At 37.6% G+C, this 57671-nt stretch carries 54 protein-coding genes (1 of these 54 running past the window's edge); 12 read left to right on the top strand and 42 right to left on the bottom strand.

The window, feature by feature from the left end; all coding sequences use genetic code 11:
- Positions 1-39: 39 nt before the first annotated feature.
- From ACZ5V8_RS11375 to ACZ5V8_RS11395, 5 genes are all read left to right on the top strand, one after another.
- Complete coding sequence (locus ACZ5V8_RS11375) at positions 40-1032, top strand: NADP-dependent oxidoreductase (RefSeq protein WP_464218814.1); 993 nt, start codon at positions 40-42, stop codon at positions 1030-1032.
- Positions 1033-1049: 17 nt separating this feature from the next.
- Entirely contained in the window at positions 1050-1847 is a 798-nt protein-coding gene (gene yghU, locus ACZ5V8_RS11380) for a glutathione-dependent disulfide-bond oxidoreductase (RefSeq protein WP_464218815.1), read from the top strand.
- Positions 1848-1972: 125 nt separating this feature from the next.
- Entirely contained in the window at positions 1973-4363 is a 2391-nt protein-coding gene (locus ACZ5V8_RS11385; RefSeq protein ID WP_464218816.1) for a 2OG-Fe(II) oxygenase, read from the top strand.
- Between the two features lie 252 nt (positions 4364-4615).
- Complete coding sequence (locus ACZ5V8_RS11390; RefSeq protein WP_464218817.1) at positions 4616-5338, top strand: SDR family oxidoreductase; 723 nt, start codon at positions 4616-4618, stop codon at positions 5336-5338.
- A 131-nt stretch (positions 5339-5469) separates the two neighbouring features.
- Complete coding sequence (locus ACZ5V8_RS11395) at positions 5470-6210, top strand: hypothetical protein (RefSeq protein ID WP_464218818.1); 741 nt, start codon at positions 5470-5472, stop codon at positions 6208-6210.
- Between the two features lie 28 nt (positions 6211-6238).
- Here the strand turns inward: ACZ5V8_RS11395 and ACZ5V8_RS11400 are convergent, their stop codons facing one another.
- From ACZ5V8_RS11400 to ACZ5V8_RS11410, 3 genes are read right to left on the bottom strand one after another with little or no spacing between them, the layout of a single operon-like run.
- On the bottom strand, positions 6239-7087 hold the full coding sequence (locus tag ACZ5V8_RS11400) for a hypothetical protein (RefSeq protein WP_464218819.1): 849 nt from the start codon (positions 7085-7087) through the stop codon (positions 6239-6241).
- Positions 7088-7102: 15 nt separating this feature from the next.
- Positions 7103-8719 (bottom strand): hypothetical protein, encoded by a 1617-nt coding sequence (locus ACZ5V8_RS11405; protein WP_464218820.1) that lies wholly within the window; start codon positions 8717-8719, stop codon positions 7103-7105.
- Between the two features lie 25 nt (positions 8720-8744).
- On the bottom strand, positions 8745-9353 hold the full coding sequence (locus ACZ5V8_RS11410; protein ID WP_464218821.1) for a recombinase family protein: 609 nt from the start codon (positions 9351-9353) through the stop codon (positions 8745-8747).
- Between the two features lie 148 nt (positions 9354-9501).
- Here ACZ5V8_RS11410 and ACZ5V8_RS11415 point away from each other — a divergent pair, with 148 nt between their 5' ends.
- On the top strand, positions 9502-12561 hold the full coding sequence (locus ACZ5V8_RS11415; protein WP_464218822.1) for a Tn3 family transposase: 3060 nt from the start codon (positions 9502-9504) through the stop codon (positions 12559-12561).
- Positions 12562-12620: 59 nt separating this feature from the next.
- The gene (locus ACZ5V8_RS11420; RefSeq protein ID WP_464218823.1) at positions 12621-13148 is read left to right on the top strand and encodes a DUF7168 domain-containing protein; all 528 of its coding nucleotides are present in this window, start codon (positions 12621-12623) and stop codon (positions 13146-13148) included.
- Between the two features lie 10 nt (positions 13149-13158).
- Here the strand turns inward: ACZ5V8_RS11420 and recD2 are convergent, their stop codons facing one another.
- From recD2 to ACZ5V8_RS11525, 21 genes are all read right to left on the bottom strand, one after another.
- On the bottom strand, positions 13159-15360 hold the full coding sequence (gene recD2 / locus ACZ5V8_RS11425; protein ID WP_464218824.1) for an SF1B family DNA helicase RecD2: 2202 nt from the start codon (positions 15358-15360) through the stop codon (positions 13159-13161).
- 180 nt (positions 15361-15540) lie between these two features.
- The gene (locus ACZ5V8_RS11430) at positions 15541-16170 is read right to left on the bottom strand and encodes a hypothetical protein (protein ID WP_464218825.1); all 630 of its coding nucleotides are present in this window, start codon (positions 16168-16170) and stop codon (positions 15541-15543) included.
- A gap of 104 nt (positions 16171-16274) precedes the next feature.
- Entirely contained in the window at positions 16275-16841 is a 567-nt protein-coding gene (locus ACZ5V8_RS11435) for a restriction endonuclease (RefSeq protein ID WP_464218826.1), read from the bottom strand.
- 9 nt (positions 16842-16850) lie between these two features.
- Positions 16851-19112 (bottom strand): DNA topoisomerase 3, encoded by a 2262-nt coding sequence (locus ACZ5V8_RS11440; protein WP_464218827.1) that lies wholly within the window; start codon positions 19110-19112, stop codon positions 16851-16853.
- A 45-nt stretch (positions 19113-19157) separates the two neighbouring features.
- The gene (locus ACZ5V8_RS11445) at positions 19158-21602 is read right to left on the bottom strand and encodes an ATP-binding protein (protein WP_464218828.1); all 2445 of its coding nucleotides are present in this window, start codon (positions 21600-21602) and stop codon (positions 19158-19160) included.
- A 72-nt stretch (positions 21603-21674) separates the two neighbouring features.
- The gene (locus ACZ5V8_RS11450; protein WP_464218829.1) at positions 21675-22247 is read right to left on the bottom strand and encodes a hypothetical protein; all 573 of its coding nucleotides are present in this window, start codon (positions 22245-22247) and stop codon (positions 21675-21677) included.
- A gap of 155 nt (positions 22248-22402) precedes the next feature.
- Positions 22403-23191, bottom strand: a complete 789-nt coding sequence (locus ACZ5V8_RS11455; protein ID WP_464218830.1) for a hypothetical protein — start codon at positions 23189-23191, stop codon at positions 22403-22405.
- A gap of 26 nt (positions 23192-23217) precedes the next feature.
- A complete protein-coding gene (locus tag ACZ5V8_RS11460; protein WP_464218831.1) occupies positions 23218-23841 on the bottom strand; it encodes a hypothetical protein in 624 nt (207 codons plus the stop codon).
- Positions 23834-26842: a conjugative transfer system coupling protein TraD gene (traD, locus tag ACZ5V8_RS11465; RefSeq protein ID WP_464218832.1), complete on the bottom strand. Its 3009-nt coding sequence runs from the start codon at positions 26840-26842 to the stop codon at positions 23834-23836. The genes ACZ5V8_RS11460 and traD overlap by 8 nt, the downstream gene beginning before the upstream one ends.
- Positions 26839-27633 carry a hypothetical protein gene (locus ACZ5V8_RS11470; protein WP_464218833.1) on the bottom strand — a complete coding sequence of 265 codons (795 nt, stop codon included), beginning with the start codon at positions 27631-27633 and terminating at the stop codon, positions 26839-26841. The genes traD and ACZ5V8_RS11470 overlap by 4 nt, the downstream gene beginning before the upstream one ends.
- 29 nt (positions 27634-27662) lie before the next feature.
- Positions 27663-27995: a hypothetical protein gene (locus ACZ5V8_RS11475; protein WP_464218834.1), complete on the bottom strand. Its 333-nt coding sequence runs from the start codon at positions 27993-27995 to the stop codon at positions 27663-27665.
- The gene (locus ACZ5V8_RS11480; RefSeq protein WP_464218835.1) at positions 27988-28293 is read right to left on the bottom strand and encodes a hypothetical protein; all 306 of its coding nucleotides are present in this window, start codon (positions 28291-28293) and stop codon (positions 27988-27990) included. Before ACZ5V8_RS11480 ends, ACZ5V8_RS11475 begins: the two co-directional genes overlap by 8 nt.
- Positions 28294-28302: 9 nt before the next feature.
- Complete coding sequence (locus ACZ5V8_RS11485) at positions 28303-28761, bottom strand: hypothetical protein (protein WP_464218836.1); 459 nt, start codon at positions 28759-28761, stop codon at positions 28303-28305.
- Between the two features lie 42 nt (positions 28762-28803).
- Positions 28804-29874 carry a hypothetical protein gene (locus tag ACZ5V8_RS11490; protein WP_464218837.1) on the bottom strand — a complete coding sequence of 357 codons (1071 nt, stop codon included), beginning with the start codon at positions 29872-29874 and terminating at the stop codon, positions 28804-28806.
- A gap of 4 nt (positions 29875-29878) precedes the next feature.
- Positions 29879-30946 carry a hypothetical protein gene (locus ACZ5V8_RS11495; protein WP_464218838.1) on the bottom strand — a complete coding sequence of 356 codons (1068 nt, stop codon included), beginning with the start codon at positions 30944-30946 and terminating at the stop codon, positions 29879-29881.
- Between the two features lie 58 nt (positions 30947-31004).
- The gene (locus tag ACZ5V8_RS11500; protein WP_464218839.1) at positions 31005-31544 is read right to left on the bottom strand and encodes a hypothetical protein; all 540 of its coding nucleotides are present in this window, start codon (positions 31542-31544) and stop codon (positions 31005-31007) included.
- Positions 31531-32712, bottom strand: coding sequence for a type IV pilus twitching motility protein PilT (locus ACZ5V8_RS11505; RefSeq protein ID WP_464218840.1), 1182 nt, complete (start codon positions 32710-32712; stop codon positions 31531-31533). Before ACZ5V8_RS11505 ends, ACZ5V8_RS11500 begins: the two co-directional genes overlap by 14 nt.
- Positions 32697-33005 carry a hypothetical protein gene (locus ACZ5V8_RS11510; RefSeq protein ID WP_464218841.1) on the bottom strand — a complete coding sequence of 103 codons (309 nt, stop codon included), beginning with the start codon at positions 33003-33005 and terminating at the stop codon, positions 32697-32699. The genes ACZ5V8_RS11505 and ACZ5V8_RS11510 overlap by 16 nt, the downstream gene beginning before the upstream one ends.
- A gap of 59 nt (positions 33006-33064) precedes the next feature.
- Entirely contained in the window at positions 33065-33955 is an 891-nt protein-coding gene (locus ACZ5V8_RS11515; RefSeq protein ID WP_464218842.1) for a type IV secretory system conjugative DNA transfer family protein, read from the bottom strand.
- Between the two features lies 1 nt (position 33956).
- On the bottom strand, positions 33957-34532 hold the full coding sequence (locus ACZ5V8_RS11520) for a DotD/TraH family lipoprotein (RefSeq protein WP_464218843.1): 576 nt from the start codon (positions 34530-34532) through the stop codon (positions 33957-33959).
- Between the two features lie 242 nt (positions 34533-34774).
- Complete coding sequence (locus ACZ5V8_RS11525) at positions 34775-37900, bottom strand: hypothetical protein (protein ID WP_464218844.1); 3126 nt, start codon at positions 37898-37900, stop codon at positions 34775-34777.
- A 155-nt stretch (positions 37901-38055) separates the two neighbouring features.
- Here ACZ5V8_RS11525 and ACZ5V8_RS11530 point away from each other — a divergent pair, with 155 nt between their 5' ends.
- From ACZ5V8_RS11530 to ACZ5V8_RS11550, 5 genes are all read left to right on the top strand, one after another.
- Positions 38056-38244 (top strand): hypothetical protein, encoded by a 189-nt coding sequence (locus ACZ5V8_RS11530; protein WP_464218845.1) that lies wholly within the window; start codon positions 38056-38058, stop codon positions 38242-38244.
- Positions 38237-39010: a hypothetical protein gene (locus ACZ5V8_RS11535; protein ID WP_464218846.1), complete on the top strand. Its 774-nt coding sequence runs from the start codon at positions 38237-38239 to the stop codon at positions 39008-39010. The genes ACZ5V8_RS11530 and ACZ5V8_RS11535 overlap by 8 nt, the downstream gene beginning before the upstream one ends.
- A 61-nt stretch (positions 39011-39071) precedes the next feature.
- The gene (gene ssb, locus ACZ5V8_RS11540) at positions 39072-39566 is read left to right on the top strand and encodes a single-stranded DNA-binding protein (RefSeq protein WP_464218847.1); all 495 of its coding nucleotides are present in this window, start codon (positions 39072-39074) and stop codon (positions 39564-39566) included.
- Between the two features lie 79 nt (positions 39567-39645).
- Positions 39646-40620 (top strand): hypothetical protein, encoded by a 975-nt coding sequence (locus ACZ5V8_RS11545; RefSeq protein ID WP_464218848.1) that lies wholly within the window; start codon positions 39646-39648, stop codon positions 40618-40620.
- A gap of 11 nt (positions 40621-40631) precedes the next feature.
- A complete protein-coding gene (locus tag ACZ5V8_RS11550; RefSeq protein WP_464218849.1) occupies positions 40632-41093 on the top strand; it encodes a hypothetical protein in 462 nt (153 codons plus the stop codon).
- Between the two features lie 13 nt (positions 41094-41106).
- On the opposite strand, the gene ACZ5V8_RS11555 is transcribed toward ACZ5V8_RS11550, so the two are convergent.
- From ACZ5V8_RS11555 to ACZ5V8_RS11640, 18 genes are all read right to left on the bottom strand, one after another.
- The gene (locus ACZ5V8_RS11555; protein WP_464218850.1) at positions 41107-42054 is read right to left on the bottom strand and encodes an Rpn family recombination-promoting nuclease/putative transposase; all 948 of its coding nucleotides are present in this window, start codon (positions 42052-42054) and stop codon (positions 41107-41109) included.
- Between the two features lie 57 nt (positions 42055-42111).
- Positions 42112-44475, bottom strand: coding sequence for a DotA/TraY family protein (locus tag ACZ5V8_RS11560; protein ID WP_464218851.1), 2364 nt, complete (start codon positions 44473-44475; stop codon positions 42112-42114).
- A 2-nt stretch (positions 44476-44477) separates the two neighbouring features.
- A complete protein-coding gene (locus ACZ5V8_RS11565) occupies positions 44478-45221 on the bottom strand; it encodes a hypothetical protein (RefSeq protein ID WP_464218852.1) in 744 nt (247 codons plus the stop codon).
- A 10-nt stretch (positions 45222-45231) separates the two neighbouring features.
- The gene (locus tag ACZ5V8_RS11570) at positions 45232-45999 is read right to left on the bottom strand and encodes an IncC plasmid conjugative DNA transfer DtrJ family protein (protein WP_464218853.1); all 768 of its coding nucleotides are present in this window, start codon (positions 45997-45999) and stop codon (positions 45232-45234) included.
- Positions 45983-46678, bottom strand: coding sequence for a DotI/IcmL/TraM family protein (locus tag ACZ5V8_RS11575; RefSeq protein ID WP_464218854.1), 696 nt, complete (start codon positions 46676-46678; stop codon positions 45983-45985). Before ACZ5V8_RS11575 ends, ACZ5V8_RS11570 begins: the two co-directional genes overlap by 17 nt.
- A 3-nt stretch (positions 46679-46681) precedes the next feature.
- A complete protein-coding gene (locus ACZ5V8_RS11580; RefSeq protein WP_464218855.1) occupies positions 46682-47380 on the bottom strand; it encodes a DotI/IcmL/TraM family protein in 699 nt (232 codons plus the stop codon).
- Positions 47381-47413: 33 nt separating this feature from the next.
- On the bottom strand, positions 47414-48070 hold the full coding sequence (locus ACZ5V8_RS11585) for a TcpQ domain-containing protein (RefSeq protein ID WP_464218856.1): 657 nt from the start codon (positions 48068-48070) through the stop codon (positions 47414-47416).
- Positions 48063-48989: a hypothetical protein gene (locus ACZ5V8_RS11590; protein WP_464218857.1), complete on the bottom strand. Its 927-nt coding sequence runs from the start codon at positions 48987-48989 to the stop codon at positions 48063-48065. The genes ACZ5V8_RS11585 and ACZ5V8_RS11590 overlap by 8 nt, the downstream gene beginning before the upstream one ends.
- Before the next feature lie 70 nt (positions 48990-49059).
- Positions 49060-50220 carry a thioredoxin fold domain-containing protein gene (locus ACZ5V8_RS11595; RefSeq protein ID WP_464218858.1) on the bottom strand — a complete coding sequence of 387 codons (1161 nt, stop codon included), beginning with the start codon at positions 50218-50220 and terminating at the stop codon, positions 49060-49062.
- Positions 50221-51405, bottom strand: a complete 1185-nt coding sequence (locus tag ACZ5V8_RS11600; protein WP_464218859.1) for a DotG/IcmE/VirB10 family type IV secretion system protein — start codon at positions 51403-51405, stop codon at positions 50221-50223. It abuts the gene before it with no gap.
- Entirely contained in the window at positions 51402-52472 is a 1071-nt protein-coding gene (locus tag ACZ5V8_RS11605) for a DotH/IcmK family type IV secretion protein (protein ID WP_464218860.1), read from the bottom strand. The genes ACZ5V8_RS11600 and ACZ5V8_RS11605 overlap by 4 nt, the downstream gene beginning before the upstream one ends.
- Positions 52473-52478: 6 nt before the next feature.
- Positions 52479-52727, bottom strand: coding sequence for a hypothetical protein (locus tag ACZ5V8_RS11610; RefSeq protein WP_464218861.1), 249 nt, complete (start codon positions 52725-52727; stop codon positions 52479-52481).
- A 205-nt stretch (positions 52728-52932) separates the two neighbouring features.
- Positions 52933-53763 (bottom strand): hypothetical protein, encoded by an 831-nt coding sequence (locus tag ACZ5V8_RS11615; protein WP_464218862.1) that lies wholly within the window; start codon positions 53761-53763, stop codon positions 52933-52935.
- Positions 53764-53798: 35 nt separating this feature from the next.
- A complete protein-coding gene (locus ACZ5V8_RS11620; RefSeq protein ID WP_464218863.1) occupies positions 53799-54413 on the bottom strand; it encodes a hypothetical protein in 615 nt (204 codons plus the stop codon).
- Between the two features lie 41 nt (positions 54414-54454).
- Positions 54455-55354 carry a hypothetical protein gene (locus tag ACZ5V8_RS11625; protein WP_464218864.1) on the bottom strand — a complete coding sequence of 300 codons (900 nt, stop codon included), beginning with the start codon at positions 55352-55354 and terminating at the stop codon, positions 54455-54457.
- Positions 55341-56486: a radical SAM protein gene (locus ACZ5V8_RS11630; protein ID WP_464218865.1), complete on the bottom strand. Its 1146-nt coding sequence runs from the start codon at positions 56484-56486 to the stop codon at positions 55341-55343. Before ACZ5V8_RS11630 ends, ACZ5V8_RS11625 begins: the two co-directional genes overlap by 14 nt.
- A complete protein-coding gene (locus ACZ5V8_RS11635) occupies positions 56468-57559 on the bottom strand; it encodes a radical SAM protein (protein WP_464218866.1) in 1092 nt (363 codons plus the stop codon). The genes ACZ5V8_RS11630 and ACZ5V8_RS11635 overlap by 19 nt, the downstream gene beginning before the upstream one ends.
- Positions 57560-57567: 8 nt before the next feature.
- Positions 57568-57671, bottom strand: partial view of a radical SAM protein gene (locus ACZ5V8_RS11640; RefSeq protein ID WP_464218867.1) — the 3' end only. The gene runs 1072 nt beyond the window's last position; 104 of the gene's 1176 nt are visible here — the last part of the coding sequence; its start codon lies off the right edge, out of view — the gene reads right to left on this strand; it ends in the stop codon at positions 57568-57570.

The raw sequence follows: 57671 nt of genomic DNA on the forward strand, positions 1-57671 counted from the left end.
TTATTGTAAAAAATCAAAAAATATAAAAGGATTTGTTCCATGATAAAAGAAGTTCATATTAATGATTACGTGGCAGGAATGCCACAGACTCAACATTTTAAAACTGTTAATAAAGTATTGCCTGAGTTAAAAGAAGGTGAAATCCTGATTAAAAACAACTGGATGTCAGTTGATCCATATATGCGAGGCAGAATGGTTAATCGAAAATCATATATCCCGCCATTTAAATTGAATGAAGCGCTTGAAGGATCAGCAGTAGGTACTGTTCAGGTCTCTAAGCATAAAGATTTTCTACCAGGTGATGTTGTTATAAGTATGAAGGGGTGGCGTGAGGAATTTATTGCCGCAGATCGCGAATTAGTAAAACTGCCCAACGCATCATCGCCTGAGCATTATCTGGGTTTACTTGGCATGCCAGGCTTAACAGCATATTCAGGTCTTCTAAAAATTGGCCAGCCAAAGCCGGGGGAAACTGTTTTTGTATCGGCTGCTTCTGGTGCCGTTGGTTCACTTGTATGCCAAATAGCAAAAATCAAAGGCTGCAAAGTAATTGCCAGTGCAGGTAGTGATGAAAAAGTTAAATGGCTAAAAGAAGAAATAAAAGTAGATGCAGCATTTAATTACAAAACGTATGATGATTTGAATACTGCCTTAAAAGAAGTTGCACCTCATGGTATTGATATTTATTTTGATAATGTTGGTGGTGATCACCTTGAAGCCGCGATTAATCAGATGAATATACATGGTCGGATTATTGTCTGTGGCATGATTTCTCAGTATAATTTGGACAAGCCAGCGCCTGGTCCAGCCAATCTTATCCAGATTATTAGTAAAAGGCTCCTTGTACAGGGCTTTATTGTTTCAGATTATGACAAGATAAAACCTGAGTTCTACAAAGACATGCAGCAATGGATTAACAGTGGTGATATTAAATATAAAACACATATTTACCATGGAATTGAGAACGCATCAAAAGCGTTTATCGACCTTTTCACAGGTGAAAATATTGGAAAAATGCTTGTGAAGCTTTAATTTAAAGGGGAAAACTAATGGTAGATAAAGTAGAAATTGATTATGAAGTACCAGAAATATGGAAACATGAAGATGATCTTGGAGGAAAATGGGGGTCGATAAATCAGCCTACGGCTGGTGCAAGATATGACCATAACTTGCCAAGTGGCAATAGTCCTATGCAACTTTATTCTCTGGCAACACCCAATGGCATTAAAGTCAGTATAATGCTTGAAGAGCTGATTGCTCTGGGGTGTGACGATGCTAAATACGATGCACATATTATTAATATAGGAAAAGGTGAGCAATTCTCAAGTGGTTTTGTAGGCATCAATCCTAATTCAAAAATTCCTGCACTGGTTGATAAAACTACGTCACCTGAAACCTCTATTTTTGAATCAGGTGCAATACTTCTGTATCTGGCTGATAAATTCAAACAGTTTATTCCAGAAACAAATGCAGGAAGAACATCATGCTTATCATGGCTCTTCTGGCAGGTTGGTAGCGCACCCTATCTTGGTGGTGGCTTTGGTCATTTTTATACATATGCCCCCATAAAAATCAAATACTGCATTGATCGCTTTACAATGGAGACCAAGCGTCAGCTTGATTTGTTGGATAAACATCTACAAAAATATCGCTTTATCTGTGGTGATAAATATACAATCGCTGATATAGCAATATTCCCATGGTATGGTGGTGTCATACTTAATAAAGTCTATAGTGCTGCAAAATTTCTAAATGCTGACAGTTATGTGGATCTCTTAAGGTGGGCAAATGAAATATATCAACGAGAAGCAGTTCAGAAAGGAATGCTGGTTGCAAAAAACAAATAATCAACCATTTCTCTGCGCATTATTCAAATGATATTTTAAAAATCACAGATGACAGGCTTTAAACTGAAAATTATCATCTGTAAAATTGCCGATATTCAATTATTTGAAAATTAAAGCTGATAAGAATGACTCACCATCATATTGAAAAATTCCTTAATGAACTCAAAAAGCTTTCAAAAGCTGAATCTATTCCGTGTATTGGCGGTCGATCCGATTTACCAACACAGCCAGGACTTTCAGTGAAAGATCGTCATATTTCATTGCCTGTTAACAAAGAAGATCTTGACTGGCTCAGTAAAGAAGGCAGTGAGTCACCATTTGGAAAAGGCATGGATACGATTATAGATACTGATGTACGAAGATCTATCGAGTTTGAGGCACATAATATTGAGATTTCAAACCCTCATTGGAAACCTGCTTTGGATAAATTGATTGACTCTATAGCTCATACAATGGGCATTGATTTTCAGGTTAAAGCAGAATTATTTAAACTCTTGGTTTATAGAGAAGGTGGACATTTTAAATTCCACCAAGACACCGAGAAGTCACAGGGTATGTTTGGAACGCTTATCGTTCAGCTACCTTCAAGATGTGATGGTGGATCATTGAACTGTCGATTTGCAGGTGAAAACTATCACTTTGATTTTAGCAATAAAGAAGGCGATTCTGAGTTTTCCATATACTATGCAGCCCACTATGCAGATGTTCATCATCAGGTAGAAAAGATTATGGATGGCTCTCGTTTAGTCCTCATTTATAACCTGGTTCAACCAGAAAAAGAAAGAAAACTGAGCGCTAATTATCACAGAAAACTATTAGAATCAAGCAAAGACAAGTTGATACCAATCACTAAAGCATTGAATGAACAACAGCATTCATTTCTATTGCAACACGAATATACAGAGCAGTCTTTGACTGATTTGGGTTTTCGTGCCACTAAAGGGCAAGACCGAGATCTTTTGCAAGCTCTAGTAGCAATCAATGAAAATTTACCTCTAGAAAATAAATTGAACTTCATGATTAGTCGTGTGAGCTATTCTGTCACTAGCGATGGATCTTGCGGGTATTATGATAGAGATGATATTGACTGGGAAGAAATTGAGACGAGTGAACCTGATTGCGATTTTCTGTTTGACGAGAGTGGTCATAAAATTCCAGTGAGTAATTTTATGATTGATTGGGTGCATGATCTTAATCAAAAAGAAATATGTTCAGTTTCGTTTGATGAAGTTGATGATGACTTCTGGGGGGAAGGACATGATGATATCGAAGGCTTTATGGGGAATTATGGACCTACCAAAGAAACAACTTATGCTCGATATTTACTTGTGATAATGCCTTTATATCCAGATACTTCTGATGCTGTTTCTCAGGATGTAGCGCTTCAAACTCACAATGCCCTTCTAATGGCAAAAGATCTGAAGCATCACTCAGATTGCAAGTGGCTAAAAAGCAGATTTGATCAGGCGCTTCAAAAATCTTTTGTGCAATTTGATTCACTGGTTTGTCAAAATGACAACTCCACTCATTGGGATAGATGGTCTGATCATAAATGTGATGCGATATTTACCAAATTACTTGAAACAGTTATTGAGATGAATGACAAGGATTTATGTCGAAAACTGCTTAATATGGCTAAGCCCTTTATTATTTCTAACTTATCATCGTATAAATATGAAAATATATTGAGATTATTACAGAATGCGATCCGTCATTTTGGATGGGAAAATTTATCTGACTCATATCAAAGTATACTTGGGGCGTTATCAGGAAGCGTTGCATTAAAAACATCAACTGCGTTTGCAAAAAGCTTGGATAGTGAGGCTATGCGGACGACATTGATAGATATGTGCACCAGTATTATTTGTAGTGAATCGTCCTCTTGGGGAGGATCGTGCAACTTTAAAGATACCATTCTATCTCTGGCAATCAATATGTGTAAAACCTATTGGAATGCTTCTGATCAAGTTAAACAACTATTCTTGGACGCCTGCCTTAAGAAAAATACTAAATCCCCATCTTTTTTATCGGCATTAATCCAAAACCTTATAAGCGACTCAGAATTAGATGATAAAGAATGGTTGTTACAGCCTTTAATCACTGCTCGTTTAGAATATCTAGACAAAGAGTTGAGTGTGGGCATAAAAGATTTTTCATGGTCAATGCCAAATGCGAAGACAAAGCAAAAAATAATGATAGATTTCTTGAAAAGTGAGGGGCAACAAATGCATATAACTGGATATGATGGAATTGCAATGGCAAGAAAAGGGGTAATCACTGTAAAATCAGAATCTATTCTTCCAGAGTTTTATATTGAGTCTAATGCTAACTTTGTCAAGGTTACTACGAATTATGGATTTTCTGCCACCATGTGTGCAAAAGGTCGAGGCAAAAGCGCTTATGTCGAAATAAAAAAAGATAGAAGATATTATGAATTGTGTCTAAAGCTAAGAGAACTTCGTCAAAGTGAGTTCAAAAAACTTAAAGAATTGGCTAAAGATGAATCTATTGCTTAATCTCAAAGACTGACTATGGCGAAACTCTCGATCACTTTGCAATAGCACTGCGAGCATCTTCCATTACCTTAGAGTTTCGGTAGCAACATACTACTTGTTTTACTCGGTAATTACGTCGAAGTCCAGCAACTTGAATATCAAGCATAATAATCGGAAACTTGCATTGTCTTAGATATTTTTATGATCGTAACTTATCGTTGTTTAACGTAATTACATGGTAAGATAATGCAAAAATTTTAAAGGGTTATCTAAATGAATAAAAAACTGGTTGTAATTACAGGAGCAAGTTCCGGTTTTGGCGCTGCTATTGCTAAAAAATTAAGTCAACAAGGACATCCCTTGTTACTTATTGCCAGAAGACTGGAAAAGCTTGAGCAATTAAATTTACCAAATGCAATTTGTGCCAAAGTTGATATTACCAATCGAAGTGAATTTGAAGCTGCTGTAAGAAATGCCGAGAATAAATACGGTAAAACAGACTGCCTGATTAACAATGCTGGCGTTATGCTTTTAGGACAGATTGACAGTCAAAACAGTAACGAATTTTCCAAAATGCTTGATGTGAATGTTAATGCGCTACTTAACGGTATGCAGATTGTTCTTTCAGACATGAAAAGTCGTGATACAGGGACAATTATTAATATTAGTTCAATTGCGGGCAGAAAAACATTTCCAAACCATGCTGCTTACTGTGGCACAAAGTTTGCAGTACATGCCATTAGTGAAAATGTTAGAGAAGAAGTGGCTGCAAATAATGTACGTGTTATTACCATTGCGCCAGGGGCTGCTGAAACTGAACTATTAGGCCATACATCGTCAGATGAAATAAAACAGGGCTATGAAGACTGGAAAACAGACATGGGTGGTGTGTTATCTGCTGATAATGTTGCAGATGCAGTTGTGTATGCTTATATGCAACCTCAAAACGTATGCGTGCGTGAAATTGTTATTGCAGCAACGAAACAGCAACCTTAAGCAGTCTCGTTGATCTCACGGTATAACATATCTCTCATGTACTGCGGTTATAAGTTATCTATTTTGTCTAACATTATAGTACCACCCCTTGATTCAATATCTTATATGCTAAGAAAAAACTAGAGCTTTTTATGAAAATTAAGATTAAATCGAGTCAGTTTAATACTTATAAACATTGTTTACTTAATGCTATTACAACAAATAAGATACAGAGTGTCACGCTCGAAGATAAAGCATCCATGCTTATTTCGCTTAATAAAATCGACAACACTATTGACCTGTGTCATTTTATCGAACTTCATCTTGATGAAGTAAGTTATAAGAAATTACGTAATGCCACCTATCAGCGTAAATTCACTGAAGAAAATGATTTAGCTATGATTAAAATAAGGCGACACATATCAGATAGCTTGCAGGAAGTTGCTGATGATATGAGTAATGTGACACATGAGCAAGCTATCGAAAAGCTTATTGCACTTTACTGGAATACAAATCATGGTAGTGATCAAGACTTTATTCTGAAAAATGAGGAGAATGAAACAGAAGAGATCAAAGATAGCACCGATTTAGAGAACAGCTTCTCATTACTCAACTTTGATGATAAATGCCAGCCTGAGACAATCCAAACAAATCAAAGGGTGCGATATGACCCTAACCAACAGTATGTAGAACGGCTTTATGATGGTGAGTTAGTCACCTTAGATGAAGCATGGGATGACTATAGCAAACGATTAAAAGAAAGACAGCTTAAATCAAAGAACATTGAAGTAAGTCGCACTATCAATGAAATCTTTAATGAAGTAATGACCATAGACGGGCTATGTGGAAGAAGTGACAAAAATGCAAGATCGAAATTTAATCACCTCATTTGACTTCATTTTAAATTGCTCATTATCCATGTTATTGTGTTGATTGCATCCCTATGACGCCATAAGGCATAGGAGCATCTTGAATTTCAACTCCTATTGAATCACTTATCGTTTTTAAAAGAGTTTTCTGAGTAACAGGATCATAAGTTAAGTACGCTCCGTCAACAGAAGACAAATTAACTGTGGCAAACTCTTTATTGACACCAAGTGCAACAAAATGTGCATAACCAACAGGAGGAGGTGTGAGATTATTTTGTGTAATCACAATTATGAAACCTTTAAAAGGTAATATTTGTTTAACCGTTTGATTAGTAAAATTTTCAGTTCTTAGTAAGGTTAAACTTGGTGTTGCAGGTGTATATTTATATAACATAATAGAAGATGGATATGACAGCACTATGAAATCATCTGTTGAACTATTTGGAATAATTTGTGGTTCATAAACCATATTAGTCGTAGGCGTTAGAGATAAAACTTCTGTTGCGCTTGAAAATGATATCGGTTGATCGTTTAGTGATAAAGAAATGATACTTGCTAGCCCTGTGTTTGTTGATAAAAAAACTAAGGCTTTTGTAGTACTTTGTTTACTTTCTAAATCAATTGGCAAAATATAGCTACTACTGATATTCGCAAGTTGTAGTAAATTAAAAGCAGATTCCATTTCCGTGCCGTTATCAGAATAAAGCCAAGCTTGAATTTGATTAGACGTATCATTTGTTATAGCTAAAGTATAAAGATCTTTGTAATCATTAATCAATTTTGTAGTCAGTAGTATTTTTCCTGATGGCAGTAGCGCACTATAGGTAAATGTAAATGATGAAAGTACCGCAGACAAAAGAACAAATTGTACAACCTTTTTCAATGTAGTGATTAACTGCATAAAAACTCCTATTTTTTAAGGTGAAACTTGCCAGCCATTTCCTGGCGGAGGGCGATTTGGGGCAATTGAACGGTTATAGTTAATATTTGCAATATATTGAGTGCCAGAATATGTTACGACATCATCTTTATAGTAGCGTACCTGATTATTATATGTTGGAGCTTCATTTTCAGGAATAACTATTCGCCAACGATTATTATTGTTCTGGTATGGATTGTTACTAGTCGAGGTAACATTCACAAATACTTGATTATCATAACTAATTTGCAAACCCACTGTATAAACTATATTTGAATCATAGGTTAAAGGATTACTATCTTGGGAAACAATGCGCCACTTATTTGCCTGCTGATATGGTGTTCTATTTTTATTACTTTTCTTTATGTTAACAAAAGTATAGCCATTATAAGTCACAAAATCTCCTGGATTATACACCTGACTTTGCCATGCTGTTGGATTAAATTGCGCCACAGCCCACTTATTGTTTGGTGGTGCTCCAACGTTTGTTCCATTGTTAGCAGTAGCGACATACTGCACACCATTCTGTGTAATAATATCTCCTTTATAATATTTTACATTGGTATTCCAGTCAGGATATGTTCCACCAGGAATGACTAAACGCCAATTATTTGGGTTACTATACGGATCTTTATTATTACCACTATTAATGGCGGAAGTTGACACAAATATTTGCCCATCAAAAGTAATATAACTTCCTTTTGGATACTGTTGACCTGTGTCATAATCAGGTGGAGGAGTATTCTCTTGACCTATAATATTTTGCCATGATAGCGTACTGAAATTAGCTGGTTGTGATATTAGACTTGGAAGGGCAATACTTGCCAGCCATGCACTTGCTGTTGAGGTATCATATATGAGCAAATTCCAATACCACTCTCCATCACTTAAATACCATCCTTGTTCTAATTTATAAGTACCATTGTCCTCAAATTTCAAATTATAACTACCGCCAGATGCAGGGTTGTATGTTAACTGCTTACCAGTTGATTCAACCGCTCCGGAATTATCTACGGTGATAGTTCCCAAAAAACCTGCTTGCCCATCATCTAATCCACCTGAGCCAGAAATTTGTTGTTCTGCATTAAGGTTAGTTAAAATAACCACTGGAATATTTATGTTTTGTGTTGTTTGTGGTGTTAAATCATTTTGTTGGCGATATTGGCTCGGTGCATTTACAACTGCCACATAATCTGCTTGATGCCCTGTTTGCGCAGAAACCTGCATAGTCACATGATATTGCAATATTGCTGAAGCATTGTTAAGTTTCACGCTATCAGGATAAATGGCATTATTTAAATCTGATGATACTGTACTTGTTACAGTCACCGTTGAATTACCAGAGTTATAATTTTTAACTGACGAGTTTATCGGTGTGTTTGTATACAGATAATCATTTGCTTCCAGTGTTGTTTTTAAAGATAAAAATGCACTATTTCTGGCATTGCTATAACCCTCGATTGCTTTATTTTGTACAATATTAATTTTTAACATATATAAAATAGAGCCCGACAAAATAGCCACAACAGCAACTATAATTAAAGCGATGAGTAAAACACTACCATTTTGCTTATGCTGATATGTCTTGGAACTACTTGACTTGAAATCATCCATAAAAATATCCTTATCATTTAGGTGGTTATATGTTTTTTGTATTGTCCTTGTAAGCATCAGCATTTATCGAAACTCCTCTATACCGTAAATACTTGTACAAGGTTGTTTTAGATATTTTTAACTGCGACGCAATTTCATTAACTGGCAGTTCTTGTTGTTTATATAATGCTTCAGCTATCGCTGCTTTTTTAATGGAGTCCTCAGGTAAACCCTTTGGTCTACCCCCCATTCTTCCACGAGCACGTGCAGACTTTAATCCTGCCATGGTTCGCTCCCGAATTAGGTCTTTTTCAAACTCCGCTAAACTGGCAAAAAGATTAAACATCAACTTTCCATGAGCTGTAGTAGTATCTATAGGATCATTGAGGCTTATAATACCAACCTGCTTGTCTAATAACTCATTGACTACTTTTACGAGATGGTGCAAAGAGCGTCCCATGCGATCAAGTTTCCAGATAACAAGCGTATCACCTTTTTTAACTTTAGCTAATAGTTGCAACCATTCTGGTCGATCTGCCTTGGCACCCTTGGCAACTTCGGAGTAAATTTGATCGCAACCATATTTCTCAAGCGCATCAATTTGCAGATTTAACGACTGATCTTTGGTACTCACTCGTGCATATCCATATTTCATAACTAAAAGTACACTTATTTTTAATATTTACAGCTTAGCTTAACATTAATAAAGTAGACAACAATATTTTACTGATTTTGCAAATTTTATTGTAGAATCCCCATAATCTAAAAACGTTAATAATAACCTCCGTTAAAGTGAACCGCTAATGAGTGCTAGAAAGGTCAATATTTTATCAGATGCAGAAATAGCTTATTATTATCATTTGCCTGATTTTGATAAGAATGAGCGTGAGTTATACTTCAGCTTAAATAATGCCGAGCTTGCGTTGGCAAATAAGTTTGAGACAGATAATACTTTTTTGTTCTTTATATTACAGCTTGGCTATTTTAAGGCAAAGCTAAGATTTTTTGATTTCAATTTTGAAACAGTCCCTTTGAAAGATATTCAGTGCATTACAGAAAAATATAATAAATTGTCCATACCAACAGCGCAATCTATTTCAAGGGATGCGCGAGATCGGCAACGTATATTAATTCTGGAGTACTTTGCTTACGTGAAATGTGCTGGTGAGCACCTGCAAAAAGTTGAGAAACATGCTGTAAATTTGCTTAAAACACATCCTAAGCCACATAATATGGTACGAGAGATCATCCAATTTTGTGACACTAACAATATTATGTTGCCAAGCTATCGCAAACTTCAAGATCTCTATACAAACGCATATGCAACTGAGCAATCTCGACTGGCAGAAATCTTTAACAAGTTACCTGATATAACATGTGGTAAAATTAAGAAACTGATCAACAATGAAGATGGCGATTTGTCGTTAAATAAAATTCGCTACGATCAGGCTGATTTCAGCTATGGCGAGATTATGAAGACCGTCAAACAGGTCAACACCCTAAGATCAATCTATCTGTATGCCAAAGACTTCTTACCTAAAACAGTATTATCAAATAATGCCATAAAATATTATGCCAACTTAGTTGACCAGTATCCTGTATCAAGGTTAAGAAAGCTTAATGAACAAGATCAAAAGCTATATACGGTCTGTTATATCTATCACAGATATCAAGTCTTAACGGATCATGTGATTATTAACTTTATGCATTATGTTGAACTTATACGGACAGAAATTAAAGAGCATACTGAAACGCAAATGGCTAATTATATGGCTAACATCATCAAAAAGTACCCAAAACTCGCAAAGTTTTTCAGGTGGTTTCCTCAACAGGAATCAGTAACTCAATCCAGTGATAATTTTTTCAAAAGTGCCTTCAATATCTTGCCAAAAAGCGATTTTGAAAATCTGGCTAAATATTTTGAAGGGCTTGATTTTGATTTTAACTCTGAAAAATGGCTTTATGTTGAGCGTGAGTTTAGAACAACATCAATGTACCTAAGACCAACGTTTTTAGCAGTCGACTTTGAGCATTATAAAAGCAATCATCAAATATTTGAGCTTATGAAAATATTGAAGAATCACTATGGCAATAATAGGTCACCAAAGCAACTAAAAATATCCGATGATCTTGGTCTTAGTATTCCTACTGAAATGGTCAACTATCTTAAAAGTGATCCAAAGGATCAAACAATCAATCCGCATCGCTTTGAGTTTTATGTTTATGAGAAAATTTACCATCATATCAAAAGAGGTCGTATGTACTGCAATGATAGCCTGTCTCATCGTGATATTGATTGCGATATGGTGCCAGATTCAATGGTTGATAAGGTAGATGAAATTGCACAGCAGTATGGTTACCCGAAGCTTGCTATCTACTGTGATCAAAGACTTGATGATCTTTTAGATGAACTGGATCAAGCTTGGGAAACCTTACAAACCAATATTAAAGAAGGCGAACATCAAGGCATAAGTATTAGTTACGATAATGATGGCAATCCTTCATGGCAGCTACAGTATGATGCAAGCGTAAAAAATGATGATTCGTTTTTCACAAGTCTCAATAAAATAGATATTGCTGACATCTTTAGTTATATTGACCAAGAAACCGATTTATTTTCTGTATTTGAACATATAAAAGGCAAATATGTTAAAAGAGACAAGCCATTGGCATTAAATATGATTGCCTGCATATTATCAGAAGCTTTTGGGTTTGGAGTGGAGAAAATGTCCGAGATGTCTGATATTAAGTTTAATACACTGCGCTATACCCATGAGGATTTTATTTCAATTGAAAATCTCGAAAAGGCAAACATTCATATATCAAACTTTGTTAACTCATTGCCTATTTTTAAAGCTTGGAATTTGTTATGTGATAAGCTATTGGCTGATCAAGATGGACAAAAAGAATCAACAAAAAACAGTACCATAAAATCACGATACTCAAAAAAATACCTTGGTAAAGGAAAAGGAATATCAGTCCTCTCATTAATAGCTAATTTTGTTGCTGTTAATGTCAAGAATATTGGCTTGAATGAGTATGAAGGACACCATTTGTTTGACATGGTCTATGATAATAAATCTGATATTAAAGTTAATGCAGTCACTGGAGATAGTCACTCCATTAATCAAATAAATTTTGTAGCACTCGATGCGATTGATGTTGAGTTTTTGCCTTCAATGAAAAGGGTAAAAAATGAAACTGATGACCTGGTTTCAACAAAAGAGCCGTCGCATTATAGTGGCATTATTAAACCTGCTTCCAAAGTTGAAAAGGAACGTATTAAAAAGCATAAAAGAGGCATTGCACGTGTGCTTATATCTTTAATCACACAAAATAATACGCAAGCAACGCTTATACGGAAACTCAATTCCCATTCGCGCTATGCAGGACTTAGAAGAGCGCTATATGAGTACAACAAAATATTCAAAAGCATTCATGTGCTTAATATGTTAAATGACATGTCGGTTAGAAAGGCGATGAAGACAGCTCGCAACCGTACAGAAGCATATCATCAGTTACAGAAGTTAATCCGCAATATGTACCATGGTATTTTTAAAAGGCAAAGAGATGTTAGTCACAGTATTTCGACTGAGACAGTTAGCTTAGTATCGAATGTTATTGTTGCCTATAACGCTATCATACTTAACAAACTGTATGAAAAAATGATCAATGCAAATGCTGACCCTGCACTTATCAAGGAATTCCTAAAGATATCACCGATGGCATGGTCACATATTGCCTTTACAGGTAGGTATAATTTTAGTGGAAAGCCAATCAATTTGGACTTAGAAGCAGTTGTCAGGGCACTGGAAGTAGAACTACAAAAGTTAGGTATTATGCCAAGAAAACAGGCTGCTTAAATTCTGATCTTGCATTTTTGTCACTTCTTCCACATAGCCCGATAGAGAATATTACACAGATGTCTGAGTTATGCCACACAGTTAGAAAAAGCTTGATAACTAAAGGTACTTTGAGCGATTTTATAGAAAAAGATCAATGTATATTGAGTAAAGCTTTCAATTATGCAGAGTATGAAGAAGATGCCTATGCTTACCAGATTATGGATATGATGGTTAAATGTTTTGGGGTTGAGTTTATTTTGGTAACAAAGAGCAAATCAACACGGTTTGATAGTGCGATGGCATTTTCAGGAATGCCTGTAAATGTTCAGGCTGCATATGATATTTATCAGCGGTTTTATAAGTTTTTTAAGACTTATGCTAAAGAAAAAATGAACTCCTTTCATAAAAATACAAAATTAGCAAAGAAACGTTTAAAAGTTGAATTTGCTTTACTCGATGTTACCAATAATATGCATAAAAAATTTAATCTTGAATCAGGCTCTGAGTATGGCGAATATGATTTTTTGGATTCCAAAAAACGTCAGGAAATAAACAGCTGGCAAGGCATATTCAAGTTTGATAGTTTCTATGGAGAAGTTTATTAAATAATTATTTTCAAGTGGCATCAATATGACTTAAACCTGCCTCTGAAAAGCAAACAATTCTCTCTGAGAGACGTGTTAATCTGTTATTCTGCGTCACATTTCTAACTGCCATGCCAATGGCTTTGGCTTCACCCAGCAGTATCACCAGCTTTTTACCGCGTGTGACACCTGTGTAGAGCAGGTTTCTTTGAAGCAGCATATAATGCTGCATTGCAATTGGAATAATCACCACAGGATATTCAGATCCTTGAGATTTATGGATAGATGTGGCATAAGCTAGATCGATTTCATCCAACTCACTAAAATCATAAACCACTTCAACACCTTCAAAATCTACCGTGACTTCCAGCTCAACATGATCTACCTTACGGATTAATCCCAGATCGCCATTAAAAACTTCTTTGTCGTAATTATTAACGGTTTGCACAACTTTGTCCCCCACGCCAAACGTCCAGCCAAATTTGGTAATACTTGCGATGGGTTCTGGGTTGAGTAATTTTTGCAGCTCTATGTTTAGCGATTTAACACCCAAGCCACCACGATTCATCGGTGTCAGAATCTGTACATCGGTGATGGGATTGAAATTCAAGACATTAGGAATGCGATCAGAAACTAATCGGGTGAGTTTTTCATAAATTGCCTCAGGATCTTCTGCATGCACTACATAGAAATCTGTTTTGTCACCCTTCTCAGCTTTAAAGGGTGTTTTACCTGAGTTAATACGATGAGCATTAATAATAATCTGTGATGAGGCCGCTTGTCTGAATATTTCAGTCAGTCTCGCTGTTGGGACTTTCTCTGAGGCAATAATATCAGCTAATACTTTACCTGGTCCAACCGATGGCAGCTGATCAATATCGCCGACAATCAAAACGCCTGTGCGATCAGGTAATGCTTTCAAAAGGCTATTCATTAGTGTGACATCCACCATAGAGGCCTCATCAATCACTAACAGATCAGTTTGCAGTTGATTTTCATCATTATGATTAAAGCCCCCTTCTTTAGGGTTGAACTCTAATAATCGATGAATGGTTTTTGCCTCAAGCCCTGTGCTTTCTGACAGCCGTTTAGCAGCTCGCCCTGTTGGTGCACACAGTGATACTTTCGCTCTTTTGGCTTTGATGATGCGAATAATACTGTTTACAACCGTTGTCTTACCAACACCCGGACCACCTGTAATGCAAATGACTTTACTGTTAACTGCCATGCTAACGGCTTCCTGTTGTGAGGCAGACAGTTTTAAATGCGTGACTGTTTCAACCCATTTAAGGGCTTCTTTAATATCAATCTGATCCCATGGGCGTTCAGCATCTAAAAGACGATTAATATGTTTAGCAACACCTACCTCTGAATAATACAGCCAGTTAACATAAAGACATGGCTTTTCTTTGATTTCATCTTGGATTAATTTTTCATCATCGATCTCAGCAGTAATGGCTTCAGTAATAATATCTTTTGGAATCTCAAGCATGGCAACCGCTTTAGTAATAAGCTCATCTTTGAAGATAGCGCAGTGCCCTTCGGTATTCATATCCTGAATCACATGGACAACACCTGCTCTTGCTCTGATGATTGATTGAGAACCAATACCCAGTTTGGCAGCCAACTCATCTGCGGTTTTAAAGCCAATGCCATGAATATCATTTGCCAGACGATAGGGGTTCTCGGTGATTTTATCAATCGAATCATCACCATAGGTTTTATAAATACGTGTTGCGCGTGACGTGCCGATGCCGTGAGACTGTAAAAACACCATGATTTCTCGCACTGCTTTTTGCTCATCCCATGCCGAGGTGATTTTAGCGACACGCTTGGGACCAATCCCATCAAGCTCAAGTAATTTCTGTGGAGTTTGTTCAATCACATCAAAGATTTGCTCACCAAACCCTTTAACCAGTGTTTTAGCAAACACAGGACCTATACCTTTAATGAGTCCTGAACCTAAATATTTGGTAATCCCTTCGATGGTTGTCGGTGGCACGACTCTGATCGTAAGCGCTTTAAATTGTCGACCATAGTTTTTATCGTTAATCCAGTTACCTTTTGACTCGATTAATTCGCCAACACTCACTGCCGCGCAGGTACCTGTAATAGTTACAAGATCACGAATGCCTTTACATTTAACGCGTAAAACACAAAAACCAGAGTCCTCACTGTGAAATGTAATTCGCTCTACATTGCCATGTAGGTTTTCAGATTCATACTGATGCATCCGTATTATCCTTTATCTGAGTGACATTTACTGTATAAGCATCACATCTTATTACCGGCAAAGCTGGATATTTTGGTTTCGTCTTGCTGCAACATTTCCAGTAGTTATTATGGCCTTTGGGGTGTGGTATTTTTATAGCATTTAAACAGATTTCACATAAACCGGCGTACATGGCGTGCCCTACAGAATATTATCCTTAACGGCAACCTTGTGACAGGTAAAGTCTAGGTTTTCATCTGTACACGCGTTTAACGCCGTGTACAGCTCTTCAATGTCGGTTGATTTAGGCTTCAACTTACCGGATTTGATCAATCGGATATATTCACCCATTGAGATGCTATAAGCATTGGGTGTTACGCCCTTGCCAAGGTAAGTATTAGTATAAGCAACCACCTGATCTCCCTGATAGGCAACATAAGCTTGAGAGTAGTTAACCTCTCCAAAATTAGATTCAATAGGTTTTGTCACACCAACCACAATACTTTTAACAGTAAACGCTTCTGGTTCAGGCACACGAAGTATCAATTTACGATACCATTTTTTATTCTCAAGTGCAGGTATCAGCTTGAAGCTCTGAATACCAAAAACAATTTCACTGGTAAATTCAATCGGGTTTTTGATCAGGTAGTAAAACCATAAGAGTGGACGTTTGATATTTAAAAAAAACATCGGTAGGCGATTACCTATGCCAGGGTCTGATTTTCTAAGTTTGTAAATATTCATCATGTGATTAATCGAGTAAATAATTTCTCTGATTAGCGTAATACCTGCACCAATCAGGTAAACATAAAGGATTATTTGAATGATCATTATTACAGCTCTTGTTTGTTGCGTTATCATTATTACTTATGCGGTATCATACCATAAGCATGAATATAGTCAGCAAAACTCGTCTGTGAGTCCTGATTTTTGTTTCATCCAAGGCAATGAGTAATAAATGTATGCAATTTATAACCGCTAACTAATAGAATATCACGCTCATTGCTACGCATAGACTTATATGATTGTCCACCAGTCTTGCCCGTATGAATAAAAAGCCCTTTTGAATAGCCTTTTCTGGCTATCGTTTTGCTAAAATCTTCAACGTGCGCTGGATTAATGTGACTATGGTATCTCTTTGCCTGAACTGGCCACCAAAAACCACTCAGTTTGACATAGCCATCAAATCCCCCATCACCTGTGTATCTTGGATTGCGTTTGATTTTAAATCTACGCATGGCAAAACAGTATAAAAGCAACTCTTCAAATACTAGGGGATCAATCTTGCGGGTATAGCTAAAAAATCGTGGTGCAGAATTTCTAAAATCAGCTTTGTTTAAGAGTTTCATAATTCTTCTAGCTTGTCTGATATTACGATTATGAATGTGCTTGCGCACAATAAAATTAAGCCAGACATTTTCAATGAGTTTGTCGCAAAACCTTTGCATCTTATGCTGTAAATAACTTGCAGGCCTATGATTAATAATTACATTGATTTCCATAACTGCTCCCTATGCTGATTCAAGGTGCTTACATTTTGGATAAGCTGAACAGCCTAGGAACTTACCTTTTTTACCCTGTCGAATATATAAATCACTGCCACATTTAGGGCAAGGCTTATCAGCTTTTTCAGATGCTATTTTTTCAAACTGTGGTTTACCATGGCTGTCGGAGTAGATTGCTTTGCACTCAGGATAGCCACTACACGCCCAGAACTTACGCTTCTGCTTGCCTGTTCTTAAAACCAATGGATGGCTATTGCATTCCGGGCATTGAATATCAGAGGTAACGACAGCAGCTTTCGCTTTAGGTGAGCCTCTATAGTCATCCATTTTAGTGTCACAACCTTCTTTATAACCTGAGCATCCCCACCAGTAACCTTTGCCTTGCTTAGACTTGTGTTTAATCATCGACTTACCACATTGTGGACATGGATTGGCGATGACTTTTTCGACCTTACCATCCATTGAGCGAATAACATCAATGTTTTGATGCAGGCTTGTCTGAATACCTTCAATAAAATTCTGATAAGTCTCTCTGCCTTTAGCAATCTCACTAAGCTTCTGCTCCCAATCTGCGGTAATCACAATATTTGTTAATGCATCAGGTAATTGTTTAATAATTTCACGTCCCTTAGAGGTCGAGATGATATATTTACCATCAACTTTGACATAGCTTCTTTGCTTTAGTGTTTCAATAATATCTGCACGCGTGGCTTCAGTACCTATACCTTGAACTTCAGCCAACATCTTTTTGGCATCCTGATCATCTACCTGACGACCACAGTTTTTCATCGCTGAAATCAACGTGGCATCTGTGTAATGTGATGGTGGCGTTGTCATTTTGTCATGAATATTAATCTCATCACAGTTTAATGGCTCATCGACCTCAACCACAGGCAATTCTTTTTCAATACTATCTTTGCCTTTTTTATCTTGATCTTTATCAGAATGTTTTTGAATCGCTCGCTTCCAACCCTGCTCAACTGGGACAATACCTTTTGTTTTGAAAAGCTCATCTTCACAGATGATTTCAATCACTGTTTCATTAAAAACGTATTTACCCATAAACTGTGCCAGATAATAGCGAACAATAATATCGTAAACATTGGCTTCAATCTGAGTCATATTGGATTTATTGACCTGAGCACTATTGGTAGGAATAATGGCATGGTGCGATGATTCACTGACTTTTTTATCATTCCAGCAACGCGATTTATACTGTACATCACAGTGCTGAACAAGTTCACTGTAACCCAGTTGATTAAGGTGCCCTAAAATCTGTGCTGTTTCGCCAAATTGAGATAAAGGCAAATAACCACAATCAGTGCGTGGATAAGTAGTTGCTTTATGTGTTTCATAAAGTGCTTGCGCTGCATTTAAAATACTCTTAGCGTCATATCCATGTTTTTTATTAGCAATCTTCTGTAGCTCTGAAAGGGATAATGGCAATGGTGCTGCCTGTTCTTTCTTCTTTGTTTCACATGTCTTGACAGTACCAGGCTGCTTAATACATTTCTCAACCACTGCTTCTGCAAATCCTCGATCAAGGCAACGCCCCTCTTCATCACCCTTAAGAAAATCAGGAACTACCCAGTCACACTCTACCTGATCAAATTTGGCTTTTATGATGTAGTAAGGCTTTGGTTTAAAGTTTTCAATTTCAATATCACGTTCAACAATGAGGCGTAATGTTGGCGTCTGAACCCGCCCTACTGAAAACACATTGCTGCTGTCACCAAAAACAAGTGTGCTTGCTCTTGAGTATGACATGCCACATAACCAGTCAGCTCGTTGTCTGCCAAGCCCTGCCCAGAAAAGGTTCTCCGTCTCACTGCCCTCTTTCAGATGACTGAGTGCTTTTTTAATTGAACTATCATCTAATGCAGACAACCATAACCGTTTAAGGGGTCCATTATATCGGGCATTACCAAGGATTAATCTTGCAATTAACTCACCTTCGCGATCAGCATCTGTTGCAATCACCACTTCACTTGCCTTGGCAATCAGACCCTTAACTACAGCAAGCTGTGCTTTTGATTTAGGATTAGGTGATAACTTCCACCTTTCAGGAATAATCGGCAAATCTGCCAGATTCCAATTTTTATATCTCTCATCATATTTCTCTGGGTCAGCAGGTTGTAATAAATGACCAAATCCCCAGGTAACTATGTCACTGTGACTTGATAAGTAACCTTCTGATTTACTATTACAGCCCAGCACTCTGGCAATATCTCTGCCCTGAGAGGGTTTTTCTGCTATAAATACTCTCATGTTTTACTCCATTTCATATCTGTCTTTTATACCTTTCCTATCTTTTTAACTCAAAAGACCCGCCAGATGCTCTTTACCCTTTTCACTGAATAGCATATCTGCTAGCATCTGCCTTTCGTTAGTATCATTTAACCCCCAAAATGCGTGCTTGATCACCTGCTTAGCATAATTAAGCCTTCCTGTTTCACTTTGGGCATAATCTTTTACATCATCATGCTCATGGAGATTTTTATTGTCCCAGCTTCTATCTTCAAAACCATTATTAATCGCATGGTTATAATTAACCTTGGCATTAAATGTATTAAGGTTGTAACCAACATACTTGTGCTGCGTATAACATAATCCTGTACTATCTGAATCACTCAACACAGTCAGAAGCTGTGTAATATCTCTAGCATCAACAACACGCTCACACCAGTTAACATCAGATATTTTCAAATAATCTGTTAATGCCTTAGCGATTTCATTCTGATAACGTTGATGTGCTTTATCCCATTCCTTAATTGTCGCGTGATAAAATTTAATATCTTTTAAATCATAGTGCTTTTTAAGCAACTGAAAAATAGTGCTTCGGTACGAATAATTATGACTTTGATGGCGTGGCTCATAAATAACAATATTGACTCCTGATCTGCTATAACTTATATCAAGCATGCTAAAGAGCTTTTTAAGAAAACTATTAGGCGCTTTATCTTTTAGGTAAATCGTAAATTTCTGTAGCTCATTCACAACAGGATAATTAAATTCACGCTGTATTTTTTTAGGTAGTGGTAATGATTTTACCGAAAGCTGATTAAGATAATAGGTATACATCCCCATCGCAACCATTCCAATAATATCATGGCGTGGATTACTGGTAATATCATGAAAAGCACTCATAAATTGATAATCATGATGGTGTGATTGACTGTCATTATCTGTATGCAGATACTCATGCAATAACAGATAAGCAATTTGAAACCCACCTGATCGTGATAGCGTATCAAGATACTTAAGCATATGTTTTGCAATAACGATAGTATCAGAGCCATTTGTCCATCCATCAGCAACATCACTAACGCCAAGCAGGATTCGTCTAGCAGTAATGTTAGCATCACTGATTTTTGAAAGTTCTCTTGCCATTAATTTTGAGCCATGCCAGATGGCATTGCGTGCTGCCGCTTCTCTTGAGGTATAATCTGATTTAGGGTGTATTAAACTTTCATCAACCAGATTTGATGCTATTTCATTAAATGAAACAATGTCTTTACTTTCAAGCTCAGCAATAATGCGCCTTCTAACATCGTAGTAAGTTAAAAGTGTGACTGCAATGGTTTCTATAAGCTCATGGATACTATCAACATCAAATTCGTCAAGCACATCATGGTCTAATACCTGTGCTAATCGTCTTGAAGCAATTGACTCTGCTACACGTGAACCCGATTCGGGTGAAACCGTTAGTTTTAATATGTTATGCAACATTGATCGAATAGATATTGAATGACCACGACAATCTTTAAGCAATGAAACATCGAGCACATCATTATTATCCAGCTCACCACATTTAAACAATCGTATCAAACTACGCCTTGTCGCAGTATCTACACGAGAGGTTTTACCACTCTTGCTCGCTTGTTCTTTCGCCTTATCAGAAATATGCTGAGCAATCTTTCGCCACAATGGATCAGTATCAGAGATTTCATTGCGTGCCATATTCAGTTTAAGCGCTTTCTTGGTGACAACAATACCCTCAACGCCATAGTAATAGGCATCCAATGATTTAACGAAAACACCCTGACTATATATTCTCATGCCATTTGATTTTTTCCACTGAATGAGTACCTCATCATCTTCAATGTCCCACTGCTGGGAATCTAAAGGAATATTGAGCCTATCACCATTAAAGATAAGCTCGATATCACAAAAAGACAGGAAGTTTTTCAGATCATCTTTGATCGCATACACATCTATTTCACTCAATGACTGGTAAAATTTACCATCTACACGACAGCCATCCCATTGAATATCCTCATGCTTTTGAAATTCAAAGCTAAATCCATTTTTACGCGTATCCACGTGCATAGCATAAAACTTTGATGTCCACGTTACCTCACCAAATGCCATAATTTGCCCACGACCAATTCTAAAGCGCCCAAATACGGCATCCCCTTCCTGATGCGGCTCCCCAAAGTTCTTAAAATAGGTTTTAATGCTTTCTTCGCTCTCAAAACCTTTACCCCAATCTCTAACGCTAAAACCTGCTCTACTGACTACAATCTCACATTTCTTACTGCCTGCATCAATTGCATTCATAACCAGCTCACGAATCGCCGTAGCAACGGTGCCATTTTGCGAGTAAATCAAATCATGGATGATATTAGCGTGTACATCAAAATCAATTCGCTCTTTTGTCTCACTCTCCTGTCGAGATAGCGAAATGTTTTTATTCATATCATCAAGACTATTATGTATCTCTATGATTGCGTACTTGTTTTTTGCTCTCATCAACATTTTAGCTCTCCTTGAAGATTTATTTAACGCCACAACATGATACTGCGGCGTATTTTTTGAATGTATATCTAACTAACAACCTTTAAAGGTTAAAACTACTGCTGTATATTCTTGCGGTACAAATGTCCTTGGCTTCTGTACCATTTTAATGGTAGCAGTAAGATTTGAGTCATTAGAAGTAAATAATTTATCAGGGGTCCCTGACTTGGAATAAACTGAGAAAGCACATGCTTTGTGTTTAACTGGATCGTAAAAACTTAAAAACACCTGATCATTTGGCGTGAATTTCACTTCCATTGGCTTGCCACTATAAGCCTCAGTAAAGGATCCCAAAAATCTAAACCCCGCATCAATAATATTATTGTTAGAATCAGGGTAAATAACCTGATTGAGACCATAAGCAATTGTGTTTTTATAATCAACCACTGAAGCAGTTTCAGTATTTTCAGTCGTTACATAATATTTACTCCCTGATGCATTTTCAATTCTCAATGCCATAGTTGCGTAGCTTCTTTCAGGCACGCTTGGGAAGTTTTTACCATCATAGGGTAATGGCTCACATCCACCACTCATGCATGGCACCGATGCATAAGCAGACGTAACACCAATCAATGACAAAATTGAAAAATTTATTATTTTTTTCATTAACATAATACTATCCTTATTCTTGTATTGCTAAGGGTGTTTTTGGTAGTTCTGATCAGTCTCTCCACCCTTAATGGTTATAAATTTAATACTTTTACGCTGATCAGAATTTTTTATTAAATGTCTTCTAATGAAATGCCTCTGATTAAAGATTTTTATGCTGATGCCTCTAGCTCTACAGTTTCAACTTTTCCCGCATCATCAGGGTTTTCAGATATTGAGGATTCAGCATTATCCGAACTGGTCTCATCACACTCACCATTAGTGCTAAGTTTTGGTTCATCAAGCTTTTTATGTGCATAGTCAATATCCAACATACTGTGGTGATAGACCCCATCATATATGTCATCAGTAATATTAAGTTTTAGGACAGATTCAAATTGATTATTTGCCTCAATAAACGTCTCACTTCGCGCAGCAAAATCTTCTGCGGTTATGCTTTGATGAACCTTGCCATAGCGCATACATTGACTGCCAATCTCCTGCATTGGCGCAAGGATCTTCGTAATTTCTTTTTTAGCTTCTGCCTGAGTAATGCGCCCATAGTACACACCGCTTTTAATCACCGATAAAGGCAGATTAAAACGGTAAATCTGTCTTAAAAACAGTGAGATCAGTTTATTGTCATAGGTTATACCCAGTTTGATCATACGTTTAGGTCGAACCAACGCCATGTTTTTAAGTGAGTTACTTAAGTTACGATAAGTTTGTGTCCCCGTATAAGCTCGCTCACGTGTTGGGCATTTTTTAATGAAGTTCTTTAAAAGCGCAATAGCAAATAAATTACCTTTGCTGGCATCTTCACAAAGCTGATTGAGCTTTTTATTCAAACTTCTAATTACCTGATTCTTTTCACCAAAAAAATGATCTACCAATTCTTGCCAATACAAATTAGCAACAGTAGACAATACGATTTCTTGATTATTGATCATTTCATTTTTCATGCGTTTCTCCTTCTATTATTTACAGGTTATTTAACTTCATTAACGCCAACTAAATTGATTGCTGCCTGATAATCTGCTATTGCCTTAATGGGTAGTTGTGGCAACAGATTATTTGCTAAAGCTAAAGGCATGACTTCTTTTTGGCGCTCCAGATTAGCAACAGGCAAATCATTCAAATTCAACTGACATATTCTGTTGGTGACTTTATGGATAGACCTCATGTATTTATTTTCTTTCTGTCCCTTGAAAGTACTGCTTTTAAATACACCCGTCAGTTTTGTGTATTCAAACTGTACATAAACCATATCTAACAGAACAATAAGCGTGGCATACTGAAAACAGATTGAATTGTTTACCATCAGATCATAGTTTGCCTGTGGCTTTGGCTGCCACTTAAGAGGTGGTTTATGCGCTTTATTGATTTTTGTTAAAAGGTTAATGTGCTTTTTGTAAAATTTAGCTATGCGCATCATATCGCCAAGCAACTCAAAAAGCATAATGTAGGCATTAATATCACCTCTTGATGCCATATGGTTCAATCGACTGAGTTTTGCCAGCGCAATAAAAACACGTCTTTTATCAGCTATGCGACTATCAAAGAGTCGTTTGGTCTGGTTAGAGACAACTTCAAGTTTAATAATCTTATCCATGACTAACCTCTTCTTTACTTTTTTTATTTTTCTTATCTTTTTTATCTTCTTTGTCTGTCGTATCTTTATTTATTTGGTTAACTGTGTTGGTTGGTTTTATGATTTGAATGCTGCGAATCGTAGCGCTTAATGGCTGGTAGATAGCATTGCTCTTGAAGGCACTAGTGTAGTAAAAACAAACTTTTTCAAATTGCTCAGAACTATTGTTACTGGATTGACAGGCATATACGGTATGGTCGATCACACCCATCTGCATTGCTTTTTCTATTACTGAATCAACATCTGTGTCAATTTTCTCGCGCTTACAGAAGTACTCCCAGAAATCAACAGTGATGTAGATGCCTTCTTTCGGAGTTGAGCTATAAAATAATCGATATGGTTTCCCGTTAATTTCACGTAATGAAAATCGTAACCATTTTTCAAGCTGAGCAGGGTTTAATACTATATCGGTATGGTCGTCTTGTTTGTTGCCTGCCTCACTTTCACTTGTTTTCTCAGAAGTTTCTGAATTTGGATGTGTTTTATTTTCTGCTGATGAATGCTTATTGTCCGGTGTCGTTTTACTTTGAGTTTTTTGTGAGTTTAAAGCGCTGTTATTTTTAGTGTCATCATCATTAGTTTGCTTAACATGACCACCGATGGGCGTGTCAAGTATCTCTTGTGCTTTTTCAGTATCTATATCAACAAAATTAACACGTTTCATAATGTCACGTATGATCTTGGTCTCTGGATGATTAATATCATCTTTAAGGAAATCATCAGGCAATATATCTCGTGCAAAATCAGGGTTATCTGGCTTTAAAATAGGAAATCTAACTTTGTATGCCTTATTTGCCGCATTAATAAATATGGCATGCCCATTTGGCAAAGACATTAGAAGTTCAGGCGTTAACAGACTTACCCTCTCTGTATTTAGTGAGTCTCTATTAGATGATCTGAAGCCATGCCCACTTGTATCAGTCACTCCACTATCCTGAGTTGAGGAGGCTACCATGATAGAATCAAAGCTCTCGCAAAGCATTTTAGCATCGTTTTCCTCTTTAATTCTGAAGATTAACTTCCACCCCTGTGAATTAGCAATGACTTGCGATGCTTTAAGTTTATCACCACCAAAAGCAGTTGCTAAATCTTTCAACGTTTGCGTTGCCCAGGAGATGCGGAAACCCGTACCACGCGCTTTGTTTAGTAGCTGGATAAATTCATCATTTGCAACCTCTGCCGTCTCATCAATGAATAAAAAAACACCCTCACCATTTTTGCCAACTTTACGTCCCTGATCGTTCATTTGACCAGCATAATTCGTTAAATCTGCCAGCACACTTCTAACGATCGTTGCAGATAACACTTTGTTGGATAGTGAACTAATACCTATATAAACAATGGCATTGCGCTTAGGGTTATCTAAAATTTCTCTCACATTGTATTCTTTAAGCTGCTTATAACGATTACCTGCTTCAACAATGCGGTCACGATCATAATATGAGAAAATTCTCATCTGTTTTGTACCATTGATTTTGCTGAATAAAGGAAATACGTTATTAATCATCTTGTCACGATGCTGTTGATCTTTTTGAGATACAATAAATAATTCAAAATCGATACGATTGACCATATCAATGTGATCAATCTCAATACCAGATGTCTCATCAGTTAGCTCATCCATCTTGTTGCGCACAAATTCAACAATAGCCGCATTACGTGCTTGAATTTCCGTAATGGGTTTTGCTTTTTCATTGAGTTCTCTTTCAGCGAGAATGGCTTCTGTTCGATTCCCCACCTCCTCTTTAAATTCAGGATAGCGCTCAGGATAAATAGATTCACAATATCGTCTTAACAATTCTAAAGGTCGAGCAACATAAAATTGAAGAGATGCAGGATCAGGGCGAATCCCTATTTCATCCAGTGCTTTAGCTGTCTGGTGAATTGCCTGCCAGGCTGAATCTGTAAATGGATTGGCATTTTTTTCTGACATGCTGCTAGTCATGCGCCCTGCAACTTGACTGACATCGCTATAATTACCAAAAAGATTAGCTTTCGCTGAAACATCATGCTGACCGAGGTGTATGATCATAATATCATCTAGCCGACCGCAATCATAAGCAGCACAAAACATATTAATCATGGCATCTAAATCACCCTTCGGATCTTCATATATAACCAGTCGCCCTTTTTTAATATCTGACACCATCTGTGATGTCATACCAACTGTTTTCCCAGCGCCTGTCGTGCCCAGAATAAATCCATGGCTTTTGCGATCGGCTTCAGTTGCATAAACTCTTTTTTCTGGCGTGCTATTTAATGAATGATAAGCCGGAATACCAGCCATATCAGGGATAAGCGGAAAACCTAAGCGCGTCATCAGTTTGTCAAAATTAGAACATTCAGACTGTAGATGTTCAAAATGGCGCTCAATAAATTCTCTGTGCATATACTCAGAAAGAAGCTTGTTAGCCCATTTACTTTTGGCTTCATACTGAACGTAGGTATAAAGTCGTTGACGATGCATAGCACTCCAACGAAAACCTGTTCCCATGAATAAATCATATCCTTTAGCTGATTTTTTATTTTGAGCAACTGGAAGTTGACTGTTGGTCATCGTTTCAGGTGCAATAAAACTCAGTCGATGCTGATAAATCCAACCTTTAGCTCCTTTACGGATAAATAAAAATCCCCAGAAAAAAATCACCATCACAAATATCGCATGACTGAATGCGTCAAAAGGTAGTAGCATGACATCGCAGCTAATCAGTAAACCGCACGCCCATAAAAACAAGCCTGCAACAAGATCAAAAAAGAACAGGGGTGTAAAACGGTTATCAATATTCTTTGTGACTTCAATCATATTGATTTTATGAAAAAAAGCATTAATAACATCAGCTATCCAAATAAGTGGTCTTATCAAGTAATCCACTACATCAATAACGTAGAGTAATACAGCTGAAACGCGACTTAATACGGGATGTAGCTCACCTGTTTTTGAGACCCGACTAGCTTTACTCATAACTGACTCCCTAAACGCTTACCATTAAGCTGAAGAAGGCGGCTTGCCAACACCTGCTCCTTTTGTAGTTGGTGCTTATAATTCAACAGTAGCGCATAAATTTCTTTAGCCTTCATTACGGCAAGTTTTCTAATGACATAAGCGCGTGTTGTTGACTCAGTAATACCTTTAAGTGAATCTGTACTAAAACTGTCAATAGCTGAATTACTCAGCGTGTTATAAATATTTTTTTGATCTTCGGTGCTTGCTTTCATTGCGCTATTGGCAGTTGATTTAAAAGCTTGCTCTCTTAGCACCGGTAATTGATCTTTGGCTTGTGCGTTATTCAATAGCTTCGGTGCTGTTTCCACTGTAACTGTCATTGGGTCAGTGATGGAGTCAGTCACATGATCATGGCCTACTTTAATTGGCTGAGTTAAATCAGAAATAAAGTTTTCTGATTCTTGTGAGGTTGCATTCAGCGCATTACAAGTTAACTGATTCAATGTATCACTGACAGAAAGATCCGCACAGGTATCTACTGGAGTAGACTGTTGTTTTAAGTCAGTATTAAAAACAGTATTCGCTGTCTGTTGATCTCTGACAATGGCATTTGCAAAGTCATTATTCATAACATCTGTCAACATCGCGCTACCGTTAATATCACCTGAAAGAATATTGCCTGATGCTTTCATTTTTTCATTATGCTGACTGGCATCCTTCAAACTATCCTGAACACGCTGCTCCACTTTCAATACATCGATAGTGGGAAATGCTTTAGTCTGCTGTAACAACAATACAGATATTGCCATGATTGAAACCAGCTTAAGCCCACGCATTATTACAGCCCAACCAATTCTTTGATTTTGTCTGCAACCTCATTGCCACTTAGAGCATTAAGCGCCATATCGCAAAAGCTCCCATTAGAGTATTTACCTAACGGATTATTCAAATCAAGATCAGACAATCCTGGTAAGTGCAGACCATTACCACATGAACCATTACTATTTGTAAGAAAAAATGGATTATCTTGCACTTTGTTATTTAAATTTAAATCTTTACAGACATCTGTTTTAATATCAGGCACATCAAATTTACAGGATGCTGCATTGCTATTGTTAAACATTGCCATACCAAATAATAATGGCATAGATGCGAAAAAAATCTTATTCACGGATAATCCCCTTATTTAACAGATTTTTATAACGTGATCTCGCACTAGTGCGACAGATAACAACGTTATGGTTTGCCCTTGTTCTTCTAACAAGCATTCGCCAGAACTCAGCAGGTGAAACACCAGCAACATCACTAACCACAATAACGAACATCACAATCAACATTAAAAATTGAATGATGGCAAAATGAAAAATCAGAATGGCCATTAATGGCACAATCAGGATTGGGTCAACGCGACTGAATATACGCGGCTTAAGCGCCATATCCCGTCCCCTAAATCGTAATGCCTGCTCCATAACCAATCCTTAGTTAAACTGAACGTCGCCATTGGAGGCTTTCTGAGCGGCATTATCAACACCAACTGTTTTCCCCGCCATATTAATAAACGGTGAGGCTGCAATTAAGATAATTCCGAAAATAAGTCCAGACATACATGATTTAAATGACGGAGCTTCCTGATCTCCGGCTCTTGCACGGGTTCTTCTATAAAACCCATATAACCCGACATACACTAGCAGAAAGGTTCCAACCACTGCCATGCCAACAAATATGGTCGTTTTTAACTTGCCAGCATCAGCAACACTTAAGATTGAAGTTAACCAGTCAAATATAGTACCATTCGTGTCCGCAGCAAGTGCTAGTAATGGGGAACCTAATAACAACCCGCCAAATAGCGTTTTTAATGCACAGCGTATAATGTGGCTACTATGACTGCCTAATTTGTTTTGTCTAATTGCTCGATTTTTTTTACTTTTATGTTTCATTGATTTCTCCTCGTTGATTAATGGATAATTAATGCAGCGTATTCACCCTGCCTGATAAACGTAACTGGCATTGCCAATCACAATTTGCTTATTACTGATGAGCGTTACTGTGCCCACAACTGTTTTTTGTCCAACCTGAACAGTCAGATACTCATCATCAAGTTTAATGACAGCACCATTAGGAGTGTTACCCAGATATAAAACCGTGTGCTTGGCATCGTTGACTACCTTAGTTTTATTTTGTGTACTCAACTTTTCGCCTTTTAGATCTGACGTTGATTCTCTATTTTTTTTATCTGTCTTATTTTTCTCATTTTCTTTATTTTCATTATTTTCATTATCAACAATCTGTGTTTCCTCAAGATGCTGTGCCTGCTTATCTTGTGGGTGAGATTGCTGTCTGACAGTAACATCACCTTTGTCGGTGTTCATCGCTGAAATAGCTGATTCAATTTTCGATAAATCTGGCGTGCCAATTTGCTTCATCTGCCCAAGCATGTTTTCCTGTACCTGATTCAGATTTTTATTTAATGTCTGCACATTCTCATTCAGCCTTTTCATCGCTGCTTTAATATCGCTTTGCGTTGCATCCAGTGCAGTTAACTTGTCATTTAGCTGTGTTAAGGCATCAGAAGATTCACTGCGCAAAACAGCAAATTGCCCTTTTTGTGCTTTCCATAACCCTTGCGTAGTTGTGTTATATTGCTTTGTACTCAGGCTGTTATTGCTAAAAACTGCTAAAGCTGAAAACACAACAGCCCCAATAGCAGCAAGCAGTGTGACATGTTCACTTAGCTTTGCTTTTTGCATTTTTTGCGTTTTTTGCGTTTTTTGCGTTTCTTTCTGAGGATATGACATTGCCTGATCTACACTTTGCTTGGCATTACTCTCTTTACGTTTTCGTGATGCGGCAATCTGTGACCTTTTCTCATCCCTTTTAGGTTTTTTTTCAACTGCTTCTACCTCACTGGCATCCTCATACTCATTTAAGTCAGTATCTGATGCTGCTTCGCTCTCTTCTGACTCAGTAATATCTTCATTATTTGCCTCCTGTATATCTTCAACATCTTCACCCTGTTCAGGTTCACTAAGCATCTTTTTAAATTTACTCATGGGTTTATTCTCCATAAACTTGTTTATTAGTTAGCGTAAGCATCGCCGCCTGAATCATTTCCTGACGTAGTTGCGACTGAAAGCTCATCACTGAAATATAGTTTTCATAAGCCTGCATCTGTGTAAGGGAACGCAATACTGCTGAGTCAGACATGAAATCAGCAGCATCTTTCTGGGTATTTGTAATCTGCTTCAACCATTGATCACCCTCAGGTGTGCCAAAGTGACTGTCTGCGAATTTCTGCAACAATTGCATCACCGATGGGTTTTTAGGGTTGTCATTCTGACCAACACGTAAACTTCTAATGGTATCCAAACTGGATGCAGCCAATGCACGTATTGCATTGGGGCGTAGGTAATTGTTGACATAAGCCAATTGATCGCTGGCATTTTTAGTACTTGGCGCTTCAATGACACCAGGTCCAACAATAATATTGTTGAAAGTGCTGGTTGCCTTCATATTGTCTTTATCAAATGTATCGCCCTGCGATCCCATTAACAAATCAGCTCGTAAAACGCGGGGGCTAATCGCATCTTTATTACCTTCGGCATCACTGTGTAACTGATCAGCATTAAGACTGCGTGCTTCTTCAATAATATCTCTTGCATTTTTCTCACCACTGGCCTCAGCGGATAATGTGGTATTTCGATTAAGTAAATCACTGGCGCGTTTAGCACTGCGTGAAGATACGCTGCTTAATAGACTGCATGTAGCATCATTTAGTGCGTCTGAGATGGAATAGCTGGCACAAGCATCAGGTGAAGGCTGCATCTGCATAGCGAGTTTTTGATTATAAATGCTGTTTTGTGTCTGCTCATTGCGTATAATTGAATTAGCAAAACCATTATTCATGGTATCCACTTCATATGAAACACCCTGAATACCTGCATTGAGCTGATTACCAAACATTTTGATTTCTTCATTAAAGAACTCAACCGCCTGTTGCGCTTGCTGAAATAATGCTGTCAGACTGGCAATGTCAACCGTTGGCCAACCTGTTGCATTAGCCTGAGTCATAGCACCCGCCAGTGACAACCCCAGTAATGACTTAACCAGTAATTTCTTCATCATGACCTTTTTAACCTCTTTATTCTTAGCTTTACTGCTTTTAAGTTTGTACTTATTTACCTTAAATATTTATCGGATGACCGAGCCAACCAGATATCAACGTAATAACCTCACCAATATTCCATAAGAGAACCCCTGCAATCATCAGCCCAATAATGGTGCCCGGTGTATGCTTTGTCTTTGCACAGGCAAGGGCATACCACAACACCATGCTACGTATAAAAACGACCACTCCAATGAGCTTGATAATCTGTATAATCAATGCAAAAGCTTTAGAAATCTGTGTGGTGTCATCAATGCCCAAATTAAGTTGTTGAAGCACACTCTGAACATTACCGCCTACAGTCCACGGATCCGCAGCCTGTAATGTATAAGCACTGGCACCAAAGACAGTACGTGAACTCATGTCCATGTAATTTGATAACTGAATTAACATAATACCGATAAATACCATTACCATAATTTGAGAAAAGCGGTATTCTGATTTACCTTGTGATGCGTCATAGCCTTTAATGACTGCGCTAACAAGTAAAAAAACACCGATGACTGATGATAAAATCAATAAGGCATTACGCAAATTCATGAAATCAGTGATGGACATCAATTACTCCTTCCTCTGCAAGTTGATTAAAGTGCTGCTGATAGCTGCGCCCATAGGTTTCAACACAATACTGAGTAGCTCTTGTCAGATCATCCATATGATCAAGCAAGTAGTTTTGCACTTCTTCAGTAAAAATTAGATACTCACGCACAGCTACTCGACCCCCTCTTTTCTGGGAAGCATCAACCTCTTTACGACGTAATAGTTTCTGGAAGACAACAATTCCCAATAAACTTAAAACTTTTTTGATTTCCCCTTGAGTCCTTAAATGATCTGGAATCATGCCAAGCATGCGATTAACGACCTGAGATACACTGTTAGCATGAATGGTTGTAATGACAACATGACCTGTTTCTGAGGCTTGAATCATAGCATCCAGGGTTTCATAATCACGTGTCTCACCAACCATGATGACATCAGGGTCCATGCGCAGCATTTCATAAATAGCACCTGAAAACTTCTCAGTGTTTTTTGGAACTTCCATTTGCGCAATCGCTGAGGTTCCCTCATCAATTTCAGTATAAAGATACTCAAGTGGTGACTCAGCAGTGTAAAAGTTCAACCCCTGCTCCCTCAATGGCGACTCTTCAAAAATATAACGATTCATTGAGGCAATAGAAGATGATTTGCCTGAACCTGTTTCACCCGCAAACAGCAGGGCGGAGCCCATAATTTCATTGTTAGTTGAAGTTAACAACTTAACATAAGCCTCAAGAATTTCAGGCTCCAAATCCAAATCAGACCATTTTGGCGGCACTGAATCAATCGGTCGCATAACAATAAAAACACCATTATACTCTCTGACAATATTCACCCGATAACGATACTGTTCGTTCTTATGTCTAAAGCTGTAAGAGCATGGCAAGCCTTTACCAAACAACTCAGCAGACAATCCCCTTCCCTTATAAATCTGTTCTGCAATTTCAGATGTCTGTTGATCTGTAACACTAAACTCAGTAATAAAGATATTCCTACCATGCAACTTTGCTTTTATCGCTCGCCTTGATCCAATCATAAAATCAGATACGCCAAGATTTGTATAATGCGCTATCAACGCATCAAACTTATCTTTATGAGTAATCTCATACTGTTGTAGCTCAAATGCAGGTGTTACATCACTGCCTGCGTGATCTTGAGATGTTGTCTCTGGAGCTAGTGATTCTTGCATTCTTGATCCTCACCCGCGTTTGACTCATCATCTTCATCGATAATCACAACTTTTGGATAAAAGCTCAGGTTTTCACGAACATGATTCACCAGCATAGTTGCTGTACGTCTGTCAATTTCAATTGTTTTAACATTTTCGACGGGCTGTTCAGCATTTGTTACATTTTGTGTATCACCCTCACATTCAAGCAATGAGGCTTCATCATGTGCGCGTTTTTCTTGAGCAACTTTTTCAACCTTACTTTCGTTTATGTTTTTGCTCTTTTTACCTTTTTCATTACTTTTAAGGTTCATTATCTGCTTTATCCTTTGTCATGGTTGGTTAACTTTAGTATTCATTTTTTAATATTGGTTTAAGGCTTACTAATGGCACTTAAATCCCCCTGTGGCTTAAATTCCCAGTCAATCGGGTTACTGTTTAGCTGTGCTGGCGTAGTAATACGATAAATATGATTATTCACGCTCATTTCTGTTTTACTGATATTTGCTGAAACACTGTTCTGGCTATAAGCAATAAATGGACTGGATACCTTATTTTCTGCATATAAGCGCAAATAGGTCAGCATTCCGTTAAAATCTCGGTTAAGTAGGCTAATCCTATAATTCATTTCCTGATTAGCCTGCTTAACACCCAGCCCCCACCCGGCATTAAAAGCGTCTTTCCATACCAGCTGTTCACTACTGTCATGCGGTAATAGCCATGAAGCAATTTTCTCTGGAGCACTGACAGGGTGAATTAAATAACTTCGCCAGCTGGGAACAACGGTAACTAAACGCGCATTGGCATATAACTGGTAATACTGATCTGAAATGGTAATTGACTTACCCTGGTAATCACCCTGCACATAATTGTTAGATTTTAAAATCACCGGAGGCAGAACATTAACAACAGGGGAGCCTTCGCTGGCATAGCTTAACAGCCATGTAAAATTAAAAATCTTATCCAATGCATTACCTTCTTGTAAAATGTGCTTTTGTAAGTACTGAAGTTGATCGGCATAGCCATATTGTTGTCCTGATCGAAGCGCGTTACTTTTAATCCCCATATCTCTTGCTGAGGGTAAATTCTCCTGATTCCCGTTTGAGCTTGCATTAAGCATGACGCTGTAGGCATCATGACTAATCTGAGTCTGGCCATTATCGTGCAATACGGTTGTATTATATAAATCATCGGCCTGCGCAAAGCATTGACTAAAAATTAATGCACTGGAGACATACAGATAAAACTTGCCAAATAATCTCATATCAAGCTCCAAAGCTCATAGTGACGAGTTTTGCCGTTGGCGCCAGTTGAATAATCGCTTTATTGTTCAGCTGTGCATTCAAATCCCTTAATCCCTCAACCAATGGCTGGTTTTTAAGATCAAGCGTGACCATAATCGGCTGTGCTGGTGGATTGCCAACGAAACTCGCCTGATACCCTGCCAGATCAGCAATACCTTTTAAGGCTTCCTCAGCAGTTCCTACGAAATGAAAAGTTGTCTTTTGCTCAAAGTTCACAGGAATCGATTGCAGATTAAACATAAAGCTCTGCCACTGTTTAGCGTCAGCAGTTTTATGAAGTTCAGCGGTTTTTATTTCAGTTAATGTCTGAATATTCTGACTGGTCTGAACAGCCACGGTATCCAATGCATATAATGGCTCATTCGACCTTGGTGGCGTGGCTACTTGATTCGCGGCACATCCTGATAACATTAACGTGCCAAATGACAATACAGCAACAGTTGACTGAAGCACTACTTTGTTAATTTTCTTTATTTTTTTTAGCTTTTTTCTATTCGTTACTTCTTTAATTTCTCTTAATTGCTTTAGTTTTTTCACTTGGCTCTCCTGAAATTAGTTGAATGAACATAACCTGTCAATTCATACGTAATTATCTGTGTTGAGCACTATATTGCCTGAGTTTCAGGGGCAACCTACCCCCCTAAAGTGGGGTGAAAGTGAAAATAATTTAATTTTTTTTACCTAGCGGTTGAAATAAGAGAAAAAATCAGAGAAGCAAAGGATAAATTAAGAAAAATATGAGGGTAAAAAAGTAAATAAATGTAATGTAGTACCTGGATTTAAGCAGGCAATTCAGTCTCAATTAATTCATAATAAGCATTAATACAATTTTTTAATAAAATATCATCTGCTTGATCATTATCATCTGCTTCACCTGAGCTGATAAGTCGCTCACGAGAGCGTTGAATTGAACTGGAAGGAAACTGATTGGATAAGATTAAACGTGCATGATGCACAGGTTGTTTACTAATGCCTGCCAGTTTTTCTTCAAGTCGCTGCTTAAAGATATAGTCTACTTCATCTGTTTTAAATGCCCATAGCTTATTCGTTGAAGCAAGATAGTATACCGGAACAATGAAGCGTCCACTTTCCCCGTCTATATCCTGAACCACCAGTAAAAACGGTTGGCCATATTTATCATGCCTGCCACGCAAATGCCGTTTCGCTAAAGTAAAGTGTGTTTCATTAAATCCCAGATATTTACGATAAGTGTTTTGCTCATCTTCTGACTCACCCATCGAAGAAATGAATACACACCCCATCTGTCTGACGAGTGCTATATCCCAATCTTCAAGTAACTGACTATCACCACCAAAGTCATAACCATATTTACGTCCTTCTCGAACATCACGTGCTAAGTCTTTATTAAAATTCTTAGCTTTTTTAGAACGATGCTTTTCATACACCCGAACAATCTTTGGAATCCCCGCCTCTGCTTTAATCAGTTTTTCATGATAAGCATGGTATTTCTCACCAATACTCAGATCTGATTTAAATGCCTGCATGTTTTTATGAATATTAAACTTGTTGCGAAAAATATTCACATAAAGCATATACATCACTGAAGCCTGACGTTCTTCCTCTGTCTCTTCACTGGATTTATCCTCATCCTGTTTGCCACACACATACTGCAAATCCAATATATGTATTCTAGCCCCTTCAATGTTGTAACGTGTTGTAATGACCGCATTGGGATATTTCGTGCAGATCAACTTAATTTTATTGATAAATATATCAAGCAATGCTACACCCTGACCACTTTTTATTTTTCTGGCGCTATCGATGATACTCTTAGACTCAGACAATACATCGGGTAACTCTTTAATGGTTGGCATGGCCTGCTGTTGACAGCGATACGCCATTCTAAAATCGTCTTTATCATGAAAATAATCAAACAGTTCCCACCAGTTATAGTTACGTAGTTTGTGATAATCAAAGCCATTTTGAAGCAAAGCAGAATCCACTTCATTATCCATGCCTTGTGTCCAAAGCTTGGGATGATCAGATTGATCACTAAAATATTGATAGGCTTCTATGACAATTTCATCCAACAAGGATGAAAAATCACGACCAAAGCTCGATTGCCCAAGATCAGCAGCACACTGATCCATAAAATTGACAATACTGGCACGCTGCGCATTACTGGGATGTCTGGCACCATAAGGCAAGTCGAATATATTAACGGCAAACTCTTCATTCAACTGCGGCTCATCGTAAAATACCAGATGCTTTTTATCCTCTGGTAACGCATCACGAATCGAGTTAGCAAATAATTGACCATCATAACCAATAGTAACAACACCTGTCAGTGGTAACTGTCGATAGGGTTCCCTGAATAATGTGGCATGAAGCACAGAGGCATTTAAAAAAGTTTTACCAGTCCCAGGAGGTCCTATCGCAATAACCCTTGGAAAGCTTTTCTGTTTCTCACCCGGATCAAAGGGATAAACAGAATAATCCTCAGCATTAATGAAATTAATTAGACCATCTGACCATGGTGAGCGAAAACGCTGCCAAGGCATCTGAACAAAAGCATCATATACACAACAGGCCATGCCTTTATGAATGGCTGGCTCAGCAATTGATGGTAAACTCTCCATCATTGACTGATGTGGCATGGCTTTTTCAATCTTCAGGCTCTGTGTTCCCCAATCTTCGACCATTTTACGTAAATTAGAACTTTGTGTTCTTAATACTTCTTTATCCTGATGCCAGGTTAAAATTGACAAGCGATAAATAGCCAGTGGCTCTGATTCACGCTTACGCACTGCCTCAATCACAGCACCATCATCTTTGATACGATTACAGTTATTTGGTCCTGGTATAATACCCGCCATACCAATCATCGATGCACGTGCCAACAGTGCATTAACCGCTTTTGTGCTGGCCGTTAAATGCCAGTTCATTAAATAGGGTAGATGCAGGGTTTTGTTCAGTAGTGACTTAAAACTGGTTAATATATTTTGAGGAACTTCAACACTCATTGATTGATAGTGAAAACCATTAAATGACATAATGCCCTGTTCATCGAGTTTCATATCATCGCCAATAATCTGAGTTAATAAAGGTGGTAGTAAATAACCTGACAAGCTGTTCTTGTCCACACTTTCATCAATACGCATCTGTACCAGATTAACTGATTGTTCACCTTTGCTGTCATAGGTAACAGGTGACCACTCTCTTGTGGCATGTCGGTTAAGGATACTGCGATAAAACTGCAATGTCTCTTTTGCCGTATGCACATGGAATTTAAACCCATTAATTGCATTTAATGTCGCAATGACTGATTTAAGGGTATCCTGATGATAACGCATCACCGCGCGATTAAAGCTCAGTGGATTCTGCCCATAGTGTTTTTGCTTAAGCGCTGTTTTCATATCGCCCTGAAAACCAATCTGATTTAACAGCTTTGCAACATAGCGGTTACGTTCAACATTAGCTTCCTTAGCATTAAGCACATCTAATACACCCTCACCTGTTTCAATCGTTAATAACATGCGATCACTACGTGTTATTCGTTTTAACGTTTCTGCATCCTGCCGATGAATATCATGCACATTCAAATTAAGACGATCTGCACATTTATCATAATAATTAACCGCCAGATCAAAATAACTGTGATCATCTGGATCATTGACAAAGCTCACAATCAGCCGACTGTCTTCAGAGGCAAAAAAATTACTTAACTGATCAACTATGTACTGAATATTCTGCATAGATTCGCTTGAGCTAATGATAGAGCTATAGCCATGCAGTTCAATGGTTGTTGATAATTCTCCATGATCACACAAAAGTGCTTCATAGTCTTCATTTTCACCATAAACGGGAGCTTGTAATTTGGTTGTATCTAACAGATTCATATCTGCTTTAAAAATTTGCTTGAGTTGTTTAAATAGTGCTTCCATAAAAATATAAATGCTTAAATGAGTCTTAATTTTATACTATGTGTATTTCTGATTCGTTTCAACTATTTTCTTATTTATATACATGTATAGTTATTTGTATTTTTATTGTTGGATGGTATAATAAACACTATAACTGAATAAGTGGTGATGAGTCGATGTACCTGAAACATCAGAATAAAAAATTAATGCGACTGGCTTTGATACTGACAATTTTATTTTTAGTATTTGCTATTAATGTTGCCTATCAGATGATTGATCAAACCAGGCATCAGCGTATGATTGGTATCAAACCTTCAGGTCAAACGGTCGAACTTAAAACCCTGCATGAGGCACCCAATGTCTAAAATGATGATGGTCTGCCTAATGATAGTAAGCATGCTATCACTTGCTCAGGCGTTTGATCACTGTGATGGTCCACCGTGGGATCCCTGTGAACTTTTTTCCAGCGGTGATGTTCCAGACAATCAGAGCGCAGCTAATAGTTATATTAAAACACTGCCACAACGAGTTAGTGAAATACATAATGCACCACTAACCATTGATAAACTTGATATGATGGGCTTTCTAGGCGATGCTAATGAAAAATCACAAACAGCTACCTATTTAGAGTTCTTAATGTGGGAAGCAGGCTTTGAAGCCCAAGGCAACTATGTTGCTAATCAGCAGCACCCCTATGCAGTATCTGACTTTTACAATCATCAATATGGTGATAATTTTAGCTATTTCCTACCACCCTTTGATTATAAAAAAGGTTGGAAGTATTGTCAGGCACTGAAATTTCGACCAACTGTTGAGCAAATCAAGAAAGCACAGTCTATTTTGCAGGAGATTAATGATGTGATCACTGTATTAACCACTAAGTTACCTGAGTTCGATGCCAAAAGAGAAACTTCAAGTGATTTAGTAAAAAAGAACAGACAGTATTATGATAATGCATTAAAAAGACTGAAAACATTTAACTATGAAGCTGATATCAACTATGCACAAACACAGTTTGATCAATACATGATTGTGCAGAATAAAAAAGCCATAACAGGTGAGCAGTACTGGATTAATCAACCCTGCCTCAAAGGTGATTCTGGTGGTCAGCTTACGGTTTACAACTATTAAAAACATTAGAAGAAAATAAACGAACCAATAAAAAATAAAGACAACATTTAAGGAGACTAACATGGCTAGAGGTACCGTAAATAAAGTAACACTGGTAGGAAGATTGGGCGCAAATCCTGAATTAAGATATATGCCTTCAGGCATGGCGGCAGCAAATATTCGACTTGCTACAAATGATGGCTATAAGGATCGTCAAACCGGTCAATTAATAGAGCATACAGAGTGGCACCGTGTCAGCATCTTTGGTAAGTTGGCTGAAACACTTGCGCAATATACAAAAAAAGGCGACTTACTGTATATTGAAGGGCGTATCAGAACCAGTAAATATCAAGATAAAGTTACCGGACAGGATCGTTATAGTACTGAAATCATGGCCACCGAAATGCAAATGCTAGGTGGTCATGCTCATACGGATAGCACCGTGGCGACACAAGCAGTTGCCACACCTTCATCAAATCCTATTCAGGCGCAGAATCCTCAACAAAACACACCAACAGGACATGCGCCAAGTCTTGATGACCTTGAGAACTTTGACAGTGATGAAGTTCCTTTTTAGTGTTTACTCGAAACCTATTTTGAAAAGTAAAACGCTATAGCAACCTCTAAAATAACCGCCCGAGTCCACAGGAATAAACATGGTAATTACCAAAAAAGATACAACAACACATTATCCTATTTATCTTTCTGCTTTAATCAGAAACTATTTGATGCGTAACGAGCTTTCCATTGAGGAATTTGCTGTAAAAAGTCAGCTAGATAAAAAATTCTTGCAGGATATTGTTAACCAAAAGGTCAATGATTTAAGCCGTGATCAAATGATTGCTCTATCACAGGATTTAATGATACCTGTTCAGGCAGTTATCTACCCCTGTGAGATTCTTAAAAAAGATATCGAATCAGCCGTTGATGCTATTTATGACGCATTACCTGAAAACAATCATACACGATATAATAAACTCGATCCTGTCTCTCATCTTGAGCGCATGTCAAATGCAACTGAAAAAGCATTAATGCTGAAAGGCTATAAAAATATTGAGGATTGCATTCGTGCAAATCCTGCATTACCTAAAATGGTGCTTCACAGCATTATAAAACGAAAAATGAGCAGTATGCGTGCTGATACCCTAGCAAGCATTTCTCATGCACTGGATATTGACCCATTGTTGCTGGCAGGGATTAAAGTAAATACCAGTGATGATATGCTTGATAACAGTAATGATGATAATATTAAACAGATCCCACTATATGCATCAGTCGATGAATTAAGGGCAAGTCAAAGCAATAAAACCCATGGGTTTATCGCTGTTCAGGGCATTCAAAAATCATTTCATGCGGATGAGCTGAAGGCTATTATCAGCCAGAATACACAGCATCATGTCACAATCAGTATTGTTACAACACCAAGGTTTGACCCATATACTAATACAAAACATTTGTATGAACTGTCAGATGGTTATATCATAGAAGTTAGTTTATGTAAAAGCTCGGCGAATACAACCAGAATTGAAATTCTTGGTCGCATGGAGAGCATCACGGATGAACACAAAGCCAGAATTATTGGACGCTTGGTAACATCCATTACACAGTACAAAGCGACAGACAAGAAGTAAGGAATTAAACAATGAACAGAGCACAGTCAGTTTTTGAAAGAACTTATCAGGAACAACAAGTACAAGATATCAATCAACAGCATCGTGAAGAGGATAAAAATCGCGTTGATAACTTATTAAGTATCTGTAAAACTAATCCTGACCATTTTAAGCAAATGATCACACATGATGAATTGCAACGTTATAAAAAAGCACAGGCTTACGATGAATGGATGAAAGACCAGACTAAGCGAGGCATTAAAGTGTTTGTTTGCCTGACAACTGCTATTATTGTACTTTTCTTTTATGGAGGTTCAAGCGCCTCTGCTTTGTCAGACTTTGCTCTAGCTGGGTCTGCTGTTCTAGCATTATTCTGGTTATGGTATTCATTAATGCTTATCTTCTGGGTAAATACGCTAGTTCAAGATGTTATAAGCGGACAAAAAAAATTGCGTAAGAATAAACTTTACTTATATCAAAAATACTATGTTTAAAATATAGTGATTGTCAATTTTTAATCAATGACTTTTTCAGCTCCATTACAGTCTTCTTATCTAAACCAGTGCCCTCAATTACTTTATTGACAGAAAGCCCCATTCTTAAAAAGTTAGCGGCAGTCTCTTGTGCTTTTAAGAAAGCACCTTTTTCTATCCCTCTTTCTATTAATTGCTGTGCAGCCGTCATAACAAAATTTTCCTCTTCATTTAAGGTTTTTTTATACTCTTTGATCATGGTGTCTGCGGAGGTTTCCCAAGATTTTAAGGCATACATCCACCAATCATGTCTTAACTCAATTTTAGTGCATTTTTGCAATCCATGCATTAAATTTTTGATGACATTATCATCAACCTGTTCGTCAAAAGTATGTTTTAAAGCAATTTCAAGCCCAGAGATCTCACCATGTTCCAGTAAATCTTCATCATCTGATTGTCGGTAATCAATTAAAACTGGCTTTAAGAAATACTTCTGGGCTAACTCTCTATGCTCAAATTTATCAATAATGTCAGTTGGGTAAGGGTAGGGTGAGGGTTTGCCGTGATAAGCGAGGAAACTGACGACTAAAGGATATTTATCAGGCTTTTCAGTTTCAATGAAGTCCTTAAGGGCTGAAATATCATATAATGCATTACGTAAAGGATAGTGCTTGTCTGGTGTGCTCTGATGTTCACTATGAGCAATTAGCAAAACTTCTGCATCATCATAAGTTTCACAACTATAGACAATATCTCCTATTTCTTCTTTGAGCTGCTCATACAACTTAGCATCTTTGTCAGGGTCAATATTGTATTGCAGTATAATCAGGTTACGAATAAACGTCCCACTCATTTGTCTCAGTTTTAAGGTTGAGAAATTAAGCTTTTCTTTTATGTCTTCTGGTAGGTAGATTTCGCATGCTACTTTAAACATATTCGGGTTTGAGAAAGCTTTACGAAACTGTAAATCATGTGCACCCATAATCTATTGCCTTTATCTATCATTACGCCACAAACTATATCAGCTTTATTTGTGTTATCAATTCTTGTCACCATATCTTTCTCTATAAGCCTGTTCATGTGTAATACGACTATCAGGGTTTTCTTTGTTATGCTTTATGACATCAACACCCGCTTTTGCTACTCTTGAAAGCTCAGCTATTGCTTTTGTTGCATGTGGATTGCTCAGCGCACCACCGCCTGATAATCCACCACCCATGCCAGGATTTGTAAAGTCCGCTGCCGAACCAAATGCAGATACATCACCATAGCCTGATCCCATCCACTGCAGAATCTTATCGGGCATAATAAAGCTTACGTTATAACAAATCATCGCAAACTTAATTAAACCATAAATATAAACACTTATATAAAAAAATTGCGTATAAAAACTGCCACCAACTACTGTGCCTGTCCCCCAAAAGAATAAAGTATTCCAGATCGTTAATGCAATTGGAGATAATGCATAGGCACTTGCTAATCCGACTACAAATAAAAATGGTCGCAAAAGTAATGAACACAGCATCATGATGGTTCTAATGACACGCCCTGAGATAAACTGCTCATCCGGAACAACCCATAGTGCCATCCCTAGATTAATTGCAATAAAGGCTTCAATCAACATAATAAAGTAACTGATCAGCAGCATTCCCCAGATGATAATTGGCGTAAATGGTAATATCACCAGTAGTGTATTGGTTGGAACCATTAATGCAGTGGCCCACATTGATGTCTGGGCACTCATCCACTCTAAAATTGAAGCCACGCCTTCTGTTGCAATTGCGGCCCCAAATTTACCAATAATTGTTTGGCTTGCACCATGTGCCACCCCTGCACCAACCTTAAATAAAACGGAGGTTCCGTAAAAAAGCATATAGGTTCTAAACAATGAAGACCCCAAGTTTGCAGCTACTGTAAAAATAGACTGCTGGTTTTTTATATCAGTAATGGTTTTATAATCATAATTATCAAGCGCACTTACATATTTTTGAGATCCAGTTTTGGTCACTAAAATCCAATTCATTGCATCACCAACAATGCCATCAACCCGCTCAAATGAGCACCCTGATGCACTACAGGCATTGTTAATTTCTGCACTGGCTTTTGCATCTTTAGAAATATTTGCATTATCAATGATAGCATCATTGTTTTTCTTTTGCATATAAAGAAGATTAGAGGTTAATATCTTAAAGTTTTCATCAGTAACACAGTATTTATTGCTGCCAAACCAGCTCCACCACCCTATCTGACAAACAGGTATAATATTAGCTGACATTGTACTACTATAGGCAATAGCATTGCTGACAAAAGACGACTGGATATCTGCCAGCACTTTCCACCACAACACACCTAGCCCCCAGCCTGACTGATCAATAAAATCAACAAAGGAATTATCGTCCAGCACATTTGTCTGAATTTTACCTGGAATCGCCTGAACTTCCTGAATGTAGTTATTAACAGCGTTTAAATACATCTCCTGTGCTCTTTTAGCCTGCTCCTGCGTATTAGCGTCACCATTATCAGCAATCTTAATCCCGCCAGTATTCTTATCAACACTTAAACTCGCTAAAACCTCTGCTGATGGTGCAATATTATTTACCAGATTAATCACTGCCTCACGCAAACGTGTGCTTTGCTCATTGACTACCTGAGTCTTAAATGAAGTGCCATTGGCTAATGCAGGGAAGTTAATTGACCCACAAATACCATTCTCACCAAAATAGAGCTTCTGCATCAGCCCATATGAGTTATTGGTAACGTTCAGAGATTTGTATTCACCTAATGCACGATTATAGTCACCTAACAATATAAGTGCGTTAGTATTCGCCATCACTGGTTTTATTTCACCATTGTGATAAATTTGGCTCATGTCTAGATTTGCTTTGCCATCATGTGCTTGAATCGCCAATGTGCAGACTTCTGCCTGTAATATATCGTTAGATAATTGAGTTGGATTAATAGCCCCGGCACTTAATACAGGTGGTTTTAACATTTCAGCCACCGTACTTTTATAAGCCATGTTCGCAAATGAATCGCCCATTAAAGCTGTTTTAATAACGCCTACACGTTGCGCTACAGATGTGCCACCCAGACCAATGGGTGCAATAAATAAGCCAACGATAAGTGCTTTCCACACCTGAACCGTCATGCTTTTTGCCTGCTGTGTATTGCTCTCAGATATTCGCCATATATTCCAAAATGATGAAAACAGAACAATACAAAGCAAAAGCAAACCTGCATAGCATGACCAGTAACCAAGATGCGTGATGATGGTATACATGCTTCCAGCATTATCACTACTTGTCTGACCATATTGCTTAACAAAATCACCAAACAATAATTGTATTAGGCGATAAACAAAGCCCCAGTTATGACCAAGGTCACTCCAGTCAAAGCCACTCATTGTTAAATCCCCCTTCCTTTACATAATTGAATTAAAAAACGTCCAGCACTAATCTTGATCCTGTGTTTGCATTGATAACGCATATGAAGTGGTATCAGACAAAAAGGCATAACAAAAAATGTGTAATAGCTGAAATGGCCACCCATGAGCAGAGACAGTAAATATATAATTAAAGGCATGCAAAATATAAGAATCGCTAAACAACTAAAATTCAAACTATATTTTTTAACATCTCTGTCGCTCATATCCGCAAAACTTTTACCAACAGTACTGGTGGTATTGCTCGTGTGTTTTTTAGGCGCTTTAATCATCTGCCAGATATCACTGCCAATATCAAAGGAGTAGCTTAAAGGATTACCTATCATGCGCCGTGATTTTCTCAAAACAGGCATAATGTTCAGGCTGAAAATACTGACTATGCCCATTAGAGCTTTCTTTTTAGTCATCACTGCACGATATTTAGCTGCAACGGTTAATGTAAAGGTATTTTCAAGCGCATTATATCTGCCATAAATAACAGTACGCGGCTTAGTGTGAATGACAACTGGATAATGCTGCGTAATTTCCTGTGGTAAATTCAGTATCTGCCAGTCTGCATGATGAATCTTAATTAAAATAGGGATTTTATGCTTTGGCTCAACGTCTGCTTCCAGCTTAATCGGCTTAATCATAATGCCACTGATAATTTCAACCGCATCATGATCCGTATTGAGATTAAAACTAATGGTATCTACATGTTTATCCACGTTGAGTTCCTTATAAATATTTCTTGAATGAGCCAATGAGGTAATGCAAGAGTACATAGCATATAAAGCTTGAAGTCATGGCAACCATCATGGGGTTAATCTTAAAAGGCATAATGAGATATAGAATCACCCCAAGACTGGGTAGCCATACGGTTAGCCCTCTGATGATATTATGTTTTGCCTCACTTTCTCTATCAACACAGTAACGTCGATACAACCGCTTATGATTACCCGTAATAAATGCCAGTATGATTGCCATGATATAAAGCTGATAAAAACTTAAGCTTGTCAAAAATTTAATGACCGTGACATAAAAGGCTATCTGAATCAGTGACCACCCTTTTTGCACAAAACTGTATGAGTGATTCATCAATGAGTTGACCTGATCACTCACTGGAATATCTGATAGCGTATCTTTATTAAGATATGAGTTTTCCTGCACCCATTTCATGCTCTTTGCAAAATATTGATTAACCTCAGTCATTGACTGAGTAAGGCTGTGATACAGCTGATTAATCCAACCACCAACAAGTGAGTCTGGATTAACATAGAAGTGTGCAATATTATAATTGTAAATCTCAATAAGTGTATTGTAAGCATGTTGATAAGAAGTCAACACCCAATAGATCAAATAAAAGCAGATCAAAATAACACAGCCAGTTACTGCAAACCCTAGTAACCATATCGTCAGTTGAAAAGGAATTAAAACCAATCTTAAGAGCTTATTTTGGGTAGCCTCATCGCGTTGAGACTGATGTGTATTAATAGCCGATGTCATTGCCCGTATCCTTAAGGTCATATCGCATGATCTTTGCAATTGATAATTGAGATGGCAGACTCATAAAGGGTGTTTTCAGCACATCAATCTCAATCTTTGATTGGGTTCTTGAGAAAGTCTGACCATTAGTGGCATATAAAACAAAGTGGTTAAATACAACTTTCCACATAACCACATTACCATTACCGGTATGGATACTGGTGAGTTTCACACTTGGATCACCTAGCTTCTCTACTGCAAAGTACCACCCCTGTTTTAATCGTGACAGCAGCCCAGAATCACTGATCGCCATTTGGACTTGATCTGAAAAACCTGTTACCGCAAAGTTAAGATTAAATAACTCATTATGCTTTTGCTTATAATTCTCAGGCGTCACCGCAAAGATCTGGTATATGCGATCTGTGGCATATTGAATAATGTCATCGCGCGTAAATGGCTGCGGCTCATTTAAAGGGTAAATAGTGGCTAATGAACCCTTGTTATCAAGTGCAAAATAATAGGTCCACTGATGTGTAAGTTGATTACGACCATTCACCCATAAAAGTATGATAAAACCAATACACAGCACAAATATATAACGCTTTAAAAAAGAGCGTTTGCGAATCTCATTTGACGTATATTCAGTCGCCAGCTGATGAATTGGAACCTTACGTTTACCCTTAAAAAACCATGCTAACATCACTTACTCCTGCCAGTTCGCATTAACCTGAATATGAGAAATTTGCATTCCATAGCTATTAAGCGTCGTTCCAGTGTCATTGATAATGAGCTGAAATTTAACACGCTTAGATGTGCTCACACGCCCATTAAAGATATTGATAATTGCGGGAACCTGAACACGCCACACAGAATGTGTTTTATTCAAACTGCGATCAGTTACAAAGGAAGAGATAATTTTAACCGAGATAAATGCACTATTTTCCTTGAGGCTCGGCACAATATTTTCATTGATATATTTGCTTAACTCACCTTTGGCATCAGCAGTAAAATAACGTGGTAAATTCTTATCCAGCATGTAGTGATAATTGGCAAAGTCAAAATCCATTGATTCAGGTATTGCTTCAATGACAAACTGTTCAACTGAGGCATTACTGAGTGCACTTGAATCATTACCAATTGGTTTAATGGCAACTTTGCCATCATCGCTAACCGTAAAAAAGGCAATATCAGGTCGCTGACTGGAGATATACAGGCTAATCAGCACGAGTACTGTTACAGTAAATACAAATAAATAGCTCAAGAGATTAAAGAACTGAAAATAGTTTTTATCTGCCCAGACTTCAAGGCTATTAACTGGACTTTGATCAATTGATCTTTTCTTACCCACCTTATCATTTTTACCAGCCTTAACGGTCACTCTTTTCTTAAATTTATCAAGCATCGCCTTCCCCTAATTATTCTGTATTAACTCTGTTTATTGAGGTGTCAGGAAGCTCGAACTAAAAGTGCCTGGCTTAATTAAAACAACATTGTTCGCCATTACTTCCGCTTTAAATGGCATTGATGCTGATTTTAGCGAATCGAGCAAAGTACTTAATGCACCACCATGACCTAAAAAGCTTCCATAAATGATTGAATCTGTCTGAACTTGATAATCATCATCAGACTGAAAAAATACAGTATAGCCATTGAGTTTACCCCAACGCTTGATTGTCTGACTAACGGTATCCCCTTTGATCAGATAATAAACTTGAGGCGCCTTAGCGGATAGTGCCTTAGCCTGTTTCTTATCAGCTGCAAATGCCATGATGCCATCTTGTTTATTAACATACATGACAGGTGATGATTTTAATGCCGAGATGGTATCGCTCCCCTGCTTTTCGTGCTTCATTTGTCTTTGCATCAGTGTCGATGTGCGCATGGTAAAATGATCAGTTGCATAGGCATTTGTTAGACCCAGTACACCTATCAAGGTCACGATAAGCAATTGCTTTACGCTTTTCTCATTACCAACCATCTTTACCTTTTCTACCTTTTCTACCTTTTCTACCTTTTCTACCTTTTCTACCTTTTCTACCTTTTCTACCTTTTCTACCTTTTTTATTTTTCTTATCACGTTTGTACTAAACATTGTTTTTCTCCCATCCAAGTGCACCTGATATCAACTGATAAAGTGGATTATCTGCCAAGTTATTTGTTGTCAGTGAGCCGGCATAAATTACATTTGTTTTTAATGCGGTATCAGGCAATACATCAGTGTTAATTGCTAACTTATCTTGCTTTGCCCACTGATAAATAGTTGCCTTCATCTGGCTGCCTTTAAGTGCATAATAGACATGCACTTGAGTAAGTGTTTTTGCAATTGACTCAGTTGAAGCAACGGACAATTTATGTGTTTTGTCATTCTGATAAAATTTAAGATGCTTACCTTCTAAATAATCCTTAAACGTCTGACTTAACAGATGCTTTTTATACATGCTGCTAATTTCATTTTTTAGATCACTACGAATAAATGGGGATACAATCAGACTAAGCTCATGTGTTTTGGTATTTGCCTTAACATGCTCTGTTTTTATATCTGGCACAGGATATGGGCTATCTGCATATGCTTTTTCAAGTGCCTTTTTTTGAGCTGCCAACTCAGCCTGTGTTTGAGTCAATAAATCTGCCTTGCTTTGAAGATCTTTCCAACCATTTAAATAGGACTGATATGTAATCGTCTGCTGCGGCTTAACTGCTACTGTCTGTTTGTCAGGATTAACATCAAAGCTCAAGTGGTAAACTTTAGATATCTGCTGAAGAATAGAGACAGCATCATTCTTAGTTGCAGGAATACTGATAGGAATATCATTGACCTGATTTAGTTGAATTGTGTAACCAGGATAAATTGAAAGCAATAATGCCTTTAATGGAATATTGCTCAGCTGTGCGTGAATCTTAGAGCCATTAGATACCGGTGCTTCTGGTATCGATGATAATATCGACATATCAGCATAAGCACTGCTCACGCTCATCAGAAGCAATGGCACCATCATTTGTTTTATACTCATCGTTGTCCTCTATTTTTTTATTTTTGATCTTTTCGTGTTTGATTGCTTATTCTTCAAATTCTATTGCTCGCTATCGCATACCCAACTGATCAACCACCGAGCCACTGCTTGTAAATCCAGAAGTCGTTTTACCATTTGAGCCGATAATATAAGGTGTTCCTGTAACATTAGCTTCTCTCGCCCATTCATAATATGAGCTTACATTAACGGTACAATTAGCTTTTTCCTTAATACCATCAGGTAATACGCCTTTACTATATAGTTTGTTTAAGGCGCTCAAAGGATGGGTTGCGCATATTGCCTTTTGCATATTTTGAGCCACAGTTGTATTAAGTCCCTTTCTTGGTAATGGGAGATAGATAACTGAGTAGCCATTGTCTAAAAATTCATTGATATGCTCATGTAAATCACGACAATGCGGACAGGTATAATCAGTAAATACATACAAAGTCCCTTTAAGAGGTGTGCCATCTGGTTTTTTTAATTTAGATTGATAGGTTAGATTATCTTTAGCCCAGATAATGGCATCTTTAAGTTTCTTCTGTTCCTGGTTCTGTTGCTGATTTTCATTGTCATTATTATTACGCTTATCACCGTTTTCTAAATCAGAAAGCACATTTTTATGCTGAGCTAGAGGAATTTCATCTTTATGCGACATCAACTCATCTACGGTAGTATATAATCCAACAATAACTGTACTAATATGCTTAGGGTTTTTATTGGTAATGCCTGTGGCTTTATCAATTAAAAAATAGTTGTAAGCTCCTTTATCATTATGATCAATGACTTGAAGGTGTGTGTTATCCTCAATCAGTTGAACAAGGTTTGCGGACTTACTTAAGTCAAGCTTGTCTGTATTAAATAGAAGATAATGCTTTGCCTTTAATAGTACCTCTCCTGTTGTACTAACATCAATCATGCCTGAATTAGTCGTTAACTGATAAAAACCATTAATGTTTAAAGGTTTAATCTCACTGACCGTTAAATAGGTAAAGACCTGCTTTAACTTCCCAACTATTGGTATGATGTGGTCTATGCCAGAATAATCTTTAGATAATGTAACACGACTATCTGGAGTAACGATCACTTGCTGCTGATCATTTATCGCATTCTGATAGCCAGTAACAGCATCCTCAATTGGTGAAGACGCATAACCAGCATGCATGAACACGCTAGCCAGCATGCAAGCCACCATCGGTACTTTCTTAAAAATTCTACTGCAATTTATCATCTATTTTTCTCCTTCTGATTTAATTTCTGCGGTATCGGTAAATAAAATGCCTATGCCATGTCCTCGGTTTATCGTGACGGTTGTTGGTCGATTCCATAAGCTGGTAAATGCAGGTTGTAACTGCCCTGAAATATTGGTTGCTGCTCCACCAGCGGCACTAAATGCAATCTGCTTAGCATCAGGCGGTGTATAAACTTGGGTTTGACTGCCGCTACTGCCTACAATAACAGTCGGTGTGTTTTTACCTTGATAAGGCTGAGCAGCACCCTGAATTGCCCCAAAGGTAGCCCCAGCAATTAGCCCACTGAAGCGCTGTAAATAATGATGATCTATATCGTCATACAAGTTAGGTAAATAATCTGCATTAACTGCTATGGCATGAATGGTGAATGTAATACCCTTCCATATCATTTTATTAAACTCGATACTGATACCATCAATCCATTTGTCTCTGACAGTAAACTCGCCAAAGACTTTGGCGCCTCTATATTTACCCATCTGAATTTCAGCAATTACAGGTGTTTTAAAATCACTGTTAATCTGATTTATAACAACACCATATAAAAACGTGCCGGCATTGATCTGCCCTAAAACAGATTGTGTAATTGAGCTTACTGTCTGATTTACAATAACATTCTGGACATACTCTGGTGCTGTGACTGTCTTATACCCTGATGCTGTTGCAGTATGTGTTTCTAATTCCAGTTTATCTAAACCATAGGCTTTGATGGCTTTTTCAAAGGACTCACTTATCTCCACATCATCATTTTGCTTTGTTGTTTTTGTTTCAAGCTCATTTGTTTTATACTCATTTTTCTGGCGCGCTTTCAAAGCAGACTGATAGTTATAGTTCTGATTGGTGTTCGTCAAAGGCTGTGATTTCTTAATTGGATTAATTGAGCCTACTGTGCTGATAAAACTGGTGTTACCTTCTCTGGCTTCTTTTTCTTTCGCTGCTTCATAGGCTTCGTGCTTCTGTCTAATCAAAGGAGAGTTCACTAAATCATTATGATTGGCTCCACTGTCAAAGCTGGTATTGATGTTAACGCCCGCATCTGATGAAGGTTCACTGGCTGATAAAAACAGTTTATAACCTACCAGTGATACAATTACTGCTCCTACCACAACAGACAGGATTAATCTTGTATTACGTACTTTCTGAACCTTTTCTTCTCTCATATTCATTGGGCTTCTCCCTCATTTTCGCCATCAATTGACATCGGTTCAGTAATACTTGCAGGAATAAGACGACCATGATCGACTAGACTTAAAACATGATTACCCGACGCAATTTGAAAAACCGTATAGCCAGTCGAGGTACTGGCACGTGAAATATATGCCGGAGACTGAAGCTCTGCTTTGGTACGAATATAAAAATAGCCGTTGTACTGCCATACATTCGCATTTGAAATAGAAATATCCATAGCTCTTGCACCTTTAGGAGCTGTACCATTTAAAAACTGCATCATGGCTTTACTTGGTCTTGTAAAATCAACACCTGTATATTTAACTTCCTGTAAGGACTGCTGAGTTAAACCATCTATGCTAATATTGACCTGATAATCATATTGCGTATCTGATGAATCTAAAAACAGATGCACAGGCATTTGCTTATTCACAAGATAAATAATTAAATCCCCCTGGGCATAATCAGTGGTGCCATCAATCGTTAGTGAATTCCGCATGGAAGCCGGTAGTAAGCTGCTTTTCTGATCACCCTTCTGCTCAGACTTCTTCGGTGCCTTCTCGTCTGTATATGCATAACTTTTTCTGTCATTACTCTGCACAGGTGTCGTTGTACTATTCCCCCCTCTTTGAAAAACTTTAAAGGCATTTTCGTCAGATATATTATAGTCTTGAATCGGATATGGATTGCCCGCATTATCAACAAACTGAATATTAGTCAGTCGATTTTTAGCAATGTGGATTGTCGGCGGCTGATCATCGTGATACAAGAAAGTGCGCCTGTTTTGTTTAAGCTTCACAGTCATATGTTTGGCTGCTTCAATACTACGGTTATATTCCTTAAGCGCTTTAATCTGCGAGGGCTTAAGTGTTTTCCCCGATTGATAAAGTGCAATTAAATCTTTGTATTTCTGTTGATCCTGTTTTGTTAAAATCGCCTGATATTGTGCCTGTGGTGATAGCGTTTTACTTGCATCTCCAGCCTCTGCCCCTTGAGCCACGCCAAACATTATAGCCGTAATGACAGACATCATGACAAACAGGTTTCTACACTTAATAAAGATCATGACTATCTATGACACCATTTCTAATTGATTTAACTCTTCTAGCAGCATAGATTTGATATCACTGCTAAAAAGCTCAAACTGCTTTGAACTAATTACCTGCTTTAATGAGCCAACGTAGTGATGGCCATTTGATCTGACCGCTAGCAGTTCTATATCCTGATCGATAAACAACAGGTCTCTGTCAGCATCATCGATGCAGACAGAAGACTCAGCAATGAGATGTTCACTGTTTGTTGCAAAACTAATATTCATCATTAATAACCTTTTATTGTTCTTACCGCTTTAATACAGAGGTCTTGTTGATGACTATATTGCCTCAGTTTAAAAGACAACCTACCCCCCTAAAGTGGGGTGAAACGCAAGAAAAATGAAAAAAGTTTGGAAAAAGTGTCATTGCACTATTGAGTGAGTTGATATTATGCTTATTACTGCGTTTTTGAGCACATTATTTTTTACTTTTTTACTTCTTGTGCTTTTTAATTTTTTCTCTCTTTAACTTTTCTTGTTTTTTAACAGCAAACTCAATGAGATTATCTGGAATAGGATGTTTATCTGTATGATCAATAACAATCAATTTACGTCTGATATCGGGAAATTGAATAATTTTCTCGCTGGGCAATAGCTTTGTCACCATGGAATGATATTTTTGAGCTATGCCCATTCTGTTTAAGAATGTTTCATATTGAGTACCACCATCCTCTGCTTTAAGTAGCTTTATAATTCTTTTAAAAAACTTTGAGTGATTAAATCTAAATACCAACTGTTTATTGTAATCAAAACTTCGCATACCAATAAAATGTCCTGCAAAAGCGCTTGAAGCATCTAGATCATCACGGTTTAAATGGATGCTTGGCGTTTTATTGCCAAGCATATCATCGTGCAGTAACAAGTGACCCAACTGTGTTGCCAGATCAATATTAACCGCTCGTTTCGTACGACACTGACTAAGATTAATAAAAATAATACAATCTCGATAATGCCAGAATGCAAAGCTGCTTATCTTATCTTCGAGAAAATTAGGCACAGCAAATACCCTGACACCATTCCCCTCAAGCAGATTAAGCATATTATCAGCAATATCATACGTACAGTTAAATACCAACCTCATACTATTGGCATATAAGGTGTTGTTTGTGGATTTTATGTCTCCATTACGCATAAGATTATATATTTCATCATGTTGCCATATTGGCTTTATTAACGTGATTCGCTCATTGATATAATGGTTAATCTTTAACGCCTGGCGCATTAACAGATAAACATGAACTATGGTTTCTCTATTTAATTGCATAATACTCACCATCAATGTACTGAATATTATCTAACTTATTTACTATCCATTGCCTGAGACAAAGCCACATGTGTTGCTTTGAGGTATTCTTTAAGATTAACCCCAAGTTCACTAAGAATATCTTGCGTTAGCGCACTAAGTTTTTCATCAAGAAATTGCTGATCAAAGCAACAGTGGGGATAATAAACCTGAGCAAGTATATTCTGATAATTTGCTCTTTCATCCTTGTATTCGATTAAATTCGTCATCATTGATTTACGAATAAACAAAGATACTGGATAAAGCCTCGTTTGAGGCGCAATGCTCTCATCCATCAGATATGCCACTGCAAGAGGCCTTAGATATGCAATGTACTCATCAACGCTTTTTATCCCAACACCCGTCACAATACTGATGCTCACTTCAAAAAGCTTAAACAGCCGTTCAATCAACATTTCCTTATCACTCAACAAATCAAGTGTAGTAACATCAACAACTACTGTCACCTGCCTGATGATATAGGTAATATTCACTAAGGCTTCAAAGTAATATTCAACTACTTCACCTGATGCAATATGTGATGGTGCCAGAAAAACCATAACACCTTCAGTCTTTGGTTCTAGATCAGGCGGCAGATGTGCTGTTTCCTCATTTATGTAGATAGTTTTCATTACAAGCTCCTTTATCATTCTTATTTTTTATTATTTTGTGATTAGTAGTACAACGTAAATTCATTAATGGCTTCACCATGATCTAAAGTATCAAGCCAACATGAAATATAAGTGTTTCCTTTTAATTCAGGACAAATATAGCAATCATATAACTGCTTAATCTGGCTATTGTTTAATGACTGCAAAAGCAGTTGATCAGACTTAGGGTTAATATGAACATAACTTCTTTTACTACCCTTTTTCTCAGCTTTCTCAGCTTTTCCATTTTCTCCAATTTTCCCAATTTTTTCTATCAGCTCCACATAATTGCCCAACGATAAAATAGCAAGCTGATCTTTTGTGACACGGTTTTTAAGAAAGGTGTTTAGCATGTCAAAGTCGGTAAATACTCGATAAGTTTTTGCTGAGATTTTCGCACTTGTTTTACTGTCGTTGATAACAGTAAAACCAATTGCTTGAGCGTAATGATTGACAGTGCTAGACTCTATATTCACCTCAAAATGCTTTAGCAACTTGGTCATGTTTTCATCTAGCTGCTTTGGCAGATAACAATATATTTTATGCTGATATCCAGACACAGATTTTTCTATCCCTAAACAGAATTTATTGTTTTCCACACTATTTTCAAGGGAATATAAAAGCTGATTAATTTCCTCTTTACAACCTTTCAAATCATCAGCTTGCTCAATATAGGCTAATAATATTTTCTTAGTCGCATGCAAGGTTGAACGATCAATATATGCCACAAAACGAACTGGATTAATATGTCCCCTGGTATATTTTACTGAGCACTCAATATATTGTTTCCAGTTGTGATCCATCGACAATCCTGATAAGTCATAACAACGCTGTACACAAGCAATATAACTCTGTAGGCACCGATCCAGAGTAACTTCTGAAATTTGTAGATGCCGCCTGATCTTATCGCTAACACAGTTCATGGTAACGTTCCTTCATATCCTTTATTTTACTGATCACATCAAACCATACATCACAATAATCTGGCTTAGCATACAAATCTCCCTGCTCCAGCACACTCTGATAGCCGCATCCACCCTGGCATTCATTCAGATGCGGACACCTGATGCAATCAATATTTAACCTAACTTTGCGTTTATGCATTGCTTGATAGGCGGTTGATGTATGAATCCTGTCAAAGAAATTTATCTCATGATGCAACGTCTGATTTCCATCATCACAATACAACGTATGATTAAAAATATTGCCATACTGATAGTTTCTATCCTGAGTGTTTGCAAATGAAGAACACGTATAAACATGTCCATCTTCATCTACTGACAGAACACCTGAAGCACAATTACTCTTAAATGGGCACCCTGCTAACCCTTTATCTTTCATGTTTTTAATAAAATGATTGATTGGGCTAATATTAAATGTTGGATTATCTTCATAAATGCGATCAACCAGTGATAGAAGAAAGCTTTTATACTTTGCTTTATCAAGCGTTTGAATACCTGTGTCTTTAGCTCGACCCTCGGTATAAACATAGTTGTATTTTATATCAAACCCATAGCCATAATAAGACTCATATGCCCTTGAAAGGTCATATAACTGATAAGCCTGATCAATATTATCATCAGTTAACACAGTAACAACGCCAGTTAAAAACCCATCATCATGAAGTTGTGCAAATCGTTTCATAAAAACTTTATGATATATGTCACTGTTGCCGTGAATGTTACGTGTTCGACCATAATCATAGGATGTGCCAATCACACCACCTAAAACCGTCTCAATCACCTCATGCCACTTCTCAGAATAAAGCAGCAAATTAGTCTGCATTGAGAAAATAACATCATAGCCTTTTTGACGGATATATTCATAGCTCTGCAAATAAAACTCAGGCTTCATTAGCATAGGTTCACCGCCATGCCAGATCCAGTTGATTTTACGTAGACGATATCTTTCAGACAGGCATATCTGATCAATAACCCGCTTGAAGTCATCCAATGTCCACTTGCGTTTACTGCATATCGCTGCACTACAGTAATCACAGGTTGCATTGCAGTTTAGTGTCGGTCTGGCAATAACAGTTAATAAATGGTTTCGCATAGTTTCATGTACTCTTTTACTTTTTTGGGCTCTGATTCAAGAAATGCCTGAATATGTTTTAAAAATGGTTTATATCCACTGCATGCATCTCCCGTCTGCTGATTACTGGTAATTGGGCAACCGCTTCTACAAAAACGTCTAAACTCGCACTTCATACAGTTGTGATGCGGATGATGCAAGCGACTCTGTTTCAACCAGAACTGACGCACCTTTGAGCTCATGAGCTTATCAACTGAAAACTTGGCATAAGAGTAGGCTGGCTCTGAGTCAATCTTGTCTGGGCAAGCATTTATTTTGCCATCGGGATTAAACACCAGAAAATCCTGCATACAGGTCGTGCCCCACCTGCCTGCTGACTTACCTTTTATGACCCCAGTCAGTGCTTCATATATCTGTCTGATGACAATAGACTTATTACCTTTAACAACATAATCAAACGCATCAATTAACATATTGCTGTAATCCTGATTCGTTGGCGCATCATCAGTCGGGATATGCATGCCAAACGTATTATAGCGCTCAAAGTTAATGCTTTTAAAATCATGTGCCATAAAGAAATCAATCACAGAGATTATATTACCGCACTCTTTTTTATTAGGCACCGTAATTGGATGAACAGTTAGATTATTTCTTCTGGCTAAATCAACTTTATCGAGCCACAGTTTTTTATATGCCTCATTTGATCCATTGATTGTCCGTCCCGTAAAGTCCATTGATGAACCAATCGAGCGAATATATTGTTTTAAAACGGGAATGTGCGTCTGTTTCAATGGAATTAAGGAACTCTGCACAGCAAAACCATAATCAAGATTGCTTTTTGAAAGTTCTGCTTCAAGCAGTTCAAACGCAGCTTTTAAATAATTAACACTCAGTGATAAAACTTCACCACCATGCAAAACAATCAAGACCTGTGATTTATTGACGCGTTTAGCATATTCAACCGTTGTTCTGATAGCATCTTTTAATGTCTCATCTGACATTTTTGTTTTATCATGACGGTCTTCTTGTGGAATGTAACACATCGAACAGCCGACGTTACAGTAGTTGGACAGCTTAAAGTAACTGATAATCATAGCCACACCTATAAAAAAGCCAGTGCTCGCGAGCCAGGCGCGTATCGTGTTGGCGAAAGTCCTCGTTTTTTAAGCAGGCGATCCAGTTTACCTTGCGCCAGATCTTCCTTTA

This window comes from Cysteiniphilum sp. GTC20157, assembly GCF_055396795.1.

Bases quoted from the DNA above. Each gene is read 5' to 3' on its own strand.
- ACZ5V8_RS11375 (WP_464218814.1), top strand. From the start codon at position 40: ATGATAAAAGAAGTTCATATTAATGATTACGTGGCAGGAATGCCACAG.
- yghU (WP_464218815.1), top strand. From the start codon at position 1,050: ATGGTAGATAAAGTAGAAATTGATTATGAAGTACCAGAAATATGGAAA.
- ACZ5V8_RS11385 (WP_464218816.1), top strand. From the start codon at position 1,973: ATGACTCACCATCATATTGAAAAATTCCTTAATGAACTCAAAAAGCTT.
- ACZ5V8_RS11390 (WP_464218817.1), top strand. From the start codon at position 4,616: ATGAATAAAAAACTGGTTGTAATTACAGGAGCAAGTTCCGGTTTTGGC.
- ACZ5V8_RS11395 (WP_464218818.1), top strand. From the start codon at position 5,470: ATGAAAATTAAGATTAAATCGAGTCAGTTTAATACTTATAAACATTGT.
- ACZ5V8_RS11400 (WP_464218819.1), bottom strand. From the start codon at position 7,087: ATGCAGTTAATCACTACATTGAAAAAGGTTGTACAATTTGTTCTTTTG.
- ACZ5V8_RS11405 (WP_464218820.1), bottom strand. From the start codon at position 8,719: ATGGATGATTTCAAGTCAAGTAGTTCCAAGACATATCAGCATAAGCAA.
- ACZ5V8_RS11410 (WP_464218821.1), bottom strand. From the start codon at position 9,353: ATGAAATATGGATATGCACGAGTGAGTACCAAAGATCAGTCGTTAAAT.
- ACZ5V8_RS11415 (WP_464218822.1), top strand. From the start codon at position 9,502: ATGAGTGCTAGAAAGGTCAATATTTTATCAGATGCAGAAATAGCTTAT.
- ACZ5V8_RS11420 (WP_464218823.1), top strand. From the start codon at position 12,621: ATGTCTGAGTTATGCCACACAGTTAGAAAAAGCTTGATAACTAAAGGT.
- recD2 (WP_464218824.1), bottom strand. From the start codon at position 15,360: ATGCATCAGTATGAATCTGAAAACCTACATGGCAATGTAGAGCGAATT.
- ACZ5V8_RS11430 (WP_464218825.1), bottom strand. From the start codon at position 16,170: ATGATCATTCAAATAATCCTTTATGTTTACCTGATTGGTGCAGGTATT.
- ACZ5V8_RS11435 (WP_464218826.1), bottom strand. From the start codon at position 16,841: ATGGAAATCAATGTAATTATTAATCATAGGCCTGCAAGTTATTTACAG.
- ACZ5V8_RS11440 (WP_464218827.1), bottom strand. From the start codon at position 19,112: ATGAGAGTATTTATAGCAGAAAAACCCTCTCAGGGCAGAGATATTGCC.
- ACZ5V8_RS11445 (WP_464218828.1), bottom strand. From the start codon at position 21,602: ATGTTGATGAGAGCAAAAAACAAGTACGCAATCATAGAGATACATAAT.
- ACZ5V8_RS11450 (WP_464218829.1), bottom strand. From the start codon at position 22,247: ATGAAAAAAATAATAAATTTTTCAATTTTGTCATTGATTGGTGTTACG.
- ACZ5V8_RS11455 (WP_464218830.1), bottom strand. From the start codon at position 23,191: ATGAAAAATGAAATGATCAATAATCAAGAAATCGTATTGTCTACTGTT.
- ACZ5V8_RS11460 (WP_464218831.1), bottom strand. From the start codon at position 23,841: ATGGATAAGATTATTAAACTTGAAGTTGTCTCTAACCAGACCAAACGA.
- traD (WP_464218832.1), bottom strand. From the start codon at position 26,842: ATGAGTAAAGCTAGTCGGGTCTCAAAAACAGGTGAGCTACATCCCGTA.
- ACZ5V8_RS11470 (WP_464218833.1), bottom strand. From the start codon at position 27,633: ATGGCAATATCTGTATTGTTGTTACAGCAGACTAAAGCATTTCCCACT.
- ACZ5V8_RS11480 (WP_464218835.1), bottom strand. From the start codon at position 28,293: ATGGAGCAGGCATTACGATTTAGGGGACGGGATATGGCGCTTAAGCCG.
- ACZ5V8_RS11485 (WP_464218836.1), bottom strand. From the start codon at position 28,761: ATGAAACATAAAAGTAAAAAAAATCGAGCAATTAGACAAAACAAATTA.
- ACZ5V8_RS11490 (WP_464218837.1), bottom strand. From the start codon at position 29,874: ATGAGTAAATTTAAAAAGATGCTTAGTGAACCTGAACAGGGTGAAGAT.
- ACZ5V8_RS11495 (WP_464218838.1), bottom strand. From the start codon at position 30,946: ATGATGAAGAAATTACTGGTTAAGTCATTACTGGGGTTGTCACTGGCG.
- ACZ5V8_RS11500 (WP_464218839.1), bottom strand. From the start codon at position 31,544: ATGTCCATCACTGATTTCATGAATTTGCGTAATGCCTTATTGATTTTA.
- ACZ5V8_RS11505 (WP_464218840.1), bottom strand. From the start codon at position 32,712: ATGCAAGAATCACTAGCTCCAGAGACAACATCTCAAGATCACGCAGGC.
- ACZ5V8_RS11510 (WP_464218841.1), bottom strand. From the start codon at position 33,005: ATGAACCTTAAAAGTAATGAAAAAGGTAAAAAGAGCAAAAACATAAAC.
- ACZ5V8_RS11515 (WP_464218842.1), bottom strand. From the start codon at position 33,955: ATGAGATTATTTGGCAAGTTTTATCTGTATGTCTCCAGTGCATTAATT.
- ACZ5V8_RS11525 (WP_464218844.1), bottom strand. From the start codon at position 37,900: ATGGAAGCACTATTTAAACAACTCAAGCAAATTTTTAAAGCAGATATG.
- ACZ5V8_RS11530 (WP_464218845.1), top strand. From the start codon at position 38,056: ATGTACCTGAAACATCAGAATAAAAAATTAATGCGACTGGCTTTGATA.
- ACZ5V8_RS11535 (WP_464218846.1), top strand. From the start codon at position 38,237: ATGTCTAAAATGATGATGGTCTGCCTAATGATAGTAAGCATGCTATCA.
- ssb (WP_464218847.1), top strand. From the start codon at position 39,072: ATGGCTAGAGGTACCGTAAATAAAGTAACACTGGTAGGAAGATTGGGC.
- ACZ5V8_RS11545 (WP_464218848.1), top strand. From the start codon at position 39,646: ATGGTAATTACCAAAAAAGATACAACAACACATTATCCTATTTATCTT.
- ACZ5V8_RS11550 (WP_464218849.1), top strand. From the start codon at position 40,632: ATGAACAGAGCACAGTCAGTTTTTGAAAGAACTTATCAGGAACAACAA.
- ACZ5V8_RS11555 (WP_464218850.1), bottom strand. From the start codon at position 42,054: ATGGGTGCACATGATTTACAGTTTCGTAAAGCTTTCTCAAACCCGAAT.
- ACZ5V8_RS11560 (WP_464218851.1), bottom strand. From the start codon at position 44,475: ATGAGTGGCTTTGACTGGAGTGACCTTGGTCATAACTGGGGCTTTGTT.
- ACZ5V8_RS11570 (WP_464218853.1), bottom strand. From the start codon at position 45,999: ATGACATCGGCTATTAATACACATCAGTCTCAACGCGATGAGGCTACC.
- ACZ5V8_RS11575 (WP_464218854.1), bottom strand. From the start codon at position 46,678: ATGTTAGCATGGTTTTTTAAGGGTAAACGTAAGGTTCCAATTCATCAG.
- ACZ5V8_RS11580 (WP_464218855.1), bottom strand. From the start codon at position 47,380: ATGCTTGATAAATTTAAGAAAAGAGTGACCGTTAAGGCTGGTAAAAAT.
- ACZ5V8_RS11585 (WP_464218856.1), bottom strand. From the start codon at position 48,070: ATGTTTAGTACAAACGTGATAAGAAAAATAAAAAAGGTAGAAAAGGTA.
- ACZ5V8_RS11590 (WP_464218857.1), bottom strand. From the start codon at position 48,989: ATGAGTATAAAACAAATGATGGTGCCATTGCTTCTGATGAGCGTGAGC.
- ACZ5V8_RS11595 (WP_464218858.1), bottom strand. From the start codon at position 50,220: ATGATAAATTGCAGTAGAATTTTTAAGAAAGTACCGATGGTGGCTTGC.
- ACZ5V8_RS11600 (WP_464218859.1), bottom strand. From the start codon at position 51,405: ATGAATATGAGAGAAGAAAAGGTTCAGAAAGTACGTAATACAAGATTA.
- ACZ5V8_RS11605 (WP_464218860.1), bottom strand. From the start codon at position 52,472: ATGATCTTTATTAAGTGTAGAAACCTGTTTGTCATGATGTCTGTCATT.
- ACZ5V8_RS11610 (WP_464218861.1), bottom strand. From the start codon at position 52,727: ATGATGAATATTAGTTTTGCAACAAACAGTGAACATCTCATTGCTGAG.
- ACZ5V8_RS11615 (WP_464218862.1), bottom strand. From the start codon at position 53,763: ATGCAATTAAATAGAGAAACCATAGTTCATGTTTATCTGTTAATGCGC.
- ACZ5V8_RS11620 (WP_464218863.1), bottom strand. From the start codon at position 54,413: ATGAAAACTATCTACATAAATGAGGAAACAGCACATCTGCCGCCTGAT.
- ACZ5V8_RS11625 (WP_464218864.1), bottom strand. From the start codon at position 55,354: ATGAACTGTGTTAGCGATAAGATCAGGCGGCATCTACAAATTTCAGAA.
- ACZ5V8_RS11630 (WP_464218865.1), bottom strand. From the start codon at position 56,486: ATGCGAAACCATTTATTAACTGTTATTGCCAGACCGACACTAAACTGC.
- ACZ5V8_RS11635 (WP_464218866.1), bottom strand. From the start codon at position 57,559: ATGATTATCAGTTACTTTAAGCTGTCCAACTACTGTAACGTCGGCTGT.